Source organism: Achromobacter sp. CF-sbj1-Ac2-l (assembly GCF_052698165.1).
In genome coordinates this window covers 4,396,752-4,450,248 of the sequence record NZ_CP199855.1, presented here as the reverse complement: position 1 = coordinate 4,450,248, position 53,497 = coordinate 4,396,752, and the positions used below count along the sequence as shown (strand labels likewise).

57 protein-coding genes (1 of these 57 running past the window's edge) are annotated in these 53,497 nt (G+C 68.5%); 22 read left to right on the top strand and 35 right to left on the bottom strand.

Annotated elements, in window-relative coordinates; genetic code table 11:
- On the bottom strand, positions 1–935 hold the 5' portion of the coding sequence (locus tag ACUDCK_RS20230) for a flagellin N-terminal helical domain-containing protein (RefSeq protein WP_175166590.1). The gene continues 886 nt to the left of window position 1, outside the view; only the first 935 of its 1,821 coding nucleotides appear in the window; it begins with the start codon at positions 933–935; the stop codon falls past the left edge of the window.
- 417 nt (positions 936–1,352) lie between these two features.
- A complete protein-coding gene (locus ACUDCK_RS20225; protein WP_175166591.1) occupies positions 1,353–2,060 on the bottom strand; it encodes a response regulator transcription factor in 708 nt (235 codons plus the stop codon).
- Between the two features lie 487 nt (positions 2,061–2,547).
- Here ACUDCK_RS20225 and ACUDCK_RS20220 point away from each other — a divergent pair, with 487 nt between their 5' ends.
- The 3 genes from ACUDCK_RS20220 to ACUDCK_RS20210 all read left to right on the top strand — a co-directional run bounded on the left by ACUDCK_RS20220 (position 2,548) and on the right by ACUDCK_RS20210 (position 6,906).
- Positions 2,548–3,594, top strand: a complete 1,047-nt coding sequence (locus ACUDCK_RS20220; protein WP_054477137.1) for a hypothetical protein — start codon at positions 2,548–2,550, stop codon at positions 3,592–3,594.
- A 141-nt stretch (positions 3,595–3,735) separates the two neighbouring features.
- A complete protein-coding gene (locus ACUDCK_RS20215; RefSeq protein ID WP_175166592.1) occupies positions 3,736–4,896 on the top strand; it encodes an MFS transporter in 1,161 nt (386 codons plus the stop codon).
- A gap of 390 nt (positions 4,897–5,286) precedes the next feature.
- Positions 5,287–6,906, top strand: coding sequence for a methyl-accepting chemotaxis protein (locus ACUDCK_RS20210; protein ID WP_445659255.1), 1,620 nt, complete (start codon positions 5,287–5,289; stop codon positions 6,904–6,906).
- Between the two features lie 142 nt (positions 6,907–7,048).
- Here the strand turns inward: ACUDCK_RS20210 and ACUDCK_RS20205 are convergent, their stop codons facing one another.
- The 5 genes from ACUDCK_RS20205 to ACUDCK_RS20185 all read right to left on the bottom strand — a co-directional run bounded on the left by ACUDCK_RS20205 (position 7,049) and on the right by ACUDCK_RS20185 (position 12,956).
- Complete coding sequence (locus ACUDCK_RS20205; protein ID WP_175166594.1) at positions 7,049–7,630, bottom strand: fimbrial protein; 582 nt, start codon at positions 7,628–7,630, stop codon at positions 7,049–7,051.
- 97 nt (positions 7,631–7,727) lie between these two features.
- On the bottom strand, positions 7,728–8,474 hold the full coding sequence (locus tag ACUDCK_RS20200; protein WP_175166595.1) for a fimbria/pilus periplasmic chaperone: 747 nt from the start codon (positions 8,472–8,474) through the stop codon (positions 7,728–7,730).
- A 46-nt stretch (positions 8,475–8,520) separates the two neighbouring features.
- Positions 8,521–10,983 carry a fimbria/pilus outer membrane usher protein gene (locus ACUDCK_RS20195; RefSeq protein ID WP_244976805.1) on the bottom strand — a complete coding sequence of 821 codons (2,463 nt, stop codon included), beginning with the start codon at positions 10,981–10,983 and terminating at the stop codon, positions 8,521–8,523.
- Between the two features lie 187 nt (positions 10,984–11,170).
- Positions 11,171–11,749, bottom strand: coding sequence for a fimbrial protein (locus tag ACUDCK_RS20190; RefSeq protein ID WP_064526124.1), 579 nt, complete (start codon positions 11,747–11,749; stop codon positions 11,171–11,173).
- A gap of 409 nt (positions 11,750–12,158) precedes the next feature.
- Positions 12,159–12,956: a sulfite exporter TauE/SafE family protein gene (locus ACUDCK_RS20185; RefSeq protein ID WP_175166597.1), complete on the bottom strand. Its 798-nt coding sequence runs from the start codon at positions 12,954–12,956 to the stop codon at positions 12,159–12,161.
- A 66-nt stretch (positions 12,957–13,022) separates the two neighbouring features.
- On the opposite strand from ACUDCK_RS20185, the gene ACUDCK_RS20180 reads away from it, so the two are divergent.
- The gene (locus ACUDCK_RS20180; protein ID WP_054503141.1) at positions 13,023–13,688 is read left to right on the top strand and encodes a response regulator; all 666 of its coding nucleotides are present in this window, start codon (positions 13,023–13,025) and stop codon (positions 13,686–13,688) included.
- Positions 13,685–15,076 (top strand): sensor histidine kinase, encoded by a 1,392-nt coding sequence (locus tag ACUDCK_RS20175; RefSeq protein ID WP_175166598.1) that lies wholly within the window; start codon positions 13,685–13,687, stop codon positions 15,074–15,076. The genes ACUDCK_RS20180 and ACUDCK_RS20175 overlap by 4 nt, the downstream gene beginning before the upstream one ends.
- Here ACUDCK_RS20175 and ACUDCK_RS20170 read toward each other — a convergent pair.
- From ACUDCK_RS20170 to ACUDCK_RS20145, 6 genes are all read right to left on the bottom strand, one after another.
- Positions 15,012–15,647, bottom strand: coding sequence for an IbrB-like domain-containing protein (locus ACUDCK_RS20170; protein ID WP_175166599.1), 636 nt, complete (start codon positions 15,645–15,647; stop codon positions 15,012–15,014). The genes ACUDCK_RS20175 and ACUDCK_RS20170 overlap by 65 nt on opposite strands.
- Positions 15,532–16,080, bottom strand: coding sequence for an N-acetyltransferase (locus ACUDCK_RS20165; RefSeq protein WP_116792002.1), 549 nt, complete (start codon positions 16,078–16,080; stop codon positions 15,532–15,534). Before ACUDCK_RS20165 ends, ACUDCK_RS20170 begins: the two co-directional genes overlap by 116 nt.
- The gene (locus tag ACUDCK_RS20160; RefSeq protein WP_175166600.1) at positions 16,077–17,300 is read right to left on the bottom strand and encodes a DUF3440 domain-containing protein; all 1,224 of its coding nucleotides are present in this window, start codon (positions 17,298–17,300) and stop codon (positions 16,077–16,079) included. Before ACUDCK_RS20160 ends, ACUDCK_RS20165 begins: the two co-directional genes overlap by 4 nt.
- A gap of 268 nt (positions 17,301–17,568) precedes the next feature.
- On the bottom strand, positions 17,569–17,940 hold the full coding sequence (locus ACUDCK_RS20155; RefSeq protein WP_054431565.1) for a tRNA-binding protein: 372 nt from the start codon (positions 17,938–17,940) through the stop codon (positions 17,569–17,571).
- 54 nt (positions 17,941–17,994) lie between these two features.
- Complete coding sequence (locus ACUDCK_RS20150) at positions 17,995–19,608, bottom strand: PQQ-binding-like beta-propeller repeat protein (RefSeq protein ID WP_175166601.1); 1,614 nt, start codon at positions 19,606–19,608, stop codon at positions 17,995–17,997.
- Positions 19,609–19,739: 131 nt separating this feature from the next.
- Positions 19,740–19,985: a hypothetical protein gene (locus ACUDCK_RS20145; protein ID WP_155755497.1), complete on the bottom strand. Its 246-nt coding sequence runs from the start codon at positions 19,983–19,985 to the stop codon at positions 19,740–19,742.
- A 460-nt stretch (positions 19,986–20,445) separates the two neighbouring features.
- Here ACUDCK_RS20145 and ACUDCK_RS20140 point away from each other — a divergent pair, with 460 nt between their 5' ends.
- The 3 genes from ACUDCK_RS20140 (at position 20,446) to ACUDCK_RS20130 (ending at position 21,974) form a co-directional block, all read left to right on the top strand.
- Complete coding sequence (locus ACUDCK_RS20140; protein ID WP_054503136.1) at positions 20,446–20,640, top strand: hypothetical protein; 195 nt, start codon at positions 20,446–20,448, stop codon at positions 20,638–20,640.
- A gap of 29 nt (positions 20,641–20,669) precedes the next feature.
- Positions 20,670–21,155: a GNAT family N-acetyltransferase gene (locus tag ACUDCK_RS20135; protein ID WP_054503135.1), complete on the top strand. Its 486-nt coding sequence runs from the start codon at positions 20,670–20,672 to the stop codon at positions 21,153–21,155.
- Positions 21,156–21,341: 186 nt separating this feature from the next.
- Complete coding sequence (locus tag ACUDCK_RS20130; protein ID WP_175166602.1) at positions 21,342–21,974, top strand: FMN-binding negative transcriptional regulator; 633 nt, start codon at positions 21,342–21,344, stop codon at positions 21,972–21,974.
- Here ACUDCK_RS20130 and ACUDCK_RS20125 read toward each other — a convergent pair.
- A complete protein-coding gene (locus ACUDCK_RS20125) occupies positions 21,862–23,220 on the bottom strand; it encodes an MFS transporter (protein ID WP_175166603.1) in 1,359 nt (452 codons plus the stop codon). The genes ACUDCK_RS20130 and ACUDCK_RS20125 overlap by 113 nt on opposite strands.
- Positions 23,221–23,310: 90 nt before the next feature.
- Here ACUDCK_RS20125 and ACUDCK_RS20120 point away from each other — a divergent pair, with 90 nt between their 5' ends.
- From ACUDCK_RS20120 to ACUDCK_RS20110, 3 genes are all read left to right on the top strand, one after another.
- A complete protein-coding gene (locus tag ACUDCK_RS20120) occupies positions 23,311–24,054 on the top strand; it encodes an ArsR/SmtB family transcription factor (RefSeq protein WP_064524193.1) in 744 nt (247 codons plus the stop codon).
- Between the two features lie 188 nt (positions 24,055–24,242).
- Entirely contained in the window at positions 24,243–24,893 is a 651-nt protein-coding gene (locus ACUDCK_RS20115) for a hypothetical protein (RefSeq protein ID WP_054503132.1), read from the top strand.
- Between the two features lie 226 nt (positions 24,894–25,119).
- Entirely contained in the window at positions 25,120–25,392 is a 273-nt protein-coding gene (locus ACUDCK_RS20110; RefSeq protein WP_081273436.1) for a hypothetical protein, read from the top strand.
- A 19-nt stretch (positions 25,393–25,411) separates the two neighbouring features.
- Here ACUDCK_RS20110 and ACUDCK_RS20105 read toward each other — a convergent pair whose 3' ends face one another.
- The 3 genes from ACUDCK_RS20105 to ypfJ form a co-directional block, all read right to left on the bottom strand.
- Complete coding sequence (locus ACUDCK_RS20105; RefSeq protein ID WP_054486619.1) at positions 25,412–26,179, bottom strand: hypothetical protein; 768 nt, start codon at positions 26,177–26,179, stop codon at positions 25,412–25,414.
- Complete coding sequence (locus ACUDCK_RS20100) at positions 26,176–26,712, bottom strand: hypothetical protein (protein WP_054503129.1); 537 nt, start codon at positions 26,710–26,712, stop codon at positions 26,176–26,178. The genes ACUDCK_RS20105 and ACUDCK_RS20100 overlap by 4 nt, the downstream gene beginning before the upstream one ends.
- 230 nt (positions 26,713–26,942) lie before the next feature.
- A complete protein-coding gene (ypfJ, locus tag ACUDCK_RS20095) occupies positions 26,943–27,797 on the bottom strand; it encodes a KPN_02809 family neutral zinc metallopeptidase (protein ID WP_054486621.1) in 855 nt (284 codons plus the stop codon).
- Positions 27,798–27,882: 85 nt separating this feature from the next.
- Here ypfJ and ACUDCK_RS20090 point away from each other — a divergent pair, with 85 nt between their 5' ends.
- From ACUDCK_RS20090 to bamC, 4 genes are all read left to right on the top strand, one after another.
- Positions 27,883–28,509 carry an L-threonylcarbamoyladenylate synthase gene (locus ACUDCK_RS20090; RefSeq protein ID WP_054503128.1) on the top strand — a complete coding sequence of 209 codons (627 nt, stop codon included), beginning with the start codon at positions 27,883–27,885 and terminating at the stop codon, positions 28,507–28,509.
- Between the two features lie 126 nt (positions 28,510–28,635).
- Positions 28,636–29,283: a site-2 protease family protein gene (locus tag ACUDCK_RS20085; protein WP_054503127.1), complete on the top strand. Its 648-nt coding sequence runs from the start codon at positions 28,636–28,638 to the stop codon at positions 29,281–29,283.
- Between the two features lie 87 nt (positions 29,284–29,370).
- Positions 29,371–30,276 carry a 4-hydroxy-tetrahydrodipicolinate synthase gene (gene dapA / locus ACUDCK_RS20080; RefSeq protein WP_054503126.1) on the top strand — a complete coding sequence of 302 codons (906 nt, stop codon included), beginning with the start codon at positions 29,371–29,373 and terminating at the stop codon, positions 30,274–30,276.
- Between the two features lie 17 nt (positions 30,277–30,293).
- Positions 30,294–31,418: an outer membrane protein assembly factor BamC gene (bamC, locus tag ACUDCK_RS20075; RefSeq protein WP_144654652.1), complete on the top strand. Its 1,125-nt coding sequence runs from the start codon at positions 30,294–30,296 to the stop codon at positions 31,416–31,418.
- Between the two features lie 202 nt (positions 31,419–31,620).
- On the opposite strand, the gene ACUDCK_RS20070 is transcribed toward bamC, so the two are convergent.
- From ACUDCK_RS20070 to ACUDCK_RS20045, 6 genes are all read right to left on the bottom strand, one after another.
- On the bottom strand, positions 31,621–31,848 hold the full coding sequence (locus ACUDCK_RS20070) for an endopeptidase (RefSeq protein ID WP_081273424.1): 228 nt from the start codon (positions 31,846–31,848) through the stop codon (positions 31,621–31,623).
- 217 nt (positions 31,849–32,065) lie between these two features.
- Entirely contained in the window at positions 32,066–33,259 is a 1,194-nt protein-coding gene (locus ACUDCK_RS20065; protein ID WP_054503124.1) for a ribosomal protein uL16 3-hydroxylase, read from the bottom strand.
- A complete protein-coding gene (gene mutS / locus ACUDCK_RS20060) occupies positions 33,256–35,910 on the bottom strand; it encodes a DNA mismatch repair protein MutS (protein ID WP_244976807.1) in 2,655 nt (884 codons plus the stop codon). The genes ACUDCK_RS20065 and mutS overlap by 4 nt, the downstream gene beginning before the upstream one ends.
- Before the next feature lie 168 nt (positions 35,911–36,078).
- The gene (locus tag ACUDCK_RS20055) at positions 36,079–36,705 is read right to left on the bottom strand and encodes a pyridoxamine 5'-phosphate oxidase family protein (RefSeq protein ID WP_054503122.1); all 627 of its coding nucleotides are present in this window, start codon (positions 36,703–36,705) and stop codon (positions 36,079–36,081) included.
- A 299-nt stretch (positions 36,706–37,004) separates the two neighbouring features.
- Positions 37,005–37,268, bottom strand: coding sequence for a hypothetical protein (locus tag ACUDCK_RS20050; protein WP_054503121.1), 264 nt, complete (start codon positions 37,266–37,268; stop codon positions 37,005–37,007).
- A gap of 113 nt (positions 37,269–37,381) precedes the next feature.
- Positions 37,382–38,281, bottom strand: coding sequence for a LysR family transcriptional regulator (locus ACUDCK_RS20045; RefSeq protein ID WP_064524201.1), 900 nt, complete (start codon positions 38,279–38,281; stop codon positions 37,382–37,384).
- Between the two features lie 92 nt (positions 38,282–38,373).
- On the opposite strand from ACUDCK_RS20045, the gene ACUDCK_RS20040 reads away from it, so the two are divergent.
- From ACUDCK_RS20040 to ACUDCK_RS20025, 4 genes are all read left to right on the top strand, one after another.
- Positions 38,374–39,381 carry an NAD-dependent epimerase/dehydratase family protein gene (locus ACUDCK_RS20040; RefSeq protein WP_064524394.1) on the top strand — a complete coding sequence of 336 codons (1,008 nt, stop codon included), beginning with the start codon at positions 38,374–38,376 and terminating at the stop codon, positions 39,379–39,381.
- Positions 39,382–39,472: 91 nt separating this feature from the next.
- The gene (locus ACUDCK_RS20035; protein ID WP_054503303.1) at positions 39,473–40,378 is read left to right on the top strand and encodes an aldose epimerase family protein; all 906 of its coding nucleotides are present in this window, start codon (positions 39,473–39,475) and stop codon (positions 40,376–40,378) included.
- A gap of 76 nt (positions 40,379–40,454) precedes the next feature.
- Positions 40,455–40,811: a hypothetical protein gene (locus ACUDCK_RS20030; RefSeq protein ID WP_175166604.1), complete on the top strand. Its 357-nt coding sequence runs from the start codon at positions 40,455–40,457 to the stop codon at positions 40,809–40,811.
- A 134-nt stretch (positions 40,812–40,945) separates the two neighbouring features.
- The gene (locus tag ACUDCK_RS20025) at positions 40,946–41,299 is read left to right on the top strand and encodes an antibiotic biosynthesis monooxygenase (protein WP_054503118.1); all 354 of its coding nucleotides are present in this window, start codon (positions 40,946–40,948) and stop codon (positions 41,297–41,299) included.
- Positions 41,300–41,316: 17 nt separating this feature from the next.
- Here ACUDCK_RS20025 and ACUDCK_RS20020 read toward each other — a convergent pair whose 3' ends face one another.
- From ACUDCK_RS20020 to ACUDCK_RS20010, 3 genes are all read right to left on the bottom strand, one after another.
- Positions 41,317–41,616, bottom strand: a complete 300-nt coding sequence (locus ACUDCK_RS20020) for a hypothetical protein (RefSeq protein ID WP_244976808.1) — start codon at positions 41,614–41,616, stop codon at positions 41,317–41,319.
- Between the two features lie 119 nt (positions 41,617–41,735).
- The gene (locus ACUDCK_RS20015) at positions 41,736–42,749 is read right to left on the bottom strand and encodes a zinc-binding alcohol dehydrogenase family protein (RefSeq protein WP_054503116.1); all 1,014 of its coding nucleotides are present in this window, start codon (positions 42,747–42,749) and stop codon (positions 41,736–41,738) included.
- A gap of 27 nt (positions 42,750–42,776) precedes the next feature.
- A complete protein-coding gene (locus tag ACUDCK_RS20010; RefSeq protein ID WP_175166605.1) occupies positions 42,777–43,571 on the bottom strand; it encodes an SDR family NAD(P)-dependent oxidoreductase in 795 nt (264 codons plus the stop codon).
- Between the two features lie 109 nt (positions 43,572–43,680).
- Here ACUDCK_RS20010 and ACUDCK_RS20005 point away from each other — a divergent pair, with 109 nt between their 5' ends.
- Entirely contained in the window at positions 43,681–44,592 is a 912-nt protein-coding gene (locus ACUDCK_RS20005; RefSeq protein WP_175166606.1) for a LysR family transcriptional regulator, read from the top strand.
- Between the two features lie 12 nt (positions 44,593–44,604).
- Here ACUDCK_RS20005 and ACUDCK_RS20000 read toward each other — a convergent pair whose 3' ends face one another.
- Positions 44,605–45,108, bottom strand: coding sequence for a DUF6496 domain-containing protein (locus ACUDCK_RS20000; RefSeq protein WP_175166607.1), 504 nt, complete (start codon positions 45,106–45,108; stop codon positions 44,605–44,607).
- A 188-nt stretch (positions 45,109–45,296) separates the two neighbouring features.
- Between ACUDCK_RS20000 and ACUDCK_RS19995 the strand changes: the two genes are divergently transcribed.
- A complete protein-coding gene (locus ACUDCK_RS19995) occupies positions 45,297–45,515 on the top strand; it encodes a dodecin (protein WP_006386517.1) in 219 nt (72 codons plus the stop codon).
- Between the two features lie 917 nt (positions 45,516–46,432).
- Here ACUDCK_RS19995 and ACUDCK_RS19990 read toward each other — a convergent pair.
- Together ACUDCK_RS19990 and hpxZ are read right to left on the bottom strand one after the other, a co-directional pair.
- Complete coding sequence (locus ACUDCK_RS19990) at positions 46,433–46,987, bottom strand: NADPH-dependent FMN reductase (RefSeq protein WP_049072898.1); 555 nt, start codon at positions 46,985–46,987, stop codon at positions 46,433–46,435.
- A gap of 79 nt (positions 46,988–47,066) precedes the next feature.
- Positions 47,067–47,444, bottom strand: coding sequence for an oxalurate catabolism protein HpxZ (gene hpxZ / locus ACUDCK_RS19985; protein WP_054503302.1), 378 nt, complete (start codon positions 47,442–47,444; stop codon positions 47,067–47,069).
- Between the two features lie 208 nt (positions 47,445–47,652).
- Here hpxZ and ACUDCK_RS19980 point away from each other — a divergent pair, with 208 nt between their 5' ends.
- Positions 47,653–48,198 carry an antibiotic biosynthesis monooxygenase gene (locus ACUDCK_RS19980; RefSeq protein WP_175143264.1) on the top strand — a complete coding sequence of 182 codons (546 nt, stop codon included), beginning with the start codon at positions 47,653–47,655 and terminating at the stop codon, positions 48,196–48,198.
- 38 nt (positions 48,199–48,236) lie between these two features.
- On the opposite strand, the gene ACUDCK_RS19975 is transcribed toward ACUDCK_RS19980, so the two are convergent.
- From ACUDCK_RS19975 to ACUDCK_RS19950, 6 genes are read right to left on the bottom strand one after another with little or no spacing between them, the layout of a single operon-like run.
- Positions 48,237–48,944 (bottom strand): GntR family transcriptional regulator, encoded by a 708-nt coding sequence (locus ACUDCK_RS19975; protein WP_116791920.1) that lies wholly within the window; start codon positions 48,942–48,944, stop codon positions 48,237–48,239.
- Between the two features lie 22 nt (positions 48,945–48,966).
- Positions 48,967–50,355, bottom strand: coding sequence for an AtzE family amidohydrolase (locus ACUDCK_RS19970; RefSeq protein ID WP_175143263.1), 1,389 nt, complete (start codon positions 50,353–50,355; stop codon positions 48,967–48,969).
- Positions 50,352–50,534 (bottom strand): DUF4089 domain-containing protein, encoded by a 183-nt coding sequence (locus ACUDCK_RS19965; protein ID WP_049072902.1) that lies wholly within the window; start codon positions 50,532–50,534, stop codon positions 50,352–50,354. Before ACUDCK_RS19965 ends, ACUDCK_RS19970 begins: the two co-directional genes overlap by 4 nt.
- Before the next feature lie 34 nt (positions 50,535–50,568).
- A complete protein-coding gene (locus ACUDCK_RS19960; protein ID WP_054503111.1) occupies positions 50,569–51,390 on the bottom strand; it encodes an ABC transporter ATP-binding protein in 822 nt (273 codons plus the stop codon).
- Between the two features lie 2 nt (positions 51,391–51,392).
- Positions 51,393–52,283, bottom strand: coding sequence for an ABC transporter permease (locus ACUDCK_RS19955; protein ID WP_244976809.1), 891 nt, complete (start codon positions 52,281–52,283; stop codon positions 51,393–51,395).
- Positions 52,284–52,286: 3 nt separating this feature from the next.
- On the bottom strand, positions 52,287–53,294 hold the full coding sequence (locus tag ACUDCK_RS19950; RefSeq protein ID WP_049072904.1) for an ABC transporter substrate-binding protein: 1,008 nt from the start codon (positions 53,292–53,294) through the stop codon (positions 52,287–52,289).
- Positions 53,295–53,497 lie beyond the last annotated feature (203 nt).

Here is a 53,497-nt window from a genome sequence, read left to right as displayed (position 1 = left end):
AGCGCCTTACCGTTGACATCGGTGATGTTGCCGCTAGAGGTGATCAGGATGTCGGCCTGAGCGGTCTTGTTCATGTACGTAGCCGCGATCGGCTTGGCGCCGATCTGGCCCCTGATGGTTGCTTCGACGGCGGTATCCGTATCGGTATCGTCGTAGACGAAGTTGCCCGCGGCGGCGTCATACGTGTAGGTGGTGGTAGGTGCTGTACCGCCGCCTGCAGGCGCTGCGCCTGTCGTTTTGATAATGGTACTGCCGTCCGTCATCTGGCTCATCAGGTCAGTGGTCGTGGCGGCGGTGTTCGTTTCCGTGACGTCGTACTGATTGTCCGTGCCCGCCACAAGCTGGATGTTCGGGCCAATCATGTCGCTGACTTGGGCCTTCCTGTTATCGATAATGCCAACGCCGTTGACGTTGAAGCCGTCCAGGCCCAGCGTCTTGACGCTGATTTCGTTCAAGTCCAGCGTGATGGTTTCGTTGTCGTTGGCGCCGACTTGCAGCGTCAGGGGCGTGGCCTTGTCCGACAGTACCTTCACGCCGTTGAAGTCGGTCTGCTCGGAGATGCGGTTGATGTCGGCGAGGCGCTCGTTGATTTCGTCCTGGATGGAGTCGAGCTGCTCTTGCGAGTAGCTGCCGTTGGCGGCTTGCACCGACAGTTCGCGCACCCGCTGCAGGTGGGCGGTGATTTCGGAGGCGGCGCCTTCCGTCGTCTGCGCCAGCGAGATGCCGTCGTTGGCGTTGCGGGCGGCTTGGGTCAGGCCCCGGACGTTGGACGTGAAGCGGTTGGCGATGGCCATGCCGGCGGCGTCGTCCTTGGCGCTGTTGATGCGCAGACCCGAGGACAGGCGCTCGATGGCGGTGCCCAGCGCGGACTGGGATTTGTTGAGATTGTTCTGAGCGACCAGCGACAGATAGTTGGTGTTGATGACTGCAGCCATGTGTTAGCTCCTTGGCAGAGTGAGGCTTGATCGAGGCGGGCAGCGGCGCTGCCCGATTGCCAACGTGATGAACCGAGAATCAGCGTTCGGGTTCGTCCGTTGCCAAAACTACGACCCTGCCAAATTGATCTTTAGACGATCGCGGCGCAAACGGCTGTCTTATGATTTTTGATGAGTTTTGCTGGAAATTTTCTGAAACACGAGCTTTTACTCGCACGAAAAAGAAGGCCCCACTCGCGGGTAAGCGGGTGGGGCCTTCGGCCTTGTCTCTCTTGGGGAAAGTTGCAAGACATGTGTAGTGTAGGCGTTTGGGCGCCGCCGAAAACTCATGAATACTCAACGGCGCAGTGGAGCGCGAACGGGGAGGGGGCGCCGCGGCGGGTATCGTCGGGCGCCGGCGGCGCCGCCGCGCGCAAATCAGTCGTGCGTCGCGATGCCGATCCTGCCCTCGCGCAGCACCAGCAAGGACCCTTCGGAATAGATGTTGCGGATCTGCAAGGGGGCATCGCGCAGGGTCGCGAGTTTCTTGCGGACCCGATAGAGCAGCGCGTCGATGCGGTGCTGATCGTAGATGACTGCCGGATAGCCGAGATTCTGCGACATCCGCTTGTGGCTGACGGGGTACTTCGGACTCTGGATCAGCGTCGCCATGACGATGGATTCCTTGGCCGTCAGGCTTAGCTGTTGGCCGTCCGACGATCGCAGTTGGCGCGATTGCACGTCCAGGGTCCAGTTGCAGTGTGAGATCGGGTCCGGCGTCGCGGTCACGAGCCGGCGTTCGAGCGCGCTGACGGTGACCGCCAGCAGCGCAAGCTGGATCGGCTTGATCAGGTAATGGTCGGCGCCGTCGCTCAGGCTCTGCAATTGAGCGGGCATGCGCACGTTGTCGGTCAGTACGATGATGCCCATGGCGGGAAACGTGCGGCGCAGCGGCGCGATGTGGCCGAGCATGTCGCCATCGGGCAGCGACGCGGCGGTCACCAGGATGCCGGGCGGGGACTGCCGGATGTGTGCGAGCGCGTCCTGCACGGTGCCGCAGACGTGCACGCCGCGGCCGAGGCCGGCGATATGGTTGGACACGCTTTCGGCCCATTCCGGCGGATCTTCAACGACAAGAACGCGCATACCTGCGATTGGTTTCCCGGGCCACGGACTGCGTCGACGACTGGACGGCGGGCCTTCTTCCGCCAGCGCGGCATCGCGGAAGCGACGCCCATCCGATTCTAGATTTGTCCTTGCGGGAAAACGCGGTTTGGCGTCTTAATGCGGTCTGATATCAAGGTCGGCGTCGCGGCAAGATTGCGGGAGGAGACTCGGGCGGCGGGTGCGCGGCCTCGGTGCAAAGGCCCGCGTCTTCAGAAACAATCGCAACAATAGTTTTCTTGCGAGCGCGCCCTGCGCGAGCCTCCCGGCACCGTATCGCCGCGCATCATCGCGCCGCGGCCCGTGCGAATGCGGGCTTGGCGTCCGCCCCATCGCGCCGGCCGCGCGAAATCCCACCGTGTTGCCCGCGTGGCCCGATGTTTCAGCGTGCCTCGCCGCGCTTGCGCTCCGGCCCAGAGGCAGTAGCATGCGCGCTCAGACCGATTCAGCCTCATTTAAGGACCGATCCATGACCTTGCCGCGCCCGCGCCTTGCCTTGTCCCTCCTGACGCTTACGCTGGCGCTGTCGGGGTGCGTGAACATTCCGTCCTCGAACGGATACGGCACCCGCGACGATCCGCGCTACGGGCAACTGCTGGACCTGATCAACGAGGCGCTCAAATCGGACATGGCGGTGGTGCTGGTGGCCGACCTGATGCCGCACGCGACGCTGAAAGACGCCTTGACCATGACGCAGTGGACTCCGACCGTGATCTGGATGCACGAGAAGGCGCCGCAGGTGACCTTCAGCCGCAAGTTCCAGACCAATGCGCTCAAGCGCGACCCGAAGGAAACCTACCTGTTCCAGGCGTTCGAGGTGCATATCCTGCCGCCCGGCAAATACCTGCTGACCGGCGGCGACGACTACAAGCTGAATGCGCTGCTCGATCAGGTCGGGGCCAAGCGCGGGCCGGAGGGATCGGGCCGCGGCGCCAACGGCACCGCCTATCTTTCGCCGGAACTCTATCGCGAGTTCTACAGGCAGCAGGCGTGGCGCGACGCCACCACCCACAGCGAGACCAAGACGCGCCAGGTCTGCACGGCCGTGCACGTGGCCTCGGGCGCCTGCGTGAGCTGGGGCGAGCAGCAATACACCGAGACCTCGGCGGGGATGCCGGCGGGCTACTACGAGGAAACCGATTCGCGCGATATTCCCGCCATCAAGGTGCAGGCGCGCATCCCGCCCAAGCAGGCGCTGGCGAGCTTCACGCTGCAGGGTGGACAACTGGTACTGAGCCAGCGCATGCACCTGAAGACGCCCAGCTACAAGTTCCGCCAGTCGGCCTGCCGCGCGGTCGACCCCAAGATGATCGAGTGCCCGCTGGAGGACCTGACCGTCTACACCCGCCCGGCGCCGATGGAGTTCGCGCAGAAGTACCTGGCGCAGCGGACCCTGAGCGCCGAGCACCAGGCGCTGCTGGCCAAGCTGCAGCCCATGCAGATCACGCCGCTGGGCAAGCAGGGCATGGAAGATCCGATCTGGGGCGTGCCGCTGTCGATGGACAAGGGGCGCTAGGCCGGCGCGCGGCGGGAAAAAAAGAGAAGAGCGCGCAACGCGGCGTTGCGTTTGGCGGGGGTAAACTCCCCCACCGCCCCGTCGCATCGGAGCGCCTGACCGTCGCCATGCAACTGTCCCACCCGGATCGAGGAGTGGACGATGCAACGCCATTTCCTTGTCCTGTTGTTGCTGTCGCTGACCCAGATCGTCGGTTGGGGCGTGGTCGGCGTGCTGCCGGTCATCGCCGCGCCGGTCGCGTCCGACCTGGGCGCCACCTTGCCGTCGATATTCCTGGGCACGTCGGTCATGTATGTCGCGATGGGGCTGGCCGCGCCGCTGACCGCCCGCGCGTTCCGCCGGTTCGGCACGCGCCGGGCGATGGCGGCGGGCGCCGCGCTGATCGGACTGGGCCTGGCCCTGTTGGCGCTGTCTCCGGGCCTAATGGCCTTCTGGGCCGCCTGGGCGCTGATCGGCGTGGCGGGCGCCGCCTTCCTGACGACCGCCGCCTATGCCTACGTCGTGGAATATGCGCAGGCACAGGCGCGCGGCCTCATCGGCACGCTGATGCTGGTGACGGGCCTGGCGGGCAGCGTGTTCCTGCCGGTCACGGCGTTTCTCGATCACCTGATCGGCTGGCGCGATGCGCTGCTCGTGTACGCCGCCGTCATGGCGCTGGCCGTGGGCCCGCTGCTCTGGTTCGGCCTGCCCGCGACCGGGGCGCCCGCGACCGCGGCCGCGCGGCCCGGCGCAGGCGCCCATGGCAGGATCTTCGCGCTGCTGGTGACCGCGATAGCCTTGAACAGTTTCGTCACCTTCGGCATCCAGGCCGTGGGCGTGCCGCTGCTGCGGGCCATGGGCATGGATCTGGCGCGCGCCGTCGCGGTTGCGTCGCTGCTGGGCGTTTTCAAGGTCGGCGGGCGCTTGCTTGACCTGCTGGGCGGCGGGCGCTGGGACGGGCTGTCCACCGGCATTGCCGCGGGCGCCATGATTCCGCTGGGGCTGGCCGCCATCTGGATCGGCGGCGCGGGCCTGCTGCCGGTCGTCGGCTACCTGCTGCTGTTCGGGGTCGGCAGCGGCGCCTTCGCGGTGGCGCGGGCCACCATGCCGTTGGTGTTCTTCGACAAGGCCGGCTATGCGGCGGCGATGGCCGCCATCGCCTTGCCGATGAATCTGATCAACGCCCTGGCGCCGCCGGCGCTGGCGGTGTCGATGGAGCAGGCCGGCGCGCCGGTCACGTTCGCGCTGCTGGGCGGGCTGAGCGTGCTGGCGCTGGCGGCGCTGCTGGCGCTGCTGGCGCTGAGCCGCTTGCGACCGCCGTAGCGGTCGAAGTCCGCCCAGGCCTCGGACCAGTTGAAGGCGACGCCGACGATGCCGACGCCGCCCAGGCGTTGGTCGACGGCCAGCAGCTTCGCCGCCGCGCGCATGAAGGTATCGCTGACGTTCGCATCGGGGGCTCGCGGATCGCTTGGACCTTGTCGCACAGGTTGCTGGCGTCCAGGGACGGCTATGCAGCGCTACGTATCACTGGGATTTATAAGGGGCTTAAGCCGTTGCTTGAACCAGCGCGGTGAACAGCCGAGCAAAGTCGTCATTCCTAGGGTTATCCCTAATCTCTTCCTCGCCCTACCATGCCGGTCCGGTTCAACAAGGCCCCGGAACAACAACAGGCGATCATCGCGCCACCCGGCCGGGGCGACATAGGAAGCAAGCATGTTTGGCCTATTTTCTGGTCTGCGTATCCGCGCCCGCCTGTCCGGCGCGTTCTTGATGGTGGCGCTGCTGGGCGGCGCGGTCGGCGCCTTCGGCGTGTGGGGGCTGGCCCGTATCAACGACATGAACAGCCAGCTCTACGAGGTCGAATTGCGCGGCCTGTCCGACATGAAAAACGCCAACCTGCAGTTGGTGTATGCCGGCCGCGCCCGCAACAGCTATCTGGCGGCCTCCACCGAGGCCGAACGCGAGGCCAGCCGTAAACAGTTCGACAGCGCCGTGCGGCGGCTGGACGCGCTGCGCGATCGCGCCGCCAGCTACTACCTGGCGCCCGAGGACCGCCAGTTGCTGGCGCGCTTCAGGCAGGCGCAAGACGCCTGGAAGCGCGACGCCGAGGCTTTCTTCACCGCCGCCCGCGAGCTGCCGCTGCGGGCGAAGGATTCGCGCGCCGTCGAGATCGAAAAGCACGTGATTGCGTCCTCGGAGCAACTGGACGGCGTCATGGACCGGCTGGCCGAGTCCAAGGAAGCCAGCACCGCGCGGTCGGTGCAGGCGGGCTCCGACCTCTACGAACGCACGCGCCTCATCATGATCGCGCTGTCGATCGCCGGCGTGGCGCTCGGCATGCTGCTGGGCGGGTTCATGACGCGCGGCATCGTGCAGCCGCTTGGGCAGGCGGTGCAGGCCGCGCGCCGCGTGGCCGCCGGCGATCTGACCGGCGACATCCGCGTCGTCACGCGCGACGAGACGGGCGACCTGATGATCGCCCTGCAAGCCATGAACCACGGCCTGGCCGCTATCGTGCGCGATGTGCGCGATGGCTGCGAAGGCATCGCCTCGGCGGCCTCCGAGATCGCCCAGGGCAACGCCGACCTGTCGCAACGCACCGAGGAACAGGCCGCCTCTTTGGAGCAAACCGCCGCGTCGATGGAGCAACTGACCAGCACCGTGCAGTTGAACGCCAGCCACGCCGGCCAGGCCGAGCAACTCGTCACCCAGGCCTCGGCCGTGGCCGTGCGCGGCGGCAATGAAGTCGATGGCGTGGTGCGCACCATGGACGCCATCTCCGACAGCTCGCGGCGCATCGCCGATATCACGAACGTGATCGACAGCATCGCCTTCCAGACCAACATCCTGGCCCTGAATGCCGCGGTCGAGGCCGCGCGGGCCGGCGAGCAGGGCCGGGGCTTTGCCTTGGTGGCGGGCGAGGTTCGCACCCTGGCGCAGCGCTCGGCCGTGGCCGCCAAGGAGATCAACGCCCTCATCAACGAGTCCGTCAGCCGCGTCGAAGACGGCGCGCGGCAGGCCGGCGCCGCCGGCCGCACCATGCGTGAAGTGGTGGCCAGCGTGGGTCAGGCCGTGACGCTGGTGCGCGAAATCGCTGGCGCCTCGGCCGAACAGTCCACCGGCATCGGCCAGGTCAATCAGGCCGTGGCGCAGATGGACGGCGTCACCCAGCAGAACGCCGCGCTGGTGGAAGAGGCCGCCGCCGCGGCCGCGAGCATGCGCGAGCAGGCCGGACGGCTGACGCAACTGGTCCGGCGCTTCCAGGTCGATGCGGTCACCGGCGCACGCGTGCTGGCGGCGCGACCCCTGCCCGCGCTGTCCGCGTCCGAATGAGAGAGGATCGTCTCATTATTGCGAACAACGGAATATGCCGTTTCGGTCGCGGATATTTGGCAGAATGGATTCGGGTAAAACGTTTCGCCGATCGCGGCGAGGGCTGGCGCGCGGCGGCCGCCGGCCCTCGCGAGTGCGTCGCTTAGAAGTAGGCCAACGCGTAGGTGACGTTTGCCTGGACCGAGCCCGTGCTCGACGTGACCGCTCCGGGTCCGCCCACAACGGACATGCGGGCCCAGTAGCGCAGCTCGTTGCCGCCGCCGGTCAGTTGCTTCGCGTTCGCGGCGCTGGGGGTGGCGGCAAGATTGACGGGCGTGGTGCCATCGCTCTCGAGCAACTGCACGGCGACGGCGGTGGCGGTTCCGGTACTGGAGATCTTGCCCAGCTGGGTGTTCGTGAAGGTGCCGAGGAACTGGACCGCCACCTTGGACAATTTGCCGTTCGGGTTGGGGGTGGTCCCCGTATCCTCGTCGAACGAGCAGCCCGTCAGGTGGATGACGACGGGCACCGAGTCGGAGAATTTCCCGGGGCCATTCAGCATGCGCTGGGAGACCTGGCCCAGGTCGATCGTCATGTTGCTGTCGGCGGCGGAGATGGAGCAAGGCCCTTCGATGACCGTCGCCGAAAAGGTGATGGTGCCGGAGCCGCTGGTGCCCGCCGCAAATCCTGGCGCTGAATGGAACGCGACCGCGGCGGCGAGGGCGAGAGTGGATTTCTTGATCATGGGTGACTCCTGTGTTTCCTCTGTGGAAAGTGCATGAATGGTCGCGGACCGTATCTGGCGGTCCGCAACCGTGAAAAAGCGTGCGCGGGTCGCGTCCCTATTCCTTGACCCGTTCCTTGAATACGCAAACCCCCGCCGCACAGTGGTAGCGGCTGACGCGCATGCCGCCGTAGTCGTCGACATTGCCCATCATCAACTGCTTGGCGTCCGCGGGTAACTGGGCCTTGACCGCTTGCTCGGACAGCGGCGCGAGCATGATCGGCGTGTCGAAGCCGGGCAGCAGTTGCTTGCTGTCCGTGCCCAGCCACATCACCGTGAGGTAATAGGGCGACGTGTTCTTGAGCGTCAGGGTGCGGCCATCGGTGCGCGCCTGCAGGGCCTGTTCCGGCGCCGCCTCGCCGCGCTCGCCCAGCTTGGGCGGCCGTATGAACAGCTTGAGCTGGCTCTGCGTGGTCAGTTGCAGGAGGCTGGCGTCCTTGTCCTTCGGCGCCGGCGGGATTTCGCGCACGTTGAAATAGAACAGGGTCTCGCGGTCCTGCGGCAGGCGGGCCTTGGCCGCGGCGCTCATCTGCATGATCCGCACCTGCGCCTTCTTGCCCGCGTCAATGCGTTGCAGCGGGGGCAGCGCCAGCAGGTCGTCGGTCATCTTGCCGTCCTGGTCCTCGACCCAGGCCTGCGCCAGGTAGGGGGTATCGGTGCTTTCGTTGGTCAGCACCACCGAGACCGACTTCTGTTCGGTGCCCAGGATGATGCGGGTGCGATCCACATTGACCGCGCCCTGGCAGAGGGCGGGCAAGGCGAGCCAGGCGCAGAGCAGCGGTCCGGTGATATGTCTGAGTTTCATGTTTTCGCTTTCAAAATGAACGTCATGGGATGCGGGATATCAGGTCTCATTGGCAGGGCAGCGGCTGCGGGCCCTGGGCCAGCGCCGCGGGCGCGGGCAGGGTCAGGTGGCATTCCTTTTCGCCAGCCCAGGTCACGGTGAGCGCGTCGCGGTCTTCCGCGGTCACGCCGCTCAGATAGACCAGCCCCTCGTCGCCCACCATGCCGGCCGTCATGCCGGAACGGGAGGACAGCACCAGGGCGCCCAGCGGCGGGGCGTTGCCGTCGCTCAACCGGACATGGCCCAGCACCTGCTCGCCCTGGCTGGCGCGGATGCGGGAGTAGCCGATGGCGCCCTCGGTCAACACCTGGCTGATGATCGAGTCGGCCACGTCGACGTCGTCGGGCAGGGCGTTCACGTCCACCGCGACGTTGCTTTCGCGGTAGCTCGACACGTTGTTGACCACGGCGATGCCAAAGCGATTGGTAACGCCGTTGCCGTAGTCCACCGGCACGCCAGTGATCCCGTCGGTGTCGACCACCAGGCGCGGTTCGTTGCCGGAGGCCGGCTGGCCGAATGCCGCGCCCGCGGCCGTGGCCGTCATCGAGCCATACCAGCTCAGGCCGACGTTGCGGTATTGGCCGGGCTGCACGGTGAAGTCGGCGCTGGCTCGGCCATAGGGCGTGCGGCTCTGGATGCTGCCGCTCATGCTCTGGCGCCGCGAGTCGTAGTAGCGTTCGTCGCTCGCGTTCAGGTTCCAGGTGGTGTTCGGATGGCTGAAGTCGGTGTAGCCGACCGTGTGCTGCATCAGGCTGTCGCCGCTGCGCTGGTAGCCATAGCTGAACTGGCGGTTGTCGCCTATCGGGATGCTGATCGTGGCGTAGATCTGGTTCTCGGCCTGGCCATAGAAGCTCTGGGTACGGGCCAGCGACAGTGACATGTTGATGTTGCGCAGCGGCCCGATGTTGGCGTTCTTGCTGAGCGTGATCATGTAGTGGTTGTTGGTCGCCGAGTCGTTCCAGTAGTTCAGCCGGCTCAGCGACAGCGACACGCTCATGTCGAGCGGCTGGATGTGCTGGCTGTATGCCACCGTGTAGCTCTGCTTCTCGTCGCGGAAGAATTCGTCGCGCAGCACCGAGCGCATGACGTATTCGGGCAGCGACAGGAAGTGCCGGCCGGAGAATCGGTAGCCCATGAAGGCGATGGTGCTGCCCAGGCCATCGAAGGTCTTGGCGTAGTTGACCCGGTAGCTGTAGCCGGTGCGGCGCGGGGCATGGGCGAACGGCAGCCGGGCGTCCGAGCGCGTCACGTCCGCCGACAGGGCGCCCAGCCGGCCCAAGTTCTGGCCGGCGCCCAGCGCCAGCGCCCGGTATCCGTCCTGGGTGGCAACGAAGCCGCCATACAGCGAGGTATCGTTGAACGCGCCCCAGGTGGCTTCGGCCGTCATGAAGCCGGGCCTGACCACGTGGTTGTTGGCGCGGCCGCCGAACAGCGGCCGTCCGGCCGAAACCTGGTAGCGCAGGTTGCCCTTGCGCGTCATGAACGGCACGCTCGCCGTCGTGATCTGCCACGTACGGGTGCTGCCGTCGCTCTCCGTCAAGGTGACGTCCAGATTGCCGCTGATGTTCTGGTTCAGCGCCGGCAGGACGAAGGGGCCGGGCGACACTCGGGTCTGGTAGAGCAGGCGGCCGCTCTGGCTGACGGTCACTTGCGCGTTGCTGTTGGCAATGCCGGTCACCTGCGGCGCATAGCCCTGCAGCGATGGCGGCAGCATGCGCTCGTCGCTGGCCAGGGTGACGCCGGCGAAGCGGATCGGATCGAACAGGGAGGACGACAGGTACGTCTGGCCCAGCGTCAGCTTCGATTCCCATTGCGGCAGCGGCCGGAACAGGTAGGTCTGCGGCAGGATGGCGTTGGTTTGCGACTTGCCGTGGCTGTCGTGGCGGCTGTACTGGTAGTCGCTGCGCAGGCGCCAAGCGCCCAGGTTCAGGCCGGCGGTGCCGTACAGGGTGTAGCTGGACGAGTTGCTGCCCTGCTGCGCCATATAGCGGTTGGCCAGCAGGTTGTAGTCGAGGATCACGCCGTTCACGCCCGTGCTCCAGCGCGCCGGCGGCACCCAGTCCGGGTCCTGGTAGCGCAACCAGGCCTGCGGCACCGTCACGGTCAGCGACTGGCTGTCCGGGCTGTAGGCGACCTTGCTGTCAGGGGTGTCGAGGTCGACGCAGGGGCCGGCGTCGGTGTTGACATTGGCGAGCCGCGCCGCGGCGTCGTCCTTGAGGGCCAGCATCTCGAGCATTGCCGGAGTGACACAGAACACCGTGCCGTCGTCTATCACCGGCACCGCCTTGACCTGGTACTGGGCCTGGAGCAGGCGCTGGTTCAGGTAGAAGTCGACCAGGTAGGTGCCTGGCGCCACGTAGCCGTCGCGGCTGAAGGTGGACAGGTCGACGTTGCGCTTGTCCTTGGTGTTCAGAAAGCCACTGCTGAACTCCGTGGCGTGCGCCGACAGCACATAGGTACTGATTGCCATGATGGATGCCAAGCGGGCCAGGGTCATGATGTTTTTTGCCATATTCCGGCGTGAGAGACTGCCGGAAAACCTCGGCGTCGATGTGGCGCCGCATCGCGGCCACCTCGGTACGGAAAGCGCGCGTCGGAAATCCCCCGCCGCCATGGCGGCGGGGTTCCGTACGCACGGAATGGCGGCGTCTGGCCGCTTAGAAATACGTCAGCGTGTAGGTGACCGAGCTGCTCACCGTACCGGCCGTGACGCCGGTGGCGGCGGTCGATGCCAGCCGGGCGAAGAAGTTCAGCACGTTGGTGTTGCCCGCCGTGAGTTGTTGGGCCGTGGCCGCCGTAGGGGCGGTGTTGAAGTTGACCGCGGTGGCGTTGTCCTTGCCCAGGATCTGGACCGCGACGTTGGCGGCGTTGCCCGTGTTCGTGAGCATGCCCTTGGCCGCGTCGGACGTGGTGCCGGCGAAAGACACGCCGACCTTGGAAAGCTTGCCGTTCGCGTTGGCGCCTGCGCCGGTATCCGCTTCGAACGAGCAACCCGTCAGGTGGATGGTGATCGGCACCGAAGCGGAGAACTTGCCAGTTCCGACCAGGTCCTTGCGGGAGATCTGGCCCAGGTCAATGTTCAGGGCGGAGTCGGCGGCCGAGATGCTGCACGGCGCTTCGATGATCGAGCCGGTGAAAGTGATGGTGCCTTGACCGAATTCACCGGCGGCGAATGCCGCGACCGGACCCAGCAGGGCGGCGGTGGTTGCAGTGGCGAGGAGCGTCTTCTTAAGCATGGATAGTCCTTATTGATATCCGAGGGAGCTAGCCTGCGCGGTTGGCCGCGCAGAGGTTGAAAAAACGGATAGGCCGGGCTCGGAAAATGATGGGTCGGCTTGGCGCCGTTTTTTCATCAGCCCGAATGAGAAGCTATTGCGTTCGCATGAGATGTCGAGGCGTTGGTTCAAGAGGCCTGGCCGCGCTGAGGCGCCAGGCGTGCGGAGGAATATGTGATGTTCCCGTCATGGACGGAATCTTGCATAGCGCGGATTATCTGAGCATTAACTCGCGTCAGATATCGAGAGGGGGCGTCGGAGCGCCCCGGTGGGCGTCCGTCAGGACGCCCTCGGAGGACGCCCATGAGGGGCGTCCGGCAGGATCGGCGGGAAGGAAAGGCGGGAAGGAAAGGCCGAAAGGAGGAGCGGCTCAGGCGCGCCAGGCGAGCACGGCGGCGACCGCCACGCAGACCGCCGCGAATACCCGCTGCAGCACCGCTTGCGGCACGCGCGGCGCCAGCGCGCGGCCGGCCGTCATGCCGGCGATGGCCGCGGCCACGAAGGTCCATTGCGCGGTCGACAGCGTCAGTCCGTGCAGCAGGGCGGAACTGACCGTGGCGGCCGATACCAGCGCGATCACCATGAGCGAGGTCGAGACGATGCTGATCATGCGCGCGTCGCTGAAGTGTGTCAGCGCCGGAACGATGATGAAGCCGCCGCCGACCCCGAGCATGCCGGTGCACAGGCCGGACACGGCGCCGATGCCGCCCAGCGTGACGGCGGTCAGGCGGTTCCAGACGAAGCGGCCGGTTTCGGGCGAGAGCCGGCAGGCCTTGCGCGGGGCGTCGGCCGCGCCCGGGGCCGGCGCGCGGCGGCGCGATTGCTGCACCATGCGGGCGGCCACCAGCAGCATCACCGCTGCAAAAGTCAGACTAAGCCAATGCGCCGGCAAGCGCCGCGCCAGCGACAATCCCAGCGGTGCGGTCAGTGCGCCCACCGCGGCCATCAACATGGCGGCCTTGTAGCGCACCAGCCCGCGCATCAGGCCCTGCAGGGCGCCGACCGCCGACGCGATGCCCACGGCGATCAGCGCCACCGGCGCCGCCTGCGTCAGCGTCAGGCCCAGGCCGAACATCAGTGCGGGCACGGCCAGAATGCCGCCGCCGGCGCCGGTCAGGCCGAGGGAGACGCCGATGCACAGCCCGAGCAGGGTCGCGGTCACCATCATTAATTACTTTTAGAAATTAACTTATTACTTCAAATAAGTATAACGTGCCGGGATGGGGTTTCTGCCATGCGGATTTTGTTGGTCGAGGATGACGCCTCCATCGCGCTGGCCATCCAGGCGGGCCTGGGGTTGCAAGGGTTCGTGGTGGACGTGGTCGGCAACCTGCGGCAGGCCGACCTGGCGGTGCAGACGTCGCATTTCGGTGCCTGCGTGCTGGATCTCGGGCTGCCCGATGGCGACGGCATGGGGCTGCTGGCGCGATGGCGCGCGCGCCGCCTGAACCTGCCGGTGCTGGTGCTGACGGCCCGCTCGGCGGTGCCGCAGCGGGTCGACGCGCTGCGCGCCGGCGCCGACGACTACGTCCTCAAGCCGTTCGACCTGGACGAACTGGGCGCGCGCCTGCAGGCGCTGATGCGGCGGACCGCCGGGCACACCACCGATCGCATCGAGCACGGCCGCCTGACGCTGTTCGTGTCGCGCGGCGAAGTGCTGCTGGACGGCAAGCGCATCGCGTTGCAGCGCCGCGAGCTGACGCTGCTCAGTACGCTGTTGCAGCATCCCGGGCAGATCCTCACCATGGATCAGTTGCGCGACAGCCTGTACGGCTTCGATGACCGGGTCGAGAGCAATGCCGTCAACGTCCACATCCACAAGCTGCGCCGCAAGCTCGGCGCCGATCTGATCGAGACCGTGCGCGGCTGGGGCTACCGGCTGGGGATGCCGGCGCCGTGAGTCTGCGCACGCGCCTGTCGATGTTGCTCGGCGTCGTCTGGCTGGTGGTCGGCGGCGCCGTCACGCTGTGGATGTTCGAGCACGCCAGCGCCCAACTGGACGCGGCGCTGGACTCCCGGCTGGCGGCGTCGGCGGCGATGGTGACGCGGCTGGTGACGCAATGGCCGCGCGACGCGGCGGTCGGCCTGCCGGACATGGCCGCCGCCAGCGGCGCGCCGGCGCGCGGCGGCATCGCGTGCGAGGTCGGCGCCTTCGGCGCTGGCGCGACCCCGGCGTTCACGGTGGCGCGGGCGCGCGCCTCGCTGGCGCTGCAGGCGGCGCCGCTGGGGTTCGGCTCGTTCAGCCGGGCGGGCGCCACCTGGCGCACCTACGCCGTCGAGGCCGAGGGCATGCGCGTCGCCACGGCCTGCCGCACGGACATCCGGGCCGAGCTGCGCCGAGAGATGGCCTGGACCGCGCTGCTGCCCGGCGTGGCCGGCCTGCTGGTGGGTTTTGCGCTGCTGTGGTTCGGCGTCGGCCGCGGCCTGGCGCTGGTCGAAGGGCTGCGCCGCCGGCTGGCGTGCGAAGCGCCGTGGCCGGCGCACGACCTGCCCGGCGACAAGGTGCCGCGCGAACTCATGCCTTTCACGCAGACGCTGACACACCTGTCGCAGCGCATGGAGGACATGCTGCTGCGCGAACGGCATTTCTCGGACCACGCGGCGCACGAGATGCGCTCGCCGGTCACGGCCATCAAGGCGCACCTGCAGGTGCTGGAGCGCCTGCCGGCGATGGCCGGCGATGCGGCCAGCCGCCAGGCGGTCGCGCATGCGCTGCAGGGCACCGCGCGCCTCGAACGCCTGATCGAGCAATTGCTGATGCTGGCGCGCGCCGACGGCGATGATGCCGACGCGGCCTGCGACGCGCTGGCGGTGCTGGCGCGGGTGGCCAGCCGCAAGCCGGCGCGGGTGCGCTGGCATCTGCCCGCCAGCCGGCCCTGGGCGGCGTTGCCGGATGCGCTGCTCGATTGCGCGGTGCGCAACCTGGTGGACAACGCGCTCAAGTACTCACCGGCGCACGCCGATGTCCAGGTCCACGTCTCGATCGCGGCGGCCGATCTGGTGGTGACGGTGCGCGACCGCGGGCCGGGGCTCACCCCGGCGCAATGCGCGCGGGCGGTCGAGCCGTTCTGGCGCGGCGGGCGCCAGGGCGAGGGCGCGGGCCTGGGACTGTCGATCGTGGCCGCCATCGCGCGGCGCCACGGCGGCGCGCTGGCGTTGGAGTCGACGCCGGGCGCGGGCCTGCGCTGCCGCCTGAGCGTGCCGCTGGCCCTCGCGGCCGGGCTCAGTCCCAGGAGCGCGAATAGCGGTGATCGAGAAACAGCTCCGGCAGGCCCGACACCTGCTTGAAGCGCAGGACCTCATCTCCGTCCATGCCGAGCTGACGGGCAATGTCGGCGTCGCTCCAGCCGGCCTTGAGCAGGCGCACGACGATATCGGTCATGGGCATCACGCCGTGCACGCCGCGCGCGCGGTTGTGGCGGATGGTGGCGGCGATGCGGTCGGCGGCGCCGGCGCGGCCGTGGCGGATGACCACGATAGGCAGGTAGCCCTGCAGGCGCTGGCGGATGGGGCCCTTCTTCTTGCCCACGCGCTGGCGGTGAAAGCCGTCCACCACGACGTAGCGGGCGGGGCCCGCCTGGTGCGCAACGATGGGCTGGGTGTATCCGTCGGCGGCGATCGACAGCTCCAGCAACCGCATTTCGGGCGGCGCGACGCTGTTGGGGTTGTAGTCGTTGGCCTCGATCCGCTCGCCGGGGACCCATTGCACGCAATCGACCGGCTCGGCGGCGAAGGGACTGTGCTCATGCAGGCACAGGCGGATCCGGTTGATGGCTTCGATCCGCTGGCGGATCGGCAGGCTGTCCAGTTCGTTGAACAGCATCCTGGCCCGGCTCTCCAGGCTGTCGAGAAGTGGCATGGGCATTCCTTTTCAAGGTGATCCAGTTGCCCCGGCTGGTGTGGGGCTGGAAGCCGTAGGGTTGCAGCAGCTCGGCGCTGAGCCAGGGCACGCGCAGGGTGCAGGGCTGGTCCAGACCGTCGATGTAGTCGAGCACGCGCTGGCGCAGCGCCCGGAACAGGCCCAACTGGCGCGCTTCGGGGCGGATGTAGCCGTCGCGGATGCGCACCGTGTCGCTCAGCAGTTCGATGCTGACGAAGCCGAGCACGCGGGCATGGCTTTTCCGCCTGACGATGAACCAGCGGTGCCGCGGACTGTCGTTCAAGGGATAACCGCCGCAGTCGCGGCGCACGGTGGCGCTGGCGAAGAAGCGGCCCATCTGCGCGAAGAAGGCGCGTTCGTCGTCGTACGAGCGCAGCAGCAGGAAATCGTAGTGTTTCAGGGGATGCGTCATGGTGCGGCGCGCGCAGGCACGGGAAGCAGGCTGTCGATGTCGCAGCGCGCCGGGCCGAACGACAGCGATCGCGCCATGTCCTGCTTGAGCAGCGACAGACCGATGCGGCGCCAGGAGGGCTGCGCCTTGCGATTTTCGAGGTCGGGGATGCCGGCGTCGGGCCACATCGCCAGCGGATGGCCGCGTTGTTCCCACCAGGCGATGAAGACGTCGATGCGCCGGGCGTACACCTGGCGCAGCGCGACCGGCATGCTGTCGAGCAGGAACTGGCTGTACTGGCGCCAGGTATCGAAAGTGGGCGGCAGGCCCAGCCCGCCGCGATAGCCGAGGAAGCGTTGGCGGCAATAGCGCGCCGCGTAGTTGGCGCCCTGCACGCGCTGGACGGCGCGAAACCAGGTCTCGGGCTCGAGCTTGTGGAACAGGTCCAGCCCCTTGCGCTGGTCGTCGCCGTAAGGTTGGCAGATGCGCATCTGCGAATACGGCACGCCGGCGCGCAGCATGTGGTCATAGAGGCGGTTGTAGGCATGGCCGTTTTCGCCGGTGTAGCGCCACAGGTCTTCGAACTTCCAGTCATAGATCGGGAAGAAGGTGACGGCGTTGTCGCGCTGCTTGTCGCGCGTGCTCCAGGGCAGCGGCTTGTGCGCGCCGGGCGGCGTCCAGGCGCATTTCTTGGTGCGGCGCTTGATGGCGAGATAGCGGTTGAGCGACTCGTCGGAGCGGATGCCGACCAGGAACGCGGTGGCCTTGTCGCGCGCCAGCCATTGGTTGAATTCGGGCACGAATTCCTCGAATTCCATGCGGTGGCGGTAAAACGGAAAATAGCCGGGATCGCTGATGACGGACGGATGCCGCGGCAGCGGCCGGATCCAGTCGGCCTCGCGGCCGGGCTCCCAGGTGCACCAGTAGGGTTCGCGCAGGCTCGACGCGTTGCGCAGGTTGATGGGCAGGCAGATCCACCAGGGGCGGACGTCGGCGCGGTCGAACATGTGCGCGACGTGGGCGATGGTGGCCTGGTATTGCCCTTCGAGGTCGATGAAGACCGCGTGCACCGGGCCGCGGCCCATTTCGCGCGCGACCTCGAGCGCCAGGTGCAGGGTGACGGAGCTGTCCTTGCCGCCGGAGAAGGCGACGCAGACCTGCTCGAAGTGCTGGAACACCAGCCGGATGCGGGCCTTCGCGGCTTCGTGGACGTCGAGGTCGCGGTAGTGTTTCAAGGCCATGGGTCGTGCATCCTGTTCGCGTCGTGCCCGGCCCGTCGCGCGGGCGGGCGTCGCGGCGCGCGGAACCGGCCGGACAGGGGCGGGTCATGCGTATGCGTCGCAACAAGCGTGTGAGGATAGCCCGATCCCAAGGCGTGAACGGGGTCATTCCGTCCGCTATTTTCTGGAGATCGGCGCGCCCGCCCTGTGCGTGGCGGGCATTCGTCTTACCCGTGGCCCGGAGCGCCCAGCGTGTCGACGCAGGCGCTTGCGGACCGAATTTCCAGGTTCAGGTCAGCCGGGCGCCGTTGGGCACGTCTAGCTCGGGCGTCACCAGTACGGTCTGGTCGGCGGCATCGGCCAGGCCCAGCACCAGCACCTCGGAGCGCACCGGGCCAACCTGGCGCGGCGGGAAATTGACGATGCCGAGCACGCGCTTGCCCGGCAGTTGCTCCAGCGTGTAGCGGCCGGTGATCTGCGCCGAGCTTTTCTTGACGCCGACCCCGGCGCCGAAATCGATGGTCAGCTTGTACGCCGGCTTGCGCGCCTCGGGGAAGGGATCGGCGGCGATGATGGTGCCGACGCGGATGTCGACCTTCATGAAGTCGTCGAAGCTGACGGTGGGGGCGGGCGGGGTGGCGGGGTCCTGGGTGTAGTGCATGGGCGTGGATGATCGGTACAGGGGAAGCGGGCGGCGGCGCCCGCGATGGCCCCATCATGCCAGATCGATGCGGCCGCGGGTCGCGCGCAGGGTGCGCAGGGTGGCCAGGTCGACCAGCGCAATGCGGCCGTCGAGGGTGCCGACGGCCAGCCTGCCGCCGTGCGCGGCAAGCGCATAGAGCACGGTGGCGATGCCGCCGATGCGGACCCGGGAGGCCAGCAGCAGGTCGCCGCTTGCGGCGTCGATCAGCATCAGGGTGCCGTCGAGGAAGGCCGCCAGCACCAGGCCGTCGGCCACCACGATGGCGCTGGCCGAGGCCGGGGTGGCATGGCGCCAGCGTTCCTGGCCGCGCGCCAGCGATTTGCGGTAGATGAAGCCGCGATATTTGTTGCCGACCGTGGGCGAGTAGTGTTTGCCGGCGATCACCACGCCCGCGCCGAGCGCGTCGTCGATGTAGGCGCCGCGGCATTCCATGGCGTGGCTGGCGGACGTGCCATCCGGCTTGAGCAATGGCCAGAGGCGCTCGATGCGGCCATCGGCGTGGACCCGGCACAGGTGCTTGCCTTCGTGCGAATTGGGCGGCGTGCCCTGCAGCGCGAACAGATCGGGCGCGCCGTTGATGCCGATGTAGTGGTTGAAGCAGTCGTAGTGGCCGAGATCGAGGCGCCGTGCTTCGGCCAGGGTGGCATCGAGCAGGACGTCGCCCGCGGCGCGGCGGCGCCCATCGACGCGGTCGCGGCGGCCCAGCAGGCGGCCGTCGGCGCTGGCGCAGAAAGTGTACTGGCCATCTTCGTCGCGCACAGTCGTCAGCTCGCCGTCGCGCAGCGCGTACAACCGCGAGTCGCGGCGGAAGCGGGCGGCGGGATCGGGCGGGGCGATCGCGTGCACGACGAGCGGCGTGGTGGGCAGGATCTCGGCGCCGCGGCCGCTGCCGTCGTGGCGCGCGAGCAGCGCGCCGTCCACGCGGTAGCGGTCGAGCAGGCAGTTGTCGTGGACCGCGGCGAGCGTGTCGGCGTCGAGCCAGGCGAGATCCCAGATGGCGCCGCGCAGGCCCAGGTCGGGCAGGCCCAGCCAGTCGGCCAGGCGCCGGGCGGCGTCGTCGGCATCAGGCGGCGTGGCGCGGTCGAGGGTGGCGGTGGCGGGGTCGAGTTCAGGCGTGGCCACGCCTGCGGCGGTCTCGACGCGCAGCAGCGTTTCGAACGCCGCGGGGGCATCGTCGTCCTGTTCGTCCCAAGATTCGTCCCAGGGGCGGACCCAGGCCTGGATGCGGCCGTCCTCCAGGTAGCGGCACCGCACCACTTCCGGCACGTTGAGGAAGGGGCGATGGCAGGCGCCGCTGTCCCAGTTCCAGGCGATCAGCTCGCCTTCGAACATATAGCCGCCGTCGTAGCTGCCCGCGCCGATGGCGATGACGGGTTGGTCCGGATGGAAGGCGATGTCGTTGACGGGCAGGCGCGACGCGTCGCAGGCCGCGAACGGCGCGGGGTCGCCGCGGCGATAGAGGCCGACGCGATAGCGCAGCGCGGCGCCGCCATAGGCGGCGCGCGCGGGCGGGTTGATCAGCAGGGGAAAGGCCGAGGCCACGGCGACGATGTCGCCGGCCGGGTGGAAGAACACGCCGGTGATCCGGCCGGCGCCTTGCAGCGCCGGATTCATGAATGCGTTCACGATTCTTGCAGCCGCCGCGCTTGCGCGCGAGGCGGCTTCAGGCTTCGCGGGCCACGGATCGGGCGCGTGAAGGCGGCGGGGCGCGGCGCGGCGGCGGGCGGGCGCATGGGCGGACGGCCGTCAATGACGCGTCATGATTTGGCGGCGGCGGCCGTGGTGGCGCTTTTCTTGCCGCGCGGCTTGGCCGCGGGCGTTTCGTTCACCGGCGGCGTGTCGAACTCCTGTTTGTTTCGTTCGCCCCGCGGGGTGTTTTCCGGATGGGGTTTGGGAAAGGCCCAGGGTTTCGTTTTCTGATCCATTGCTTGTACTCCTTGCACAGGCGGAACAGTAGCATTTGCCGTGGCCGTGAGTAAGTGAGGGTTGACGTCAATATTCATCACATCGTGATATGAGGAAGCGGTTGGGGCGGCGACGCGGGCGCGGTGCGGCGGGCGGTGGCGCGGCGGGCCGGCTACCGTACGACCGCCGCGGCGTCGCAGCGTTCATTTCTGGAGGCTTGGTGTCTGGATTTCACCGCATGAGCGCATTGCTTTAATGGCCCGTGCGGGCCGCGGCGTCATGGCGGCGCTGGCGGGAGGCCGCGTCGGCGGCATCCTTGCAAGGGACCGCCGCGGCGCCTGCCGCGAGGCCTGTCCCGATTGCATCCGAACATTTTACCTTGGCCGCGCTGCGCGGCGCTGCGCGGCGCGCTGGCGCGGCGGGCCGGGAGCGCGCCGCACGCGGCGGGAAGTCGCCATCCGGCGCCGGCTCGGACTCATCCATTTGCGTCGCTGAAAGCAGTAGTCGCCGCCGCCCCGGGCGGGACTACGATGGGGCCGTGCACATAGGGAGGGAACTATGGACACGACCAAGGAATGGTACGCCGCCGTCAAGGAATGGCAGCGCGCGCGCGACGAATTGACCGCGGCCGTCGCCGCGATCAAATGGCCCGATCCGACGCCGGCCTGCCTGGCCACCTACGACCGCGCCTACGCCCATGAAACCGCCGCGCGCGAGCGCATGAACCAGGCCTACGAACGCGTCCGACGATAGCGTGCACGCGGGTTGCTACACTGCCGCGCATGACGCAATCCCAGACTCTCCTGACGATCCGGCAAGCGCGCCCCGGCGATGTGGCGGCGCTCGAGGACATATTGACGCAAACCTACGCGGGCACCTGGCGGCCGCAGATGACGCCGCAGAAATACCAGTACTTCCTGGACAGCGGCAAGATCCCGCGATACGTCGCCGAGCGCGGCGCGCGGTTCCACGTTTGCGAGGCCGACGGCCGCGTGGCGGGCATGGTGGATTGGGAAAAGAACTTCATCTGGGCCCTGCACGTGCATCCGGCGCTGCAGCGGCGCGGCGTCGGCGCGGCGCTGCTGGCGCTGGCCGAGGACGGCATGCGCGCCGCCGGCTTCGGCGACGCGCGGCTGGAGACCGACACTTTCAATATGCAGAGCCGCGCGTTCTACGCCAAGCATGGCTATGCCGAGGTCGACACTTATCCCGACGAGGAGTGGGACAGCGGCTTCACCACGGTGCTGCTGGTCAAAGCGCTGGCGTGATCCCGTGGGCGGGCGCGGCGGCGCGGGAAGCCGTTGATGTGATCCGTTGATGTGATCCGCTGCCGGCGGCGCTGTTGCCGGGGAGCCACGCGCATTGTGGCTCCATGAATTAAGGGTTATATGGCTCTCGCAATGGAGCCAGCGCGGCGCTATGGTGTGTTTTTCCTTTCCACTGCCCATTCCGCCATGTACCTGCCGTCCGCCTTCCGTGAAGATTCCATCGAGGTCCAGCACGATTTCATCCGCGCGCACCCCCTGGGGGTGCTGATGACCAGCGGGAAGGGCGGGCTGATGGCCAATCACATTCCCTGTCTGCTCTATCCGGAAGGGCCGCAAGGGGTGCTGCGGCTGCACATGGCGCGCGCCAATCCGCAATGGCAGGAACTGGCCGCCGGCGGCGAATGCCTGGTGGTGTTCCATGGCGCGCAGGCCTACATCACGCCGTCCTGGTACGCCACCAAGGCGGAGACGCACAAAGTCGTGCCGACCTGGAACTTCGTCGCCGTGCATGTTTGGGGCCACGCGCGCATCCATGACGATCCGGCCTGGGTGCGCGCGCAGATCGGCGCCCTGACCGATGCGCAGGAAAAGGCGCGGGCGCAGCCGTGGCGCGTCGAGGACGCGCCCGAGGATTTCATCGCGGCGCAGATGCGCGCCATCGTGGGCGTCGAAATCGCGATCACGCGCATCGAAGGCAAATGGAAAGTCAGCCAGAACCGCACCGTGGCCGATCGTCAGGGCGTGGCGGCGGGCCTGGCCAATGAGCAGGGCGATGCGGTGATGGCGGGTCTGGTGGCCCGCCGCGGCGGGCTGGCGTGACCGGCGGGCGTTGAATCGCGGCGCCGCGGCCCCATACCAGGCAGGCGATGGCCGCGGCCTGCAGCGCCGCCGCCGCCGCCAGGAACCAGAACAGCGGGTGCGGCCCCTGGCCGGCCAGCGTGCGCAGCAGGCCGAACACGGCGGGCGCGAAGGCATAGGCGCCCTGCGACATGGCCACGATCAGCGGCACCACGCGCGCAGCGTCCTCGCGCGCGAATTCGGTCTGCGCGATCAGCGGCGGCAGCGAGGTGGCATTGCCGATGCCGGCTCCGAACAGCAGCACGCCCGCCCACACCGCCCAAGTATGCTCCATCGCCAGCATCAGCACCAGCGAGCCGGCGATCTGCGCGCCATAGGACAGGCAGGCGACCAGGCGGCGGTCGGCCGAGTCTGGCATCAGCCAGCCCACCAGGCTGCGGCCGGCGATGGCGCTGGCGGTGGCCAGTCCCATCGCGATGCCGGCGGTCTGCGCACCCAGCAGCGGCGCCAGCAACGACAGCAGGTGCGCGATCAGGCCGATCTGCGCGAACAGGCCCAGCGCCATGCCCGCGCCCAGCGACAGGAAGGCGCGGTCGCGCCATAGCCGCGGCACGCGCGCCAGCGCGGCGGCGGCAGCCTGCGCCGGCGCGTCCGGCGGCACGCCGTCGGGATGCTGGCCGAGTTGTTGTGGCGTGACGGCGAACACCTTGCGCGCCAGGACCGCGATCACCAGCACCATCGCCAGGCCGACCCACCAGGCCGCCTGCGCGAAGCCATGGCCCGCGATCAGGAACACCCACAGCGGCGAGAACACCACGCCGCCGACGCTGGCGCCGTTGTAGGCCATGCCCAGCGCGGCCGGCCGGCGCTTGACGAACCATGGCGAGATCAGCGCGTTGACCGCCGCCGCGCCGAGCGTGACCCAGCCCATGCCGGAGAACAGCGCGGCCGCGTACAACTGCCACGGCGCGGTCGCGCGGGCCCAGCCCGACACGCCCAGCGCCAGCGCGATGGCCCCCGCCAGGGTCACGGTGGGCACGCCCCAGCGCCGGTACAGGCGCGGCAGGTTGGCCACGACCAGCGTGCCGCACAGGAAGTGCAGCGTGACGGCGGCCGACACCAGCGCCACGCTCCAGCCGGTGCGCTGTACCACCGCGTGCAGGAACACCGGCGGGCCGTAGAAGCCGACGCCCCAGCCGAAGACGGCCAGCACGAAGGTGGCATAAAGGACTTTCCGACCGAAAAACAAAGGCTGTGGGGTGCGCATGGCGGGTGGCGGCGAGGGCGCCGGCTGTCTTGTTGGGATGACTCGCAGTATGCTTGGCCCTGTAGACAACACTTTGGCCAGGACCGAATCATGGAATCCGAGTTCGCCGATATCAACCTGTCGGCCGTCGCAGGCGCGATCGCCGATCCGGCGCGGGCGCGCATGCTGTGCGTGCTGCTCGATGGCCGGGCCCGCACCGCCACCGAGCTGGCGGCGGCCGCCGAGATCGGCGCCTCCACCGCCAGCAGCCATTTCCAGCGCCTGCGCGAGCAGGGGCTGGTGGAGCAGGCGGCGCAGGGCAAGCATCGTTATTACCGGCTGGCCAATGCCGAAGTGGCGCGCGCGCTGGAGGCGCTGCTGGTGGTGGCGGGCGCCGAGCGCGCGCCGTTCAAGCCCAACACGCCCTCGGCGTTGCGCGAGGCGCGCACCTGCTACGACCATATGGCCGGCACGCTGGCCGTGCGCATCCATGACGCGATGCTGGCGCGCCAGTGGCTGGCGGCCGATGGCCGCGATTACGCGCTGACGCCGCTGGGCGAGGCCTCGCTGGCGCAGGTCGGCGTGGACGCGGCGCAGGCGCGCCAGCGCCGCCGCCGCTTCGCCTGCCCCTGCCTGGACTGGAGCGAGCGCCGCTCGCACCTGGGCGGCGCGCTCGGCGCCGCGCTGCTGGACGCATTGCTCGCGCGCGGCTGGATCGACAAGGACCTGGATTCGCGCGCGCTGTCGGTCACGCGCAAGGGCGCGCGCCAGTTTCCCGCGTTTTTCGGCATGCCCGACGAGGCGTCCGGCGATAGCGCGGACTGGCGCCGCGCCGGCGGCCATGCCGCGGCCTAGGGCCGGTGTGAGGCGCCTTGTAGCGCGGACAGGCCCTGGCCCGTCATGACATCGCCTTGCCGCGGGCGAGAGGCCGCGGCGGTTTTCGCACACCCCATCGACATCGCGCGTCGCCCCTTGGCCGGCAGGCCGGGGCGGCGCACCCACCGCTTTTTTCATCGGGCATTTGCCCTGTACAGGAGGTGGCCTTGCCTACGCTGGCCCTGCACGCTTTCCGCCGCATTCTGCCAATCGCGACGGAACTGCGCATCGACGTCAACCATGCTCCGCATGAAGTGGAGACGGAGCTCGATGCCATCCACGACCGCATGAATCGTCCCTCGGACCGCTTGTATGGATTGCCGGAGGTTCAAACCGACATCCCTGGCATGGTGCTTCGCTACCGCGAAGCCGATGGCGAGTATTACGTGTATGTGGTGGACGCGCGGCGCGGGCGGCTGGCGGGCTACACGGTGTTCAACCGGCTGATCGAGGTGGGGCGGCGCGCCGATCCCTACGTGCGCGCGCCGCACTCGAAATACGCCGCGCCCTACCAGGGCATGGGGCTGGCCACGGCGGTCTATCGCTGGGGGCTGGATGCCGGCCTGTGCATCATGAGCGGCGCGCGCCAGTCGACCGGCGCCCACCGCCTGTGGCTGGCGCTGGCCCGCGACTACGAGCTGGGCTACGTCGACCTGCGGCGCAAGCGCCTGACCTACCTGGGCGCCTCGGTGACGCCGACGGTGCTGGGCGACCTGCATACCCGGATGTTCCTGCTGGGACGGGGCTGGACCCGATCCGACTACCTGCGGGCGACCGGCATGCACGCGCCTGAAAGTGCGCTTTCGCAACAGTCATAGGGGAAATCCCCGGGACGGATCAGCGTGGTGACGGCCCGACGAGCGGGTCATCTGGCTGTCACCCGCGTACCGCCTGATTGTCCGACCGGCGCGGCGCGTCCGACGGAAACGGGGACGCAATTCGCGCATTGCAACAATGTTTCTATCGGATGCCGGAGTTACAAAACTTATCCGAACTGTCATGAACAGCCGGGGTATGCTGGATCGCAGAAAGAGGGCATCCGAAGTGCATCAGAACAACTTGATCTACAAGGGATACCGGCTGACGGCCAAGGTGTCCCGGGGCGCGGGCGAAGAAGTTCAGACGCTGCCCAGCGGCCCCGTTTTCATCGCCTCGATCATGGTGGTCCAGGCGGGCGCCGTGCAGGAAGGCGGCGACGAATACCCCGTGCCGCGCTTTGCCGAAGGCGGCTTCGTCTACAGCCCGCGCGAGGCGGTGCATGCCGCCATCCTGCACGGGCGCGAAATCGTCGACGGCCTGACCCACGTGCCGTCCTGACGCCTGGCGGCGCCAGGATTCATTCGGCCGCGAACACGGCCTTCCAGTCGCGCGTCTTGGCCAGCGTCAGCACGCTGGCCGATTGTTCCAGAATGGCCACGGCCTTCTTGAGTTCCTCGGCCGATGCGCCGTCTTCCAGGATCACCATGCGCGAGTTGCGCGCATCGGCCATTTTCACGTCCGACATCTTGCCGTGGGTCTGGTAGACCTGCGTCCAGTCCATTTTCTTGCCCGCCTTGAGCGCGATCGGCTCGATATAGGTCAGCGCGGTGCTGCCGGCCGCGCGCACCGCGAAGGCGAAGTCGGCGGTGTGGCCGCTGCTGCCCTTGGCGCGCGCGCCCTTGACCATGCGGTTGGGGCCGACGCCGGCCGCCAGCGCCCGGCCCACCTGGGCGCGAAAACGCAACTGGCTGAAGCGCGGCATCCATTTGGCGCACTGGAACGACAGCGCCATGGCCAGCTTGACCGCGTCCCACAGGGCTTCCTGCAACTGCTCGTTGGGGCCCGTGGCGACTATGGCACCCGACTTGTCGAAGTGCGCCAGGCTCACGCCAGGCGTCTCGTTGAGGATGTCGATGCGCTTGGGCGCCAGCTCGATGCCGTAGCTGGAGGCATGCATCGACGTCTCACAGGCGTCGGTGAGATAGAACGTGGCGTCGTCCGGATATGCAATGAAGAACGCGGCGTGCTGGCCGTCCAGGCCCAGCGTCATCGGCGAGATGGCGCGGATGGCGTGCTCGCCCGCCGGCAGGACGGTCCAGCCGGAGGCTTCCAGGAAATTGCTCATAGGATCAGTTCGATTTGACGGCCCTTGAGGGGATGCGCGAAACCGCCGGTCAGGGTGAGGTTGGCCCTCGGCAGGAAATACTGCATCAGCTCGGCGATCGTGTGCAGGGCGGGCACGACGGGCTCGGCATAGCCTTCGCCTTCGTCCACCCAGATGTGTTCATGGCTGCGGTCCGCCAGCGGCTTGCGGTACTGCGGCCGGCCTTCGCCCACCAGGCTGGTGTGGAACGAGTCGTCGGTATCCACGCCGAACACGCGGTGCGGGCCGACGAACAGGCTGGCGCAGAAGGCCTCCGCCAGAAAGATGGTGGCCTGGCCGTGCACCACGGTGCGGGCGCCGCGGTAGATGGCGCGGAAGATCACGTCGTCGCGCGCCTCGCCCTTGACCCGGCAGGGGCTGGCGAACTCCATCCAATGGATGCTGGCGGCGGCCGGTTTCGGGGTCCAGGTGATCTGCTTGACCGTTTCCTTGGGCTCCGCAAGGATCTCTTGCACCTCATCAACGGTGATTAACGGTTCGAACTTGTTGGCCATGGAACGGATCTAGTAACTGGAAATGCGCCGTGCCGCCCTCGTCGCCGCGGCTGGGCGCGAGGGGCGTGAGCACGCTTTTCCCGTCGGGCCGGCCAACGGGAAAAGCCCCCTCGCTGGGGAGCTCTGGCCCGCGCAGCGGGAGTGCGCGGGGGCGTAATCTTACAAGATGAAGACCGTGTCGGCTTTTGGCTGTATGGATATCCAGCGTCCGCCGCATCGCGGCCAGCGCCCTACAGCGAGCTGGCGGCGAACGTATCGCATTGCTTGAGATCGCCGCTGTCCAGGCCGCGCTTGAACCAGCGCACGCGCTGCGCCGACGAGCCATGGGTGAAGGCGTCGGGCACCACGTAGCCCTGGCTCTGCTTCTGCAGCCGGTCGTCGCCGATGGCGGTGGCGGCGGCCAGCGCTTCCTCGACGTCGCCGCTTTCGAGGATGTTGCGGGCGGCGTTGGCGCGCTGCGCCCACAGGCCGGCGAAGCAGTCGGCCTGCAGTTCCATGCGCACCGACAGCGCGTTGGCCTGCGACGGGTTGCGCCGGCGCAGGTTGTCGACCTGGTCGGAGATGCCCAGCAGGTGCTGCACGTGATGGCCGACCTCGTGCGCGATGACGTAGGCCTGGGCGAAATCGCCGGGCGCCTTGAAGCGGTTCTGCAGCTCGTCGAAGAACGCCAGGTCGATGTAGACCTTGCTGTCGCCGGGGCAGTAGAACGGTCCCATCGCCGCCTGGCCGGTGCCACAGGCCGTGGGCGTGGCGCCGCGGAACAGCACCAGCTTGGGCGGCACGTACTGGCGGTTCAGGTCTTTCTGGAAGATGGCGCTCCAGGTGTCCTCGGTCTCGCCCAGCACCTTGGACACGAAGCGTGCCTGCGGGTCGTTGGCGGGCGGGCGGCTGGCGGGGGCCTGCTGTTGCTGCGTGGCCGGTCCCTCGGCCATCTGCAGCACCACGCTGGGATCGACGCCGAAATACATGGCGACCAGGGCCAGCACGATAGTGCCGATGCCGATGGTGCCTCGGCCGCCGATGCGCGGACCGCTGGCGCGGCGGTCTTCCACGTTGTCGCTTTCGCGGGAATCATCCAGGCGCATATTGTGTCTCCGGGCGGCCGCGGCCGCCATGTGTTGCGTCGGCCGCGGTTGGCGATGCGGCCTTCAAGAGTGTTAGGATAATCCCATGGCCCTTCATTTAGATATCCACCCCGCGAATCCCCAACCGCGCCTGCTCAAGCAGGCCGCCCAATGGCTGAACGACGGGGGCCTGGTGGCGGTGCCCACCGATTCCAGCTACGCGGTGGTCGCGCGCCTGGACGACAAGAACGCCGCCGACGGCCTGCGCCGCCTGCGCGGCCTGGACGATCGCCATCATCTCACGCTGCTGTGCCGCGACCTGGCCGAGATCGGCCACTTCGCGCGCGTGGACAACCGCCAGTACCGCCTGCTCAAGGCCGCCACGCCGGGGCCCTGGACCTTCATCCTGGAAGCCACCAAGGAAGTGCCGCGGCGCGTCTCGCACCCGTCGCGCAAGACCATCGGCATCCGCGTGCCGGACCATGCCGTGATGCTGGGCCTGCTCGAACAGATGGGCGCGCCGCTGTTGTCCACCACGCTGATCCCGAAGGGCGAGTCCGACGCGCTGAATGACGCCGAGGCCATCCGCGAGCGTTACGACCACGAGCTGGCGGCCATCATCGACGCGGGCGCTTGCCCGCATTCGCCGACCACCGTGATCGACCTGACCGGCGACGACCCCGTCGTGGTGCGGGTGGGGCGCGGCGATCCGGCCACGCTGGGCCTGGCCTGAAACGGCTGACCATCCGTTCGCGCGGCGGCGCGCGCCGCCGGTCGTCGCCGGCGCGGGGCAGGGCGGGCGCCGCTGTGCATGTCGCCCCACTGTTCGTCACGCCGCTCCTCTACAATCCGCTTCGCCATGAATGACATCATCCAGACGATCGCGGTCTACGCGATACCGGTTATCTTCGCCATCACCCTGCACGAGGCGGCGCACGGCTACGTCGCGCGCATGTTCGGCGATCCGACCGCCTACCAGGCGGGCCGCATCAGCCTGAACCCGGCGCGCCACATCGACCCGATCGGCACGCTGCTGGTGCCGGCGGTGATCCTGCTGACTTCCAAGCTGCTGGGCAGCCCGGGCATGCTGTTCGGCTGGGCCAAGCCGGTGCCGGTGGATTTCGGCCGCCTGCGCCGTCCCAAGAAGGACATGCTGTGGGTGGCGCTGGCCGGTCCCGCCGCCAATCTGCTGATGGCGATCCTGTGGGTGTTTTCGCTGCGCCTGTTCCTCGAAACCGGCATGCAGGAAAGCTTCTGGTTCGAGATGGCGATGGCCGGCGTGCAGGTCAACCTGGTGCTGATGGCGTTGAACCTGCTGCCGATTCCGCCGCTGGATGGGGGACGCATCCTTTTCAGCCTGCTGCCCAACCGGCTGGCCTGGCAATACTCGAAAATCGAGCCGTATGGGCTGGTGATCGTCGTGGTGCTGCTGGTGACCGATGTGCTCTGGATATTGATGCGTCCGGTATTGGCTTTGGGAACGACGATCGTTCAGTGGTTCCTCTAGGATTTTGGCCAATATCCGTTAAACTCAGCGGTTTCACTGATTCTGGCCCTGGGGCATCCCGCCACGGGGCTCTGGAGCCCCTCATTTATGGCATCCCCTGCAACCGCCGCAGGCGTTAATTTCCAGGGCAGCATGGTGGCCCTCGTCACCCCGATGCAGCCCGATGGCAGCCTAGACTACGCCGCCTACCGGTCGTTGATCGACTGGCACATCCAGGAAGGAACCGATGCGCTGGTGGTGGTGGGCACCACCGGGGAGTCGCCGACGGTCTCCATGGAAGAGCATGCGGAACTGATCCGCGTGGCGGTCGAGCATGCCGCCGGCCGCATCCCGGTCATCGCGGGCGTGGGCGCCAACTCGACCGACGAAGCCATCCACCTCACGCGCCACGCCAAGGCGGTGGGCGCGCAGGCCGGCCTGTCGGTGGTGCCGTACTACAACAAGCCGTCGCAGGAAGGCCTGTACCGTCACTTCCGCGCCATCGCGGAAGCCGTCGACCTGCCGACCATCCTGTACAACGTGCCGGGCCGCACCGTGGCCGACATGAGCAACGAAACGGTGCTGCGCCTGGCGCAGGTGCCGGGCATCATCGGCATCAAGGACGCCACCGGCGACATCGGGCGCGGCGGCCTGCTGCTGCGCGAGGCGCCGGCCAGCTTCCAGGTGTTCAGCGGCGATGACCCCACCGCGGCCGCCCTGATCCTGCTGGGCGCGCGCGGCAACATCTCCGTCACCGCCAACGTCGCGCCCAAGCTCATGCGTGACTTGTGTGCCGCCGCCCTGGCGGGCAACGTGCCGAAGGTGCGTGAACTTAATGCGCATCTGGCCCGTCTGAACAAGGCTTTGTTCGTTGAAGCCAATCCTATTCCCGTCAAGTGGGCGCTGGCCGAAATGGGCCGCACCGCGCTGGGCTACCGGTTGCCGCTGGTGGAACTGGGCGCGTCGCACCACGAAACGGTGCGTCGCGCGCTCCAGGAAACGGGCCTGCTCTAAATATCGTGAGGATACGTATGAACAAGCGTCATGCCGGTTTGTCGGCATTGATGTCTCTGGTGTTGTTGGCCGGCTGCAGCGAGGTCAACCAATTCCTGGGCAATGAAGAATCCGTCAATTACAAAAGCGCCGTCACGCAACGTGGCGAGCCGCTGAGCATCCCGCCCGACCTGACCCAGGCCGCCAGCGATCCGCGCTACCGCGCGCCGGCGTCGGGCTCGACCACCTATTCGCAATTCCAGCAGCAGGGCCAGGCCCAGGCCAGCGCGCCCAAGGCCAGCAACGTGCTGCCCGGCCGCCAGGACATGCGCGTCGAGCGCGACGGCGACCTGCGCTGGCTGGTGGTCGACCGCGCGCCCGAGGACGTGTTCCCGCGCCTGGTCGACTTCTGGACCGAAAACGGCTTCACCGTCGCCAGCAACAATCCGGCCGCCGGCCTGATCGAGACCGATTGGGCGGAAAACCGCGCCAAGATCCCGGAAAGCTGGCTGCGCCAGGCCCTGGGCGCGGTGCTGGAATCGGCCTGGGACAGCGGCGAGCGCGAGAAATTCCGCACCCGCGTCGAACGCGTCAACGGCCACACCGAAATCTACGTCAGCCATCGCCAGATGCTGGAAAAGCGCGTCGGCAGCGACGGCTCGCAAGTGCAGTGGCAGAACGGCAAGGAAGACCCGGGCCTGAACGCCGCCATGCTGGCGCGCATGATGGTCTACCTGGGCACCGACGTCGACAACGCCCGCAAGCTGGTGCAGCAGGCGGAAGCCGCGCCGCAGAAGCCGGCGGTGCAGCAGGACGTCCGCGCGCAGGGCGCGGCCCTGATCGTCAGCGAATCGTTCGACCGCGCCTGGCGCCGTGTCGGCGTGGCGCTGGATGGCGGCGGCTTCTCGGTGGACGATCGCGATCGTTCGGCCGGCGACTACTTCGTGCGCTACGTCGACACCGACACGGGCGAGAAGATCGACCAGCCGGGCTTCTTCAGCCGCATGTTCTCGGGCGACAAGAAGGCCGAGGCGCCGCAGTACCGCATCCACCTGGTCGGCAGCGGCGAACAGACCACCGTCACGGTGCTGGACGCCAAGGGCGAACGCGACAACAGCGCCACCGCCCAGCGCCTGCTGAGCGTGCTGAAGGACAAGATGTAATTGCCGCGTATTCCGGCGGGCGCCACGGCGCCCGCACGGCTCCGGAAAAGGCCCTTCGCGGGCCTTTTTCTTTGCGCGCGGGGTCGGGGTATGCCGCGGCGGCGGCACGCGCGGGAACGGCGCCCGGCGGCGCACAAACAAAAACCCCGGCGCGGGGCCGGGGTTTCTGCTTGCCGTGATCAGCGCGGGGGTTGTTCGCTGATCAGGACGCGGGGGTGGTCGAGCCGCCCGGGGTGTTCGAACCGCCGCCAGGCGTGGTGCCAGGCGTCGGGGCCGGGGCCGGCGAGGTGGCCGGCGGCGTGCTCGAGGGCGCCGGGGCGGTGGCGCCCGGCGTGGGGTTGTTCGCGGGCGCCGGGGCATCTTCCTTCTTGTTGCACGCGCTGAGCGAGACCGCCAGCACCGAGGCAATAATCAAGGTTTTGCTCATCATTTTTAGACTCCTGTAGATGACGACTCTTGAAACCCCGTCAGGGGAAACCAGGATCCAGGCTACAGGAAGCCGTAAGCGATGCGAGTGTGAAAGTTAAAAAGGTCGCATCCCAACGGCAACAAACCTTTCCGCGCGGTGTGATGTCTTGCTTTATGTGACCCTGCGCATAGACCTCATTGCGTTCTGTGCAAGACGGATACGCGCAGGTTTCCGGATACTACGAGGCGACGTAATGGATCCAGCCGGAATCCAGCCAGTCCGCCAGGCATGAGCGGGCTTCGTCGGACAGGCGGGCGCAGGCCGGATCGGCGCAGTCCAGGCTGCGCGCGTCGGCCAGCTTGCAGAGCGCGGGCGCGGCCGGCGTCATGGCGGTTTCGCCGTTGATGAAGAGCTGCTTGCCGCGATAGAGCATGCGGCTGCGGCGATCCAGCACCAGCCTGCCGCTGGCGGGCCAGTCTTCTTCCAGATCCACGTCCAGGCCCTCGGGGCCGTCGAACACACTGAGGTTGCTCGGCTCGGTCAGCCAGCAGCCCAGGAAGCGCGAGGCCAGCGCGTCGTCGAAACGCAGCTTGCTGACGGTGTCGAGCGTGGCCTGCACCAGCGCATCCGGCACCTGCGCCGGCGTGGCCACGGCGGCCTGGGCCGGATCACGGTAGACAGCCGACAGCTTGGGGCCGGGCAGCGCCGGCTCGCCGTAGGGACCGCCCAGCAGGCCGACGCGCGCCATCACCTGATCGGCGGCGGCTTCGAGCAGGCCGCGCGCCAGCGTGGCCTGCGTGGGGGCGCGGAAACCGATGGAGATGGTCATGCAGCCATCGCCGGCGGCGATGCCGTCGTGCGCGGCCTGCGGCGGCAGGTAGAGCATGTCGCCCGGCGCCAGCACGGCCTGTTCCTCGGGCTGGAAATGGCTGAGGATCTTGAGCGGCAGGCCGGGTTCGAGCGACAGGTCTTTCTGGCGGCCGTAGCGCCATTCGCGCTCGCCGGCCGCCTGCAGCAGGAACACGTCGTAGCTGTCGAAGTGCGGGCCGACGCCGCCGCCGTGGCTGGCGATGCTGATCATCACGTCATCGAGCCGCGCGTCGGGAATGAAGCGGAACTGCTGCATCAGTTCGGCCGCGGCGTCGCTGTGCAGGTCGACGCTTTGCACCAGCAGGGTCCAGTCGCCTTCGTTGTCCTTGGGCAGGCGGGCGAAGGGGCCGTTTTCCATCTGCCATTCGCCATTCTCGCGCCAGATCAGACGCGATTCGACGTCGTCGCGGCGCGCCAGCTTCTTGATCGCGGCGATGGTCACCGGCGGCTTGAAGTCGGGGATGGCCTGGCGGATCAGCAGCGGCTTCTTCTGCCAGTAGCGGCGCATGAAGTCGTTGGGGCTCTGGTTGCCCAAGAGCGGCAGGGGATGGTCGAGGTTCATTGCAGGTGCTTCTTCAGGCGGTAGAGGGCGTCCAGCGCTTCGCGCGGGGTCAGGCTGTCGGGGTCGATGCCGGCGAGTTCCTCGCGCAGCGTGTCCAGCGCCTCGATGGCGTCGGCGCGGTCGGCTTCGGCATAGGCCTGCGCGTCGGCCTCGGCCGCGGCCGAGAACAGGCCGAGCTGCGGCGTGGGCGCGCCTTGCGCTTCGAGCCGTTCGAGTTCGCGGGTGGCCTGGCGGATCACGGCGGCGGGCACGCCGGCGCGCTGCGCCACCTGGATCCCGTAGCTGCGGCTGGCCGGGCCTTCGCGCACTTCGTGCAGGAACACGATGCCGCCGGCCGACTCGGCCGCGGCCAGGTGCACGTTGGCCGCAGCGGGCTGCTCGGCCGGCAGGCGCGTCAGTTCGAAGTAGTGGGTGGCGAACAGCGTCAGGGCGCGGTTGTGCGCCAGCAGGCGGCAGGCGATGGCCCAGGCCAGCGCCAGGCCGTCGTAGGTGGAGGTGCCGCGGCCGATCTCGTCCATCAGCACCAGGCTGTTGGGCGTGCTGGCCGCGAGAATGGCGGCGGCCTCGGTCATCTCCATCATGAAGGTCGAGCGTCCGCCGGCCAGATCGTCGGCGGCGCCGATGCGGGTGAAGATGCGGTCGATGCGGCCGACGCGGGCGCGCGCCGCCGGCACGAAGCTGCCGATGCGCGCCAGCAGCACGATCAACGCCACCTGCCGCATGTAGGTCGATTTACCGCCCATGTTGGGGCCGGTGATGAGCAGCATGCGGCGCGCCGGATCGAGCCGGCAACCGTTGGGCGTGAAGCGCTCGATGGCCTGCTCGACCACCGGATGGCGGCCGGCGTCGATGTCGATGTCGGCCTGCTCGGACAGTTCGGGGGCGATCCAGTCGTGGCGCCGCGCGTGCTCGGCCAATGCCGCCAGCGTGTCGAGTTCGGCCAGCGCGCCGGCGCAATCGGACAGCGGGCGCACGTGTTCGGCCAGCACGTCCAGCAGTTGCTCGAACAGCCATTTCTCGCGCGCCAGCGAGCGGTCCTGCGCCGACAGCACCTTGTCTTCCCAGGTCTTGAGTTCCGGGGTGATGTAGCGTTCGGCGTTCTTGAGCGTCTGGCGGCGGCGGTAGTCTTCGGGCACCTTGGCCGTCTGGCCCTTGGTGACCTCGATGTAGAAGCCGTGCACGCGGTTGAATTCGACGCGCAGGTTGCTGATGCCGGTGCGCTCGCGTTCGCGCGCTTCCAGTTGCACCAGGAAGTCGCCGCCGTCGGCGGCCAGGGCGCGCAGTTCGTCGAGTTCGGCGTCGAAGCCCGTGGCCAGCACGCCGCCGTCGCGGATCGCCACGGCCGGTTCGGGGGCGATGGCGCGCATCAGCAGGGCGGCCAGCGCCGGGTCCACCGACAGGTGCGAGATCAGGTCGTTCAGGCGCGGCGAGGCGGCCATCGGCGCGACCAGGTCGCGCAGCGCCGGCAGGGCTTGCAGCGCGTCGCGCAGGCTGGCCAGTTCGCGCGGGCGCACCGAGCGCAGCGCCAGCCGCGCGGCGATGCGTTCGATGTCGGGGAAGGCGTTGAGCGCGCCGCGCAGCGTCTCCAGCAGGCCGGCCGAACCGAAGGTCTGTTCGACGTCCATGCGGCCGGCCAGCAGCGTCGAGATGGCATGCTGGCGGGCCTGGGCCGGCGCGTTGTCGCGCAGCGGATGGTGCAGCCAGCGGCGCAGCAGGCGGCTGCCCATGGGCGTGCGGCAGCCGTCCAGCAGCGAGAACAGCGTGGGCGAATCCTCGCCCGACAGCGTCTGCGTCAGTTCGAGGTTGCGGCGCGTGACCGGATCGAGCAGCACGAACTGGCCGGGACGCTCGGCCGACAGGCTCTGCACGTGCGCCAGCGCCTGCGACTGGGTGCGGGCGGCGTAGCGCAGCAGCGCGCCGGCGGCGCAGATGCCGGCCGGCATGTCTTCGATGTCGAAGCCCGCCAGCGTGTCGGTCTTGAAGTGTGCCAGCAGGTGCGCGCGGGCGCCGTCGCTTTCGAAGTGCCAGTCGGGCACGCGCGAACGCGCGCCTTCGAACGGGAAGTCGAATTCGGCGCTGTCGGCGCAGACGATTTCGGCCGGCGCGATGCGGTGCAGCTCGGATTCGAGCTGCGCCGGCGCGCATTCGGTGACGCGGAAGTCGCCGCTGGCCAGGTTCAGCCAGGCCAGCCCGGCGCGCGGCGCGCGGGCGTTGCCGGTGACGAACACCGCGGCCAGCGCGCGGTCGGCCTTGGCCGGCAGCAGCGCGTCGTCGGTCAACGTGCCGGGGGTGACGATGCGCACGATGCGGCGCTCGACCGGGCCCTTGGAGGCCGCGGGATCGCCGATCTGTTCGCAGATGGCGACGGACTCGCCCATCGCCACCAGCCGCGCCAGGTACTGTTCCATCGCGTGCACCGGCAACCCGGCCATGGGGATGGGCGTGCCGTTGGACGAGCCGCGCTTGGTCAACGTCAGGTTGAGCAGCCGCGCGCCGCGTTCCGCGTCTTCATAGAACATTTCATAGAAGTCGCCCATGCGATAGAACAGCAGCAAGGGGCCGGCCTCCGCTTTCAGGCGGAGGTATTGCTGCATCATGGGGGTGTGGCCCGCGTGGGCCTCGGCGGCGGTGGTCTGTGTTGCGGAATTCATGCCCGTGATTGTATCGGGCCGGGGCGGGGCGGGGGAGCGGAGGCGGAGGGTGGCGCGGCGTCGCCCGGCCGGGTTGCCGGGCGCGGGAACTTTCAGGCCAGGAAGGGCAGCAGGACGATGCCGTGGACCAGCACGAAAATGCCGACGAGGCTCATGGAACCGCGCGTATCAGTACAACGTGCTGGCCACGCGCGCCGGCAGGTCGCGGTCGTAGGCCGCGCCATCGAAGGTGCCAGCGGTCAGGTCGGACAGCATGCGGCCGACGCTGGGCAGCGCCGCGCGCGGGATCTGGGTGGCGGGGTCCCACAGCCGCGAGCGCAGCAGGGCGCGCGAGCATTGGAAGAACACTTTCTGCACGTCGACGATCAGGACCGAGCGCGGCTGCTTGCCGTCCATCTCGAACCGTTGCAGCAGCGCCGGGTCGACGCTGATGCGCGCGGTGCCGTTCACGCGCAGCGTTTCGTTGACGCCGGGAATCAGGAACAGCAGCGCCACGCGCGGCTCGGCCAGGATGTTGCGCAGGCTGTCGATGCGGTTGTTGCCGCGCCGGTCCGGCAGCAGCAGGGTTTTTTCATCTTCGACCACGACGAAACCGGCGGGATCGCCGCGCGGCGACACATCCAGACCGTCCGGGCCCGAGGTGGCCAGCGCCGCGAACGGCGCGGCCTCGATGAAGGCGCGATAGTGCGGGTGGACGTGGTCCACTTCCTTCTTCAGGGAGGCTTCGCCCGGTTCGCCATACAGGGCCTGCAGGGCGGCGGGGTCGGTGATGAGGTGGGCGGTGTCCAGGGGCATGGCGAAGGCTCGGTGGGTCTGCGCGGATACTAGCGATTCCCGCTGCCTGTGACAACCTGCGCGCGGCGCGCCGCGTACACGTCCCCCGGGGAAGGCGAAGCGCCGTTCAGCCTTCCTGGCCGTAGCCGAAAGGCCAGCGGCGGCGGGTGGGTTCGGGCTTGGCGGTGTCTTCTTGCATGTTTTTCTCCGTAGGTTGCATTGGGGAAAATTCTATTTCCCCAGATGTAACAGCATTGCAAGGGATGGTTAGCACTCGCTTGGGGGCGGCGCCGGGGCGAAGCGCTGCCATGGAACGGCTCCTAGTCGGCCGCGAACAGCGTGACCTGGCGCTCGAGCGCGTAGGTGGCGCGGTAGCTGGCGGGCGTGGCGCCGCGGTCGATCAGCAGCAGGCCGTCGCGTTCGGCGGCGGCCAGGACCTCGCGCAGCTTCTGGCCGCCTTCGAGGCCGGTGGCTTCGCACAGGCGGTCCAGCGGCAGGTAGTCGCCGTTCTTGACGCCGGACAGTCGCGGAAAGGCGCTGAGCCAGATGCTGCGGCTGGGCGGGGAGTTGATCAGACTGGTCATGGGGCGGGGTTCCCTTGCGGTCGGATGACTGTATGGATGAACAGTATATCTGAACGTCGGACCGAGTCCCGCTGGGTATGTCGCACCGCTGCCGGCATGCCGCGCGGGGGGCGCTAGCCGGCCGCGCCGGTGTGGGCCAGCAGACATGCCACCAGCGCGTCGAAGACCGCCTTGCAGCGGGGGCTGGCGCGCAGGTCTTCGTGCATGGTGATCCAGGTTTCCAGCTTGAAAGCGGCCTGCTCCGGCAGCAAGCGCACCAACTGTTTGTCGCGGCGCGCGAGCGCCACCTGGCACACGCCGATGCCGGCGCCGGCCCGGATCAGCGCCAGTTGCGCCAGGTCGCTGTCGGCGCGCAGGGCGAAGCGGTCGCGGACCCAGGGGATCGGAAAGCGCTTGCTGGCGCCGCGCAGGAACGGCGTCTCGGTGTCGTAGCCGATCAGGGCGTGGCCGGCCAGGTCGGCCGGCGCGGTGGGCGTGCCGCAGCGGCGCAGATAATCCTTGCGGGCGTACAGACCGATCTCGACGTGGCCGACCGGGCGCGCGATCAGTTGTTCCTGCCTGGGCGGGGCCATGCGCACGGCGATGTCGGCTTCGCGCAGCAGCAGGTTCTGCACGCGGTTGGTGGGCGCCAGTTCGACGGTCAGGCGCGGGTGTTCCTGGCGCAGGCGCGCGAGCGCCGGGGGCAGCACTTCGATGCCGATGACTTCGCTGGCCGAGACCCGCACGGTGCCGGCGACGCCGGGGCCTTGCGCGGCGGCCGCGCGTTCCAGGGCGGCGGCGTGGCTGTGCATGGCCTCGGCATAGCCGCGCAGCGACTGCGCGGCGTCGGTGGCCAGCAGGCCGGTCTGCGAGCGGGTGAACAGAACCTGCCCGAGCGCGCGCTCGAGCGCCGCGATGTGGCGGCCCACCGTGGGCTGGGTGATGCCGAGCGCGCGCGCGGCGCCTGACAGCGAGCCCTCGGCGAGCACGGCGAGAAAGCTGCGGTAGAGTTCCCAGCCGATCGGTTTGGTCATGCATAAATGTATAGCTGCGAGGCTAGGTTCGGCAATTTATTTTGTGCAGCGCCAGCGCCAGAATGGTCGCCATGGATTCACGGGAGATGACCATGACGACGATCGAATCGGGCCGGCCGGGCACCGCGCTGGTATTGGGCGCCACCGGCGGGGTGGGCGGGGAGGCGGCGCGCCAGTTGCGTGACGCCGGTTGGGGCATCCGTGCCCTGGCGCGCGGGCTGGCGACGGAAACGGCGCAGCGCGACGGCATGACGTGGCTGCGCGGCGACGCCATGAACCGCCAGGACGTGGCGCGGGCGGCGCTGGGATGCGAGGTGATCGTGCATGCGGTCAATCCGCCCGGCTACCGCCGCTGGGGCGAGTTGGTGCTGCCGATGATCGACAACACCATCGCGGTGGCGACCGCCCAGGGCGCGACCATCGTGCTGCCGGGCACGATCTACAACTATGGACCGGACGCCTCTGTACTGCTGCGCGAGACCTCGCCGCAGCATCCGTTGACGCGCAAGGGCGCGATCCGGGTGGAGCTCGAACGCCGCCTGCAGGTCGCCAGCGCGCATGGCGCGCGCGCCGTGGTGCTGCGGGCCGGCGATTTCTTCGGGCCTGGCGCCGGCAACAACTGGTTCTCGCAGGCGCTGGTCAAGCCGGGCCGGCCGTTGACGCGGGTCAGCGTGCCGGGCGCGCCGGGCGTGGGGCATCAATGGAACTACCTGCCGGACGTGGGCCGGGCGCTGGTCGAGCTGCTGGCGCGGCGCGAAGCGCTGGCGCCGTTCGCGGCGTTCCACATGGCTGGGCATTGGGATGCGGACGGCACGCGGATGGCCGCGGCGATCGTGCGGGTGGCGCGCCGCCACGGGGCCGAGCCGCGGGTGGGCGCGTTTCCATGGTGGCTGCTGCGGCTGGCGGCGCCGTTCTCGGAGACGCTGCGCGAGATGATGGAGATGCGGTACCTGTGGCGCCAGCCGCTGCGCATGGACAACACGCGCCTGGTCGGCGTGCTGGGCGCCGAACCGCATACGCCGCTGGACGAGGCGGTGGCGGCGACGCTGCGCGGGCTGGGATGCCTGCCGCAAACGCCGCCGCCAACGCCCGCCGCCTGATGCGGGTTCCGGCGCGCGCGACTTGCTGGCGCCGGACCGCGCCATGCACAATGGCGCCACGCGGCCGTTCGCAGCGCCGCGGGAGCGCCCGATGCCTGATTTACCCTTTCCCGCCACGCTGGATGCCAGCGAACGCGTGACCATCGCCCACGGTTCCCACCGCGCCGAGTTCGCGCCGGGCGGGGGCGGGCGCCTGACCCGCCTGTCGACGGGCGAGCATGACTGGATCGTGCCGCTGGTCGAGAACGGCTGGCCGCCGGCGCAATGGCCGCGCGCCGGGTCGTATCCGCTGACGCCCTACTCGAACCGGGTGCGCGACGGCGTGTTCACCTTCGCGGGCGCGCGGCATGTGCTGGAATCGCTGCCCGGTCGGCCGCAGGCGATCCATGGCGGCGGCCTGTACCAGCCCTGGCAGGTGCGCCACCTGGCCGATGACGCGGTCGACCTGGTGCTGCAACAGCCGGCCGGCGTGCTGGGCTGGCCGTGGCCGTATGAGTGCGTGCAGCGCTACAGGCTGGATTCGCGCGGGCTGTCGCTGACGCTGCTGATGATCAACCAGGGCGAGACGCCGATGCCGTTTGGCTGCGGCATCCATCCGTATTTCACCGCGCCGCGGGTGGCGTTGCATGCGCGGCGCATCTGGCCGGCCGACGCCGACGGCCTGCCCGGCGCCAGCCAGACGGTCCATGTGCGCGAGCTGGGCCAGTCGGCCGAGGGTTGCGATACCTATCTGTCGCAATGGGGCGGACGCGCCACGCTGCACTGGCCGGACGGGCACGAACTGGCGTTGCACGCCGATGCGGCCTTTGCGCACCTGGTGGTCTACACCGCGCCGGGCGCTGATTTCCTGTGCGTGGAGCCGGTGACCAACGTGGCCGATGCCTTCAACCTTGCGGCGGCGGGCGAGACTCGCGCCGGCCTGCAGGTGCTGGCGCCGGGAGAGCGCTTCAGCGCGACGCTGTTGCTGGCGCTGCGGCCGCCGCGCGGCGCGCGTTGAGGCCGGCGGCCATGCCGCTGGCAACGGTCGGACGCTCCGGCGATAATCCGGCAAAACCCAATCCAGGAGTCGTTACGTGAAAAAGCTCAGCACCGAACAATTGCAGGCGGCGGCCGAGACGCTGCGCCGGGTGCAGGCCAGGCTGGCCCGTTCGGGCAGCCTGCCGCTGGAGCCGACCATCTATGCCAGCGCCAAGGGCTTTCGCCGCGCCGTGCCCGACTACGTCTGGTCGTGGCTGTCGGGCCTGCTGGCGCCGCACAAGAGCCTGTCGGCCTGGATGGACGCGCACCAGCCGGGCTGGCGCGAAGGCAAGATTCCGGCGGCGGTGGTCTACGCGCGCACCGAGAACGGCTGGTTCGACTGGCTGATCGCGCAACTGGAAGAGGAAATCCGCGACCCGCACGCTCGCGCCAAGCGCGGCGGAAACGCCTGATCCGGGCCGGCAGGCCGGGCAAGGAGGCGGCGCGATTGCGGACGGCTATGTCCGCACTCTCGCGCCCGCCGGCCTCTTTTTCACGGCACCGGGCCGGGCCATAGTGTTGCCTGTTTTTCACCACAGGAGCCGACATGGCCTTTCCCGATTCAGCCGCCTTCAAGCCCGCGCCGGATGGCACGGTATTCATCGTCAATGTGATCCATGCCCACCCAGGCCGGCAGGAGGACGCCTTCCGCGCTATCCAGGACGTGGTGCATTACGTCGCGCGCACCAAGCCCGGCTTTCTCTGGAGCAACCTGGCCAAGAGCACGGACGGCAAGACCGTGGTGAACATCGAGGCGATCTCGGGGGCGGGAAAGGTCGATGAGTTCTTTTCCGATCCGGTGTTCGTGGAGAAATTCCGCAAGCTCGATGCGGTATCGACCAGCGAATTCCACACCTATCAGGTCGACGACCTGGTGCTGCCCGGGCTGCGCGCGGCCTGAGCCGGTCGGGGCAGGCGTCAGGCGCGGGCCCGCGAGCGCGCCGCGCGCAGACGCCGCGCCACCAGCACCAGCAGTTCCTGCACCGCGGCCACCAGCAGTGCGGCCAGGATCGAGCCCAGCACCAGCGCGTCCCACAGGCGCGGCGGACCGACGCGGAACTGGATGGTGTCGAACACCAGCCCGGCGGTGATGCCGGCGACGATGACGGCCTTCCAGCCCTGCAGTGGCACCAGCCGCAGCATCAGCAAGGCGACCGCCACCATGCCCCAGAGCATGGGTTCCAGCGCTTGGTCGAACAGGTGAGAAATCAGAGCCAACTCCCGAAAGCGCGGCGGCGGGCTGGCAGCCCGCGTCGCGCAGTCGAGTTTTTACCGCTTTCTCCGCTGTAATGCGAGACGCCCGTCCCGTTCTTTTCGTCGGAACGGGCGGGGGCGGGTCAGAAGCCTTCCAGCACCACCTTGCCGCGCGCCTTGCCGCTCTCGATGAAGGCGTGGGCGCGGCGCAGGTTTTCGGCGTTGATGCGGCCGTAGTGCTCGCCCAGCGTGGTGCGCAGGGTGCCGTTGTCGATCAGCCGCGCGGCCTGGTTCAACAGCTCGTGCTGGGCGATCAGGTCGGGCGTGTTGTGCAGCGGCCGGGCGAACATGAATTCCCAGTGCAGCGAGGCCGACTTGCCCTTGAGCAGGCGCACGTCGATGGCGGACGGATCGTCGATCAGCGCGATCCTGCCCTGCGGCGCGATGGCTTCGGCCAGTTGCGGGAAATGCTGGTCGGTCTGGGTCAGGCCGGCGATGAAGCTGACCTGCGGATGGCCGATGCGCTTGAGCTCCTCGGCCAGCGGGCGGGTGTGGTCGATGACGTGATGGGCGCCCAGCTCGGTGACCCAGGCCTGGGTCTCGGGCCGCGAGGCGGTGCCGATGATGGTCAGGCCGGTCAACTGGCGCGCCAGTTGCACCAGGATCGAGCCGACGCCGCCGGCCGCGCCGACCACCAGCAGGGAGCCCTGGCTGGGCGCGGCGTTGTCCAGCACGCGCAGGCGGTCGAACAGCAGTTCCCACGCGGTGATGGTGGTCAGCGGCAGCGCGGCGGCCTGGGCGAAATCCAGGCTCTGCGGCATGCGGCCGACGATGCGCTCGTCGACCACGTGCAGTTCGCTGTTGGCGCCGGGGCGGGTCAGGGCTCCGGCGTACCAGACGCGGTCGCCGGGCGCGAACAGGCTGGTCTTGGCGCCCACGGCGCGCACGATGCCGGCGGCGTCCCAGCCGATGATTTCTGGCTGGCCGTCCTTGGGCTTGCGGTTGGCGCGGATCTTCACGTCCACCGGGTTGACGGAAATGGCTTTGACTTCGACCAGCAAGTCGTGGTCGCCGGGCACGGGCTCGGGCGCGGTGATGTCCTGCAGCGATTGCGGATCGGTGGCGGGCAGGTTCTGGAAGTAGGCGATGGCTTTCATGGGGGATCTCGGAACGGGAAAAAGGGATCAGGCGATGGTGCGGACCACGCCGCCATCGACGCGCAGGGCGGCGCCGTTGGTGGCCGAGGACTGGCGCGAGCAGGTGTAGACGACCATGTTGGCCACTTCCTCCACCGTCGCCAGCCGGCGCAGCAGCGAGCTGGGACGATGCTGGGCGATGAAGTCGCGTTCTATCTGTTCTTGTGGCAGGCCTTGTTCCCTGGCCATTTCGGCGAAGAAGTCGACCACGCCTTCGGAGCGCGTCGGGCCGGGCAGCACGGCGTTGACGGTCACGCCGCTGCCGGCGGTCAGCTCCGCCAGGCCGCGCGAGACGCCCAGCAGCGCGGTCTTGCTGACGCCGTAATGGATCATCTCGGCGGGAATGTGCAGCGCCGATTCGCTGGAGATGAAGACGATGCGGCCCCAGTCGGCGGCCAGCATGCGCGGCAGGTAATAGCGCGACAGGCGCACGCCGCTCATGACGTTGGTGTCGAGCATGTAGCGCCAGTCGTCGTCGGTGATCTCGGTGAAGGACTTGGGCGCGAAGTAGCCGGCGTTGTTGACCAGGATGTCGACGTCGGGATGGGCGGCGCAGATCGAGGCGGCGCCGTCGGCGGTGGACAGGTCGGCCTGCACGGTGTGGACCTGGGCGCCCGGATGCTGGCGCGCGACGGCATCGGCGGCCTGCTTGAGCTTGTCGGCGTTGCGGCCGTGCAGCACGACCTGGGCGCCGGCCTCGGCCAGGCCCTGGGCGATGGCCAGGCCGATGCCGCCGGATGAGCCGGTGACCAGGGCCTTCTTGCCGTCGAGTTCGATTTTCATGGGGGACTCCAAAAGCGTGGGGGTGACGCCATCATTACCCAGTGGCGGATGCGGAAAAACCGGCTAGCATCGGACTCAGTTTCAATGAATTTTTGAAAATGAGCCCGTCATGGTTCGATTTGAAGACCTGCGCATCTTTGTGGCGGCGGCGGATCACGGCAGTTTTTCGGCTGCCGCGCGCGAGCTGGACCTGACGCCGGCGGTGGCCAGCGCCGCGCTCAAGCGGCTCGAACTGTCGCTCGAAACCCGCCTGTTCGTGCGCTCGACGCGCAGCCTGCGGCTGACCGGCGACGGCGAGCGCTACCTGGAATACGCGCGCGCCGCGCTGTCGAGCCTGCAGGCCGGCCAGAGCGCGCTGGCGCGCGACAAGACGGCGATCTCCGGCACGCTGTCGGTGTCGATTCCGTCGGACCTGGGCCGCCATGTGCTGCTGCCCTGGCTGGACGAATTCCAGCAGCGCCATCCGCGCGTGAACTTCCAGGTGCGCATCAGCGACCGCCTGGCCGACCTGTACCGGCAGCCGGTCGATATCGCGCTGCGCTACGGCACGCCCGGCGATTCGGGCCTGGTGGCGCTGCCGCTGGGCGAGCACAACCGCCGCGTCGTGTGCGCCGCGCCGGCCTATTTCGCGCGCCACGGCATGCCGCGCACCCCCGCCGACCTGCGCCGCCATAACTGCCTGTGCTTCGTGCTGGGCGAGTCCCTGCACGACCGCTGGGCCTTCGAGCACGAGGGCGACGCGGTGACCGTGCCGGTCAAGGGCGACCGTGTTGGCGACGACGGCGACCTGGTGCGGCGCTGGGCGCTGGCCGGTCACGGCGTGGCCTACAAGTCGCGCTACGACGTGCTGGCCGATCTGCGCGCCGGGCGGCTGGTGCAGGCCTTGCCCGACTATATCGGCGAACCGTCGCCGCTGTACCTGCTGTGCGTGCACCGCATGCTGCTGTCGCCCGCGGTCAAGCGCCTGCGTGAATTCCTGCAGACGCGCCTGCGGGAGTTCGAGGCCGGCGCCACGCCGTGACCGCCAAGCCGCTCAGTGATGGGCGGCGGCGCGGTTGGCGGCGCGGGTGCGCGCGGCTTTCTTGGCGGCGGCCGAGCGTCCCGCCGCGCCCTTGGTGGCGGCGGCCTTTTTCGCGGCGGCCGAACGATCCGCCGCCGTGCGCCGGCTGGCCGTCTTGGACGCATGGCGCGACAGGGCGGACTTGGACGCCGGCTTGGCGCTTTCACGCTTGAGGGCGCGGGTGGTGGCGCGGGCGCGCGTGGCGGATTTTGCTTGGCCGTCGTGCGCCGCCTCGCTGTCCTGCTTGGCCTTGCGGCGGGTGGCCGCGCCGGCCTTCTTGGGCGAGGGCAGGTCGACGCCGGCGCGGCGCGCCTTCGACAGGCCGATGGCGATTGCCTGCTTGGTCGAGCGCACGCCGTGCTTGCCTTCGCGCACGTGGTCGATTTCCTCGCGCACGAATTCGCCCGCTTGGGTGGATGGGGACTTGCCTTGCTTCTTGTCGCGCGCGGCGCGTTGCAGCGTTTTCCGTTCAGGCATGACAACCTCCTGGCTTGCGTTTCAGAAGCGAGACCGCGACGTGGGCGAGGCCGCGCCGACGGAACTCGTAACACCACTCTATGCCCCACGCGGTATCCTGTGTGTTCGAATGGATTGCCGGTCGTAAGCGCCGGAACCCCGCGCGCGGCCGACGATTCGCAACGCTTCCCCCTCAAAGGAGACAAGCCATGTCGAATCATGTCTACAAGCAGATCGAACTGGTGGGCTCGTCCACCAAGTCCACCGACGATGCGATCAGCAAGGCCATCGAACGCGCGTCCGAAACGCTACGCCACCTGGATTGGTTCGAGGTCACCGAGGTGCGCGGCCACATCAAGGACGGCAAGGTGGCGCACTGGCAGGTCGGCCTGAAGATCGGCATGCGGCTGGAGGATGGCGACGTCTAGCGCCGCCGAGGCGCGATGGCGAGCGCCCGGCATTGACGCGGCGGGCGCGACGCGTCCGCGGCGCTGCTCCTTTTTTGAGCGGTCCTTGCAAGTGCTTGTCGGATAAGATTTTTTTCGGCTTGTCATGAGACTGTTCAGAGGTTTGTCCACATCCGGTGGGGACAAATGCGAGACGGGGCGGGCGGGCGCGGCGCATCACGTAGCTGGCGCGGCCGGCGCACGGCGCCTGAGCGTTTATTGCCCGCCTGGCGCAAGGCCTTGGCGGTAAAGGGATTTTTGCGGCTGCCCGCAGGCTGTCCTCAGCCTTATCCACATTTCCCGGGGACAACCCGAGGCCTTTTCGGGCCGTCCTGGGCCTTTCTTGATCAGCCCTTGCAGGTGCTTGATGTGCAAGGGAAAAGCCGAGCTGCCCTCATCCTGTCCTCATGCTTGTCCACAGAATGCTGGGACAAATGCACATGGCGGCGCGGATGCTGGCGGCAGGCGCGGGATGCGTCCGCAGGGCGGTGGATAAGTGTCCTGGGAATCGGCCAAACGGTCGATTGCGCATTTTTTGATCGGCACTCGCAAGTGCCTGGCATGACAGGTTTTTTCGCACCTGCCCCACACCTGTCCTCAAGCTTCTCCACAGTTGGCGGGGATATTGTTGGCCCCCACGCGGCGCGCACTGCGTGCGCTTGCTGCCCTCCGAGGGGGCTGCCCGGCCTTCGGGCGGACGGGCGGCTATTTTTTGGGGCGGTGTTGGTGGGCAGGGGGCTTGTCGCCTGTTGAGGTGAGGCGAAGGGAATTATTTGGGAGCGGGGGCGCTTTATCCACAAAAAAAGCCCCCCGGCTTGGCGGGGGGCGTGATCGCCCGGAGGTAGACGGGCGATCGGTTGCCGGGCGGGCAGGCGCCCTTGGCCCGGCAGCGGCGGCAATCAGGCGTTGAACTTCTTGACCCAGTCGACGTAGCGGTCGATCCAGCCCTGAAGGAACTTGCGCGTGCCTTCGTTGGTGATGTTGTACTGGTCGTCGACCAGGCCATCGGTGTACTGCAGGAAGACTTCCGGCGTGGTCAGGGCGTTGGCGCCTTCGGCGGCCAGGATGTTGCGCAGGTGCTGCTGCATCAGGGCGGTGCCGGCGGCGCTGGGCGAGGTGCCCAGGATGCCCACGGCCTTGCCGGCCCACGAATTCTGGCCCCACGGACGGGTGCCCCAGTCGATGGCGTTCTTGATGGCGGCGGGCACCGAGCGGTTGTGCTCGGGCGAGACGAACAGGATGCCCTGGGCATCGAGGATCTGCTGCTTGAGCTTGGCCGCGGGCGCGGGCAGGTTGTTCTCGTTGTCCTGGTTGTACAGCGGCACGTCGCCCAGGCTGACGTAGTCGAACTTGAAGTCCGCGGGAACCAGTTTTTCCAGCGCGCGCGCCAGGCGCAGGTTGATCGATGCGGCGCGCAGGCTGCCGACGAAGACGGCGATCTTGTAGGTGCTCATGAGGCGGGGCTCCTGGGTCGGGGGAAAGCCCAGTGTAGACCTGTCGTCATGACCGCTCAATGGCGGCGAGCCCATAAGGTTATGGACTCATCAGGCTGACATGCGCCGACACCACGCGCCAGCCTTGCGGCGTGCGCATCCAGGTCTGGCTCTGGCGGCCGATGCGGTCGCTGCCGTCGCGCTGGAATTCGATGTTGGTGGTGGCGAAGTCGTGGCCATAGGTGGTGATGGCGGTGCGCAGCACGCGGCGCGCCAGGCCTTGCGGCGAACGGCCGGCGCGGAAGGCGCGGATGGCGTCGTAGCCGTAGAGGTTCTCGCCAGCGCCGTAGCGCAGCGTATGGGGGCTGTTCCAGAACAGTTCGTCGAGCACGTCGACCTGGTTGTTGACCAGGGCGGCCTCATAGCGCGCGAAGGCCACGGTGACCTCGGCGACGACGGCGGGCAGGTTGATATCCATGTTGCGGGGCATGCTCCGTGTTGAATGCACCACGATGGTGCTTGATTCAGGGTAATCACCAATATGGGGTGTGTTGCGGTGCGCAAATTCAGCCGTGGCATAGGCGGATCGCCCTGTCCGCGGGGGGATGCTGCGGTGCAAGGCTGGCACGCGGCTTGCTAGGGTTTACACCACATAACACGCTGCACGCCGCTCCAGGAGTTTCACCATGTCCAGTTCCGCCGTTCCCGCCCCGGTCACCATGCTGGTCACCCGGCACATTGCGCCCGAACGCTACAGCGATTTCCTGTCCTGGATGCGCCAGGGCGAGATCCTCGCCGCCGGCTTTCCCGGTTTTCTCGGCTCGGGCGTGCTGCAACCGCCCGAGGGCGGCGACCAGTATCAGATCGTGCTGCGCTTCAATGACGAGGCCAGCCTCAATCGCTGGGAGCAATCGTTGCCGCGCCGCATGTGGCTCGAACGCGGCGCCGCGCTGGTGCGGGCCAGCCACGCGCGCCGCGTCAGCGGCATGGACAGTTGGTTCGGTCCGCAGGGCACCGCGGGCGCGCCGCCGCGCTGGAAGCAGGCCGTGAGCATCTGGCTGGCGTACTTCCCGGTGCTGCTGGCGTTCACGCTGCTGGTGAGCGAACACCTGAGCGCCTTGCCGGTGTTCTGGCGCGCGCTGATCACCAGCGTGACCATGACGCCGGTGATGGTGTTTGTCTGCATTCCGTTCGTCACGCGGCGGTTGGGCCGCTGGCTGCAGCCGCGCTGACGCGGTCGCCAGCGGGTGGCGTGGCCCGGCCATGCCGCCTAGGCCGCCTGTGCGCGCCGGCTGGCGTACAGCCGGTGCAGCGTGATCTTGCGCACGGCGGCCTGGCTGTCGCCGATGTGGGCGCGCAGCAGCGCGGTGGCCTGTTCGGCGTCACGCCGCAGGATCGCCTGCAGGATGGCGGCGTGTTCGGCGTAGGTGCGTGCAATGCGCTCGGGCTGGGTGAAGTCCAGCCGCCGCACGATGCGGATGCGCTCGGTGGCGGCGCGATGCACGCGCGCGATCTCGGGGTTGCCGGCGGCGGCCACCAGGTCAGTGTGAAAGCGCTCGTCCAGCGCTGCCAGCCACTCGCCATCGTGCGACTGGTTGGCGCCGTCCACCAGCCACACGTCCGCCAGCGGCTGCAGCGCGCGCAGCGGATCCGGCACCTGGCCCGGCGCGCACAGGGCCTGCACGGCGGAGATCTCCAGCACGCTGCGCAGCTCGTAGAAGTGATCGAGCGTGTCGAAGTCCAGCGGCTTGACCAGCCAGCCGTTGCGCTGGCGCACTTCCAGGTAGCCCTCGCGTTCCAGGCGGAAAAGCGCCTCGCGCACCGGCGTGCGGCTGACGCGCAGGCGCTCGGCGATCTCGGTTTCGGTGAAGCGGTCGCCGGGCGCCAGGCGGAAGTCGAGGATGTCGCGCTTGAGCGTGCCGTAGGCGGAATCGGCCAGGCTGCGGGGCGTGTCGATGACGGCGAATGCGGAATCCATGGACGGCCTCGGTTGTGGCGGGTCAGGGGAGGGGACGAACGGCGGCAACGCCCGCCTGTTCCAGCCGCCGCGCGGCCAGCAGGCAATCGGCCTCGCGCCACGGCGCGGCGATCAATTGGACGCCCAACGGCAGGTGCGCGTCGGCGCCGATGCCCGGCCAGGTGGGCGCGGCGCACACCGGCAGGCCAAGACAGGAGATCGGCTGCGTCAGCAGGCCCATGCTGGCGCGGGCGGGCAGTGACTGGCCGGCCAGGGCCAGGGTCTCGGTGCCGATGGCGGTGGCGGGCACCGGCGTGGCCGGGGCGATCAGCACGTCGTAGTGCGCGAACAGCGCCATGGCTTCGCGGTAGACGCGGTGGCGTACCCGCTGGGCCTGCTGCACCCAGGCGGCGGGGACCAGGCTGCCGGCGACCAGGCGATCACGCGAATGGGGTTCGTAGTAGTCATAGTGCGTGACCAGGCGGCGGCGATGCAGCGCGCCGCCCTCGGCCGCGGTGATGACGAACGCGGCGGCGCGCGCCTGTTCGGCGCTGGCCAGTTCGACGACCTCCGTGGCCGCCAGCGCGCGCGCGGCCAGTTGCACGGCCTGGCGCGCCTCGGGGCCGGCCCAGTGCGCGAAGTAGCCGCCCAGCACGGCCACGCGCAAGGGGCGGTCCGAGCCCAGATCCGCCAGCACGGGCTCGACGGGCCGTTGGGCGCAGGCGGCATCTTCATCGTCAGCGCCTTGCAGCGCATCGTAGACCGCGGCCAGGCTGGCCGTGTCGGCCGCGAACGGGCCCAGGTGGTCGAGGCTGCCGACGAACGGGAACGAGCCGGTGCGCGGCAGGCGGCCAAAGGTCGGCTTCAGGCCGAACACGCCGCACAGCGAGGCTGGCACGCGGATCGAGCCGTTGGTGTCCGAGCCCAGCGTCAGCGGCACCAGGCCGCCGGCCACCGCCGCCGCGCTGCCGCCCGAGGAACCGCCGGCGATGCGGGCGGGATCGTGCGGGTTGCGGCTGGCGCCGTAGTGTGAATTCTCGGTGGTGAAGCCGTAGGCGTGCTCGTCCATGTTGAGCGCGCCCACCAGCACGGCGCCGGCATCGCGCAGCCGCGCCACCAGGGTGGCGTCGCGCGGCGCGGGCGGATTGGCGGCGTTGACGCGGCCGCCGGCCAGCGTCACCTCTTCGGCGGTGTCGAACAGGTTCTTGACCGCGTACGGCACGCCGGCCAGCGGCGGCAGGGATTCGCCGCGGGCCCGCCGCGCGTCGATGGCGGCGGCTTCCTGGCGCGCACGGGTTTCGGTGATGGCGGTGAAGCAGTTGTAGCGCGCATCGGCGGCGCGGATGCGCGCCAGCGTGGCTTCCAGCACGGCGCCTGCGCTGCGCTCGCCATTGCGGATCTGCCGCGCCAGGTCGAGGACGGCGCCGTTCACGGGCGGAACACCGAGGCCGATTCCAGCTCCACCGGCAGGGCCTCGTCGATGAAGCTCGAAGCGATGTCGTGGATGCGCGTGAACTGCCGCGCCACCTCGGTCGCGGCCGGTTCGCGCAGGGCATAGCCGGCCAGCGCCAGCGCGCTGCGTACGTATTGGTCGATGGTTTCCTGGGTCATGGCGGACTCCGGTGGATCGGAAGGAAAAGACGGGCTATTTGCGGACTTCGCGCTGGAAGATCTCCAGGCTCAGTTTCTTCATGCCGATGAAGCTGGGCTCGGACAGCGTCTCGACCGTGCGCGGCCGGGCGTCGCCGTAGTCCAGGATCTCGGCCACGCGGGTGGGGCGCTTGGTCAGCAGCAGCACCTGGTCGGCCAGGTACACGGCTTCCTCCAGGTCGTGCGACACCAGCAGCATGGTGGTGCCGGTCTGCATGAAGACCTCCTGCAGCTTTTCGCGGATGAACAGCGTCATCTCGAAATCCAGCGCCGAGAACGGCTCGTCCAGGAACAGCACTTCCGGTCCGGGGGCCAGCGCGCGCATGATGGAGGCCGTCTGCTGCTGGCCGCCCGACAGCTCGTAGGGATAGCGCTTGAGGTCGAACTTGACGTCGAACGAGGCCACCAGCTCTTCCACGCGCGCGTCCACCTCGGCTTTGCTGCGGCCTTCGAGGCGCAGCGGGTAGGCGATGTTGTCGATGGTGCGCAGCCACGGGAACATGGCCTCGCGGTAGTTCTGGAAGACGTAGCCGATCTTGGTCTGGGCCAGCGACTTGCCGTCGAACAGGATCTCGCCGGCATCGATGGGGATCAGGCCCGCGATCATGTTGATCAGGGTCGATTTGCCGCAGCCGTTGGGGCCGAACACCGAGACGATCTTGCCCTTGGGGATGTCGAGGTTGAAGTCCTCGTACAGCGGCCAGCCGGCGAAATACTTGGTCAGGCCGCGGATGGTGATGTGGGTGCCGGCCGGACCCGGCTGGAACGGCGCGGGCGTGGGGGAGGGGGCGATGACGGGGTTGATGACGGTGGACATGATTATCGGCCGCTCCAGTGGACCACGCGCTTTTCCAGCACCAGGAAGAGGATGTTGAGGACGTAGCCGAGCGCGCCGGCGGCCAGGATCGAGGCGTACATGTCGCGCACGTTCAGCACCTGCTGGGCGTTGATGATGCGGTTGCCGAGCCCGCTGTCCGAGCCGATGAACATCTCGGCCACGATCACGATGACCAGCGCCATCGATACGCCGCTGCGCAGGCCGACGAAAGTGGGTTGCAGGCTTTCCCAGATCAGCACGTCCTTGAAGATCTGCCAGCGCGAGGCGCCCATCACCCGCGCCGCCATCACGCGCTGCTTGCGCGCATTGATGACGCCGTAGGCGCTGTTGAACAGGATCACCAGCACCGCGGCGAAGGCGGCGATGGCGATCTTGTTCATGTCGGTCACGCCGAAGATCATCAGGAACAGCGGGATCAGCGCCGACGACGGCGTCGAGCGGAAGAAGTCCACCAGGAATTCGACGCTGCGGTAGGCTTTTTCATTGCTGCCCAGCAGCACGCCCAGCGGCACGCCGATCACGCCCGCGATGACGAAGGCCTGCAGCGTGCGGCTGACCGAGGCCAGGAAGTCGCCCAGCAGCGGGCCGCCGGCCATGCCCTTGGCCAGGGCCACCAGCGTGGCGCCAGGCGTGGGCAGCAGCACCGGGCTGACCAGTTGCAGGCGCACCACCAGGTCCCACACCACGTACAGCGCCAGCGGGCCGATCAGCGGCAGCAGGCGCGCGGCGGTCCAGGTGCGCGGCGGGCGCGAGGCGGGGGCGGTTTTGCCCGGCGACCCGGCGGCAGGCAGGGCGGCCGCCGACGCGACGGCCGCGTGGCTGGCGCGGCCAGCCGGGGCCGCGCTGGCGCGGTTGGCGTTGATCGCGTCCATGGCTCAGCCCTTGTACAGCATCGAGGCCACGTCCACCTTCTGCGCGAAGATGCCCTTGTCGGCGAACAGGTCGAAGAATTTCTGGAAGTACTGGATGTCGCTGGGGGTGAACTCGTTGTAGAGCGTGTAGGCGGCCAGCGGCACGGCTTCGGTCATGGGGCCTTCGATGGCGGTGTAGCCCTTCATGAAGGGGCGCGCCTCGTCGGGCTTGGTGCGGATCAGCTCGATGCCGCGGGCGTAGGCGGCGATGAATTTCTTGCTTTCCTCGGGATGCTTCTTCAGGAACGCGGTGGTCAGCGAGGCCGAGCCGCCGAACCACGGCGCCATCGGATCGCCCAGCACGTATTTGGCGATCACGCCCGCCTCGAGCACGCGGGTGGTGCCGTTCAGGCGCCCGACCGTGCCGGTGGGCTCGAGCGTGTAGCACGCGTCCAACTGGCCGGCGGCGACCGCGGCGACGTGCTGGCTGATCGCCAGCTCGACCACGGTCGCCCCGGTTGCGCCGGCGCGCTCCAGCACTGCTTTGGCCAGCGTGGCATTCTGGATGCCGGGTCCAGAACCGACCTTTTTCCCCTTGAGGTCTGCGATGGATTGGATGGGACTGTCTTTCGCGACGATGAACTCGTCCAGCACGTTCTTGGCGTTGCTGGGATTGGAGGCGAAAATCTTGAACAGGCCGGGCGAGGCGATCTCGCCGATGGCCAGGTTGGCCGAGCCGGTGCCGTTGGCGCTGCCGTCGGCGCGGCCCGCGAGCATGGCTTCCATGACCTGCTGCGCGCCGGCGAACTTGAGCGCCTCGACATTCAGGCCGGCTTCCTTGAAGTAACCCTTTTCGATGGCGGCATAGAACGGCAGGCCGGCCGCGACCGGCCAGTAGCCGATGCGGATGACCGGGCCCGATTGCGCGCGCACCAGGGCGGGCGCGGCCAGCGCGGCGGCGCCCAGCGCGGCGCCCTGCATCAGCCGGCGGCGGGTGGCGTTGAAAGCGAAGGGCGCGGGGCGGTCGGTCATGCGGGACTCCTGGTCGGGAAAAGAATGGGCGCTTGTAGACAAGCTTGCATACCAGTTCTTCAAGCAAGACCCGTGCCAACCTTCGCGGACCCGGTTTTTCGCCATGATGGGGCGATCCTGGCGCCTCGCGTGAACCAAGCTGGTGCATATGGCACCGACAGGGGGCGCGCCTGGCGTCGTGGCGCGGCCGGGCCGCCAGGCGT

What these genes read in the sequence shown, in the direction of transcription:
- ACUDCK_RS20155 (WP_054431565.1), bottom strand. Translation starts at nt 17,940, where the DNA reads ATGCACTACACCCAGGACCCCGCCACCCCGCCCGCCCCCACCGTCAGC.
- ACUDCK_RS20135 (WP_054503135.1), top strand. Translation starts at nt 20,670, where the DNA reads ATGACGCAATCCCAGACTCTCCTGACGATCCGGCAAGCGCGCCCCGGC.
- ACUDCK_RS20130 (WP_175166602.1), top strand. Translation starts at nt 21,342, where the DNA reads ATGTACCTGCCGTCCGCCTTCCGTGAAGATTCCATCGAGGTCCAGCAC.
- ACUDCK_RS20065 (WP_054503124.1), bottom strand. Translation starts at nt 33,259, where the DNA reads ATGAACCTCGACCATCCCCTGCCGCTCTTGGGCAACCAGAGCCCCAAC.
- ACUDCK_RS19980 (WP_175143264.1), top strand. Translation starts at nt 47,653, where the DNA reads ATGTCCAGTTCCGCCGTTCCCGCCCCGGTCACCATGCTGGTCACCCGG.
- ACUDCK_RS19960 (WP_054503111.1), bottom strand. Translation starts at nt 51,390, where the DNA reads ATGTCCACCGTCATCAACCCCGTCATCGCCCCCTCCCCCACGCCCGCG.
- ACUDCK_RS20190 (WP_064526124.1), bottom strand. Translation starts at nt 11,749, where the DNA reads ATGCTTAAGAAGACGCTCCTCGCCACTGCAACCACCGCCGCCCTGCTG.
- ACUDCK_RS20085 (WP_054503127.1), top strand. Translation starts at nt 28,636, where the DNA reads ATGAATGACATCATCCAGACGATCGCGGTCTACGCGATACCGGTTATC.
- ACUDCK_RS20210 (WP_445659255.1), top strand. Translation starts at nt 5,287, where the DNA reads ATGTTTGGCCTATTTTCTGGTCTGCGTATCCGCGCCCGCCTGTCCGGC.
- ACUDCK_RS20090 (WP_054503128.1), top strand. Translation starts at nt 27,883, where the DNA reads ATGGCCCTTCATTTAGATATCCACCCCGCGAATCCCCAACCGCGCCTG.
- hpxZ (WP_054503302.1), bottom strand. Translation starts at nt 47,444, where the DNA reads ATGGATATCAACCTGCCCGCCGTCGTCGCCGAGGTCACCGTGGCCTTC.
- ACUDCK_RS20215 (WP_175166592.1), top strand. Translation starts at nt 3,736, where the DNA reads ATGCAACGCCATTTCCTTGTCCTGTTGTTGCTGTCGCTGACCCAGATC.
- dapA (WP_054503126.1), top strand. Translation starts at nt 29,371, where the DNA reads ATGGCATCCCCTGCAACCGCCGCAGGCGTTAATTTCCAGGGCAGCATG.
- ACUDCK_RS20200 (WP_175166595.1), bottom strand. Translation starts at nt 8,474, where the DNA reads ATGAAACTCAGACATATCACCGGACCGCTGCTCTGCGCCTGGCTCGCC.
- ACUDCK_RS19965 (WP_049072902.1), bottom strand. Translation starts at nt 50,534, where the DNA reads ATGACCCAGGAAACCATCGACCAATACGTACGCAGCGCGCTGGCGCTG.
- ACUDCK_RS20035 (WP_054503303.1), top strand. Translation starts at nt 39,473, where the DNA reads ATGCCTGATTTACCCTTTCCCGCCACGCTGGATGCCAGCGAACGCGTG.
- ACUDCK_RS19995 (WP_006386517.1), top strand. Translation starts at nt 45,297, where the DNA reads ATGTCGAATCATGTCTACAAGCAGATCGAACTGGTGGGCTCGTCCACC.
- ACUDCK_RS20225 (WP_175166591.1), bottom strand. Translation starts at nt 2,060, where the DNA reads ATGCGCGTTCTTGTCGTTGAAGATCCGCCGGAATGGGCCGAAAGCGTG.
- ypfJ (WP_054486621.1), bottom strand. Translation starts at nt 27,797, where the DNA reads ATGCGCCTGGATGATTCCCGCGAAAGCGACAACGTGGAAGACCGCCGC.
- ACUDCK_RS19950 (WP_049072904.1), bottom strand. Translation starts at nt 53,294, where the DNA reads ATGACCGACCGCCCCGCGCCCTTCGCTTTCAACGCCACCCGCCGCCGG.
- ACUDCK_RS20125 (WP_175166603.1), bottom strand. Translation starts at nt 23,220, where the DNA reads ATGCGCACCCCACAGCCTTTGTTTTTCGGTCGGAAAGTCCTTTATGCC.
- ACUDCK_RS19955 (WP_244976809.1), bottom strand. Translation starts at nt 52,283, where the DNA reads ATGGACGCGATCAACGCCAACCGCGCCAGCGCGGCCCCGGCTGGCCGC.
- ACUDCK_RS20180 (WP_054503141.1), top strand. Translation starts at nt 13,023, where the DNA reads ATGCGGATTTTGTTGGTCGAGGATGACGCCTCCATCGCGCTGGCCATC.
- ACUDCK_RS20145 (WP_155755497.1), bottom strand. Translation starts at nt 19,985, where the DNA reads ATGAATATTGACGTCAACCCTCACTTACTCACGGCCACGGCAAATGCT.
- ACUDCK_RS20105 (WP_054486619.1), bottom strand. Translation starts at nt 26,179, where the DNA reads ATGAGCAATTTCCTGGAAGCCTCCGGCTGGACCGTCCTGCCGGCGGGC.
- ACUDCK_RS20040 (WP_064524394.1), top strand. Translation starts at nt 38,374, where the DNA reads ATGACGACGATCGAATCGGGCCGGCCGGGCACCGCGCTGGTATTGGGC.
- ACUDCK_RS20025 (WP_054503118.1), top strand. Translation starts at nt 40,946, where the DNA reads ATGGCCTTTCCCGATTCAGCCGCCTTCAAGCCCGCGCCGGATGGCACG.
- ACUDCK_RS20140 (WP_054503136.1), top strand. Translation starts at nt 20,446, where the DNA reads ATGGACACGACCAAGGAATGGTACGCCGCCGTCAAGGAATGGCAGCGC.
- ACUDCK_RS20005 (WP_175166606.1), top strand. Translation starts at nt 43,681, where the DNA reads ATGGTTCGATTTGAAGACCTGCGCATCTTTGTGGCGGCGGCGGATCAC.
- ACUDCK_RS20195 (WP_244976805.1), bottom strand. Translation starts at nt 10,983, where the DNA reads ATGGCAATCAGTACCTATGTGCTGTCGGCGCACGCCACGGAGTTCAGC.
- ACUDCK_RS20000 (WP_175166607.1), bottom strand. Translation starts at nt 45,108, where the DNA reads ATGCCTGAACGGAAAACGCTGCAACGCGCCGCGCGCGACAAGAAGCAA.
- ACUDCK_RS19975 (WP_116791920.1), bottom strand. Translation starts at nt 48,944, where the DNA reads ATGGATTCCGCATTCGCCGTCATCGACACGCCCCGCAGCCTGGCCGAT.
- ACUDCK_RS20100 (WP_054503129.1), bottom strand. Translation starts at nt 26,712, where the DNA reads ATGGCCAACAAGTTCGAACCGTTAATCACCGTTGATGAGGTGCAAGAG.
- ACUDCK_RS20120 (WP_064524193.1), top strand. Translation starts at nt 23,311, where the DNA reads ATGGAATCCGAGTTCGCCGATATCAACCTGTCGGCCGTCGCAGGCGCG.
- ACUDCK_RS20015 (WP_054503116.1), bottom strand. Translation starts at nt 42,749, where the DNA reads ATGAAAGCCATCGCCTACTTCCAGAACCTGCCCGCCACCGATCCGCAA.
- ACUDCK_RS20220 (WP_054477137.1), top strand. Translation starts at nt 2,548, where the DNA reads ATGACCTTGCCGCGCCCGCGCCTTGCCTTGTCCCTCCTGACGCTTACG.
- ACUDCK_RS20170 (WP_175166599.1), bottom strand. Translation starts at nt 15,647, where the DNA reads ATGCCACTTCTCGACAGCCTGGAGAGCCGGGCCAGGATGCTGTTCAAC.
- ACUDCK_RS20185 (WP_175166597.1), bottom strand. Translation starts at nt 12,956, where the DNA reads ATGATGGTGACCGCGACCCTGCTCGGGCTGTGCATCGGCGTCTCCCTC.
- ACUDCK_RS20205 (WP_175166594.1), bottom strand. Translation starts at nt 7,630, where the DNA reads ATGATCAAGAAATCCACTCTCGCCCTCGCCGCCGCGGTCGCGTTCCAT.
- ACUDCK_RS20010 (WP_175166605.1), bottom strand. Translation starts at nt 43,571, where the DNA reads ATGAAAATCGAACTCGACGGCAAGAAGGCCCTGGTCACCGGCTCATCC.
- ACUDCK_RS20070 (WP_081273424.1), bottom strand. Translation starts at nt 31,848, where the DNA reads ATGATGAGCAAAACCTTGATTATTGCCTCGGTGCTGGCGGTCTCGCTC.
- bamC (WP_144654652.1), top strand. Translation starts at nt 30,294, where the DNA reads ATGAACAAGCGTCATGCCGGTTTGTCGGCATTGATGTCTCTGGTGTTG.
- ACUDCK_RS20045 (WP_064524201.1), bottom strand. Translation starts at nt 38,281, where the DNA reads ATGACCAAACCGATCGGCTGGGAACTCTACCGCAGCTTTCTCGCCGTG.
- ACUDCK_RS19990 (WP_049072898.1), bottom strand. Translation starts at nt 46,987, where the DNA reads ATGAGCACCTACAAGATCGCCGTCTTCGTCGGCAGCCTGCGCGCCGCA.
- ACUDCK_RS20050 (WP_054503121.1), bottom strand. Translation starts at nt 37,268, where the DNA reads ATGACCAGTCTGATCAACTCCCCGCCCAGCCGCAGCATCTGGCTCAGC.
- ACUDCK_RS20165 (WP_116792002.1), bottom strand. Translation starts at nt 16,080, where the DNA reads ATGACGCATCCCCTGAAACACTACGATTTCCTGCTGCTGCGCTCGTAC.
- ACUDCK_RS20055 (WP_054503122.1), bottom strand. Translation starts at nt 36,705, where the DNA reads ATGCCCCTGGACACCGCCCACCTCATCACCGACCCCGCCGCCCTGCAG.
- mutS (WP_244976807.1), bottom strand. Translation starts at nt 35,910, where the DNA reads ATGAATTCCGCAACACAGACCACCGCCGCCGAGGCCCACGCGGGCCAC.
- ACUDCK_RS20160 (WP_175166600.1), bottom strand. Translation starts at nt 17,300, where the DNA reads ATGGCCTTGAAACACTACCGCGACCTCGACGTCCACGAAGCCGCGAAG.